Raw genomic sequence first — 56,816 nt, forward strand, 5'->3', positions numbered from 1 at the left:
TCAGGCTCACGTCGCGGATCGTCCGCGTCGCATCGGCCCGCGTCAGCCGGTAGGCATCGACCCCGACGCCGTTGCCGATCTGCCCGGCCCGGGCCCGGCCGTGGCCGAGGCTCAAGCCCGCCACCCCGTCGGCGATGCCGGAGATCACCGCCACCGGGGCGATCAGCGAGGTGCCGCGCACGGTGAGGCTCACGGCCTGGCCGTCCTTCACGCCGCGCCGCGCCGCCTCGCCGTGCGAGAGGAGGAGCGCGTTGCCCCAGACCTGCTTCGTCACCGGATGCGGGCATTCCTGCAGCCAGGCGTTGTTGGCCCCGCGCCCGTCCCACAGGGCCGGATCGGGGGTGAGGAGCAGGGTGAGGTCGCAGCGGGCGGGCGGGGCCGGCAGGGCCGGCAGGGCGGGCTCGGGGAGCGCGACGGGTGCGGCGGCGCTCCCCGGGATCGTGCCGTCGTGCAGGCAGCGGCGCCACCAGCCCTCGAAGTCGGTATCCCCCGGGCGCCGGTGATCCTGCCAGGCACCCTGCCAGGTCTCCCGGACGATGTCGTAGCCGCGCCGCGCCTCGGCGCCGGTGAGCAGGTTCAGGACCTCGTGGACGGAGCGGCCGCCGTAGAGCGGGCGCACCAGGGGCTGGACCAGGCTCGCGGTGCCGTCGGTCGCCCTCAGGTCGGACCAGGATTCGAGGTCGTGGGCGAGCGGCAGGTGCCAGTGCGTCCCGCCCGCGGTCTCGTCGGCATGGGTGCCGACCTGGACGCTGAACGGGACCCGCCGCAGCAGCTCCGAGACGCCGAGATCGGCCGGCGCGGTCTGGACCGGGTTGGTGCCGAGGATGGCGAGGCAGGAGACCTTGCCTCCCGCGATGTCCTCGCAGAGATCCGCCAGGGTGCCGGGCGCGAGGTCCGCCAGGGCGTCGGGCGGCGCGATCCGGTCGATCGGGGCGGAGAGCCGCGCGTTGAGCCAGTGGGCGAGGGCGTGGAGTTCCGGCGCCAGCGCCTCGCCGACGAGCACCACGGCGCGGCCGGGATGGGCGCGGAGATCGGTGAGGATCCGGTCCGCGAAGCGGCGCTCGGGCTCGGGCAGGGCGGGACCGGGCAGGCCGGCGGCAAAGCCGTTCGCGAGGTGGACGAGGAGCGCTTCCGTCGCCGCTGGCGGCAGGGCGCGGCGTTCGTCGGCCTTGATGCCGGTGAGCGTCGGCAGGCCTTCCGCCACGAACAGGCGGCCGAACCGGGAGGGATCGCGCCGGCGCTCCATCAGGTCGGCGGAGAGGCGGATCTGGTCCGGCCCCGGCCCGAGGGGGTCGGCCTCGAGGCAGACCACGATCTCGGCCCGGTCCAGCCGCGGCAGGGCCCGCAACGGGCGCCCGAAGGCCAGGGCGGCGCCGGCCCGGGCATTCGCCTCGTCCAGGGGCTCGTGGACGTGCCAGGCCGCCTCCGGCATCGCCGCGCGCATGGCCGCGATCTGGCGCAGCAGCGTCGGCGAGGCGACCCGGCCGGTCAGCAGCCGGAAGCCGGCGCCGCCCCGCGCCTCGGAGAGCGGCCGGGCATAGGCCTTGCCGAAGGCCTCCCACGAGGCGATGCCGGCGACCCGCTCGCTCGGCGCGCGGGAGCGGTCGGGGTCGTAGAGGTCGAGCACGGCGGCTTCCAGGAACACGTCCGTGGCGCCGCGACTGCCGGGATGGAGCGGGTTGCCCTCGATCTTGATCGGCCGCCCGTCGACCGCGACGGCGTGGACGCCCCGGGCGAAGCCCGAGAGGGGCAAGGCGGTCGCGTAGCGCGCCGGCACCCCGGGCAGCAGCTGCTCGGGCTGGCGGACGTAAGGCAGGATCTCCTCGTCCGGCCGCGAGCAGCCCCCGGCGGCGAGCGCGATGCCGGCGCCCATGAGCCGCAGCGCCTCGCGGCGGTGAAGGCCCGTCAGCGGTGGCATATCGAGCACTCGCTCAAGCGCGCCGGCGACTTGACGTGGTAGGCGGCGGCGAGCCGTGCCCCCCGCTGCTCCTGGTCGTCGGGCGGCGTCCAGGTCATGTCGAACACCGCCTCGCGCGGGCGCAGGTTCGGCGCCGGATTCCGGTGGCAGTCGAGGCACCAGCCCATGGTGAGGGGCGCCACCTGCCGCACCAGCTTCATGGTCTGGACCGCGCCGTGGCAGGTCGCGCAGCCGACGCCCTTGGCGACGTGCACCGCGTGATTGAAGTAGACGTAGTCCGGCAGGGCGTGGACCCGGCGCCAGGCCAGCGGCCGCCCTTCCGCGAGGCTGGTGCGGACGGGCGCCAGCATCGGGGCGTTGGTCCAGATCTGCGAGTGGCAGCTCATGCAGGTCTCCGTCGGCGGGATGCCCGCGAAGGCGGCCTTCTCGACCGAGGTGTGGCAGTAGCGGCAATCGATCCCGAGCCCGCCGACATGGTGCTCGTGGCTGAACGGCACCGGCTGCTCGCGGGTCGCGTCCTGGGCCGTGGCGTAGGGCGAGCGCCACAGGGCGGTGGCGAGCCCGAGGCCGAGGACCGGCACCACCGCGAGCCCCGCGAGCGCCAGGCGGGCCAGGGTGTCCGCGCCGGGTCGAAAGATCTGCGCCATGCGGCTCGCGGTCCCGCACTCCCCCCGGGCAACCGTGGCCGCCCCCTCCGCATGGAGATACTCAGTACGAGTAGCTTGGTTCCGCCATCCGGAATGCGATGTCGCAGGGCCGGGGCGGCGGGGTCGCGCGGGGGAGCGCCATGCGCCGGGAGCGGACCGGGCGCGACCCGCCCCGCTCGAAACCGGCGCGACTCCGCGCCCGAACCGTCCTACGGTCCGGCCCCGGAGGTGAGCGCATCATGATCCAGCTCTACACCTGGGATACGCCGAACGGGCGCAAGATCAGCGTCGCCCTCGAGGAGATGGGGCTGCCCTACCGGATCGAGCCGGTGGACATCACCAAGGGCCGGCAGTTCGAGCCGGACTTCCTGCGTTTGAGCCCGAACAACCGCATCCCGGCGATCGTCGATTCCGAGGGGCCGGACGGGGAGCCGATCTCGGTGTTCGAATCCGGCGCGATCCTGGTCTACCTCGCCGAGAAGACCGGGCTGTTCCTGCCTGCGGGCGGGCGCGGCCGGGTCCAGGCGATGGAGTGGCTGATGTGGCAGATGGGCGGCTTCGGGCCGATGCCGGGCCAGGTCCACCATTTCCTCGGCGTCGACGAGAAGGACCGCGCCTACGGCCTCGAGCGCTACCAGAAGGAGACGCGCCGGCTCTACGGCGTGCTCGATCGACGATTGGGCGAGGGCGAGTTCGTCGCCGGGGCGCTCTCGATCGCGGATTTCGCGATCCTCGGCTGGGCCTGGCGCCACGCCCGGCACCGGGTCGACCTCGCCGATCATCCGAACGTGAAGCGCTGGTACGAGGCCCTGATGGCGCGGCCGGCGGTGCAGCGCGGCTTCGCGGTGGCGCTCAGCTGATGACGGACCGACACGGCATGACGGACGAGACGGCCCTGCGGGCGCAACTGGTCGAGCGCTTCTTCCGCTACCTCGCGGTGGCGAGCCAGAGCGATGCCCGGGCGACCGCTCTGCCGAGCACCCCGGGCCAGCGCGCGCTGGCCGAGCTGCTGGCCGGCGAGCTGCGCGAGATGGGGCTCCACGACGTGGTGCTCGACGGGCACGGTATCCTGACGGCGCGCAAGGCCGGCACCCGGCCCGGCGCCCCGCCGATCGGCTTCATCGCCCATCTCGACACCGTCGATGTCGGGCTCTCGCCCGAGATCCGCCCGCAGGTGCTGCGCTTCGACGGCGCCGACCTCTGCCTCAACGGCGACCGGGACATCTGGCTTCGCGTCGCCGAGCACCCCGAGATCGTGCCCCATACCGGCGAGGACGTGATCGTCGGCGACGGGACGAGCGTGCTCGGGGCCGACAACAAGGCGGCGGTCGCCGTCGTGATGACGCTGCTCGCCACCCTGACGCCGCGGGACGCGCACGGCGACATCCTCGTCGCCTTCGTGCCCGACGAGGAGATCGGGTTGCGCGGGGCCAAGGCCCTCGACCTCGCGCGCTTCGCGTGCGACTTCGCCTACACGATCGACGCCTGCGCGGTCGGCGAGGTCGTGATCGAGACCTTCAACGCGGCCGGCGCCGAGATCGTGTTCACGGGCGTCGCCGCGCACCCGATGTCGGCCAAGGGCGTGATGGTGAACCCGCTCCTGATGGCGCACGACTTCATCGCTCGCTTCGACCGGGCCGAGACGCCGGAGACCACCGAGGGGCGCGAGGGCTATATCTGGTTCAACGGCCTCCACGCCCATTCCGGCGAGGCCCGCCTGCAGGCGATGATCCGCGACTTCGACCGCGAAACGTTCGCGGCGCGAAAGGCACGCCTGCACGCGGTCGCCGGGGAGATCGCCGCGCTCTACCCGACCGGCCGGGTGGAGTGCCGGATCACCGACACCTACGGCAACATCCAGGACAGCCTCGGCGACGACCGCCGCTCCGTCGACCTGCTCTTCGCCGCGCTCGCCGCGGAGGGGATCGCGCCGCGGCAGATCCCGATGCGCGGCGGCACCGACGGGGCGGCCCTGTCGGCCCGCGGCCTGCCGACGCCGAACTACTTCACCGGCGCCTACAATTTCCACTCGCGGTTCGAGTTCCTGCCGGTGCCGGCCTTCGCGGCGTCGTGGCGGGTGACGCGGCGGATCTGCGGGCTGGCGGCGGGGGAGGGCCTTCCTTGAACCGGCAACAGGCTCGACGCCCTCCGGATCATCTGGCCCCGCCCCCCACGCCTGCGAACGCGCCATCGACCAGCCCCGCGACCTTCTCCGTCGCCAGCGCCTCGTCGAACAGGATCCGGAACAGGATCGGGGCGATCACGCGATCGAGCACCGCGTCGATCTCCGGAAACGCCTCGTCCCGCGCCGCGGCGCGGGCCGCGACGGTCTCGATCTGCTGGCGGGCGTAAGCACAGCAGCGCCGCGGTCCGGCGGCCCCCTCGGCCGCGAGCACGTCGCGGATCATCTCGCGCCCGAGCCCCGACGCCATCTCCTCGGCGTATTGCTCGGCCCAGGCCAGGAGGTCGCCCCGCCCGCTGCCGGTCTCGACCGGCACCATGTCCGGGCGCAGCCGCTCGACCGCGACGTCGGCGAGGAGTTCGTTGAGCTCGCCCCAGCGCCGGTAGATCGTCGAGGGCGTGACGCCGGCCTCCTGGGCGATCAGCGGGATCGTGACCTCGGCGCGGTCCATCCGGGCGAGGAGCTCGCGCACGGCCCGGTGGACCGAGGCCTGGACGCGCGCGCTGCGCCCGCCCGGGCGCGGTCCCGCCTCCCTGTCCGCCATCGCTGCCCCGCCTCCAAACGCAAAGGATTTGCTTTTAGCCTTCCGCGGCCTTAGATCTCTAACGCAACGGATTTGCATTAAGGGGCACGGCGATGCTCACAGGTCAAGGATCCCGGCGGGTCGACCCGCTCAGCCTCCACGCCGTGACGCTCGGCGCGTTCTTCGCCGCCGCGGCCGCCCCGACGCCGCTCTACCGGATCTACCAGGAGACCCTGGCGCTCTCGCCGGTCTTCGTCACCCTGGTCTTCGCCGTCTACGCGGTGGCCCTCCTCAAGGCGCTGCTGGTGGCGGGCTCGCTCTCCGACCATCTCGGGCGCCGGCCGGTGATCGCCGGAGCGCTCGTCCTCGAGGCGGCGGCCATGGGGCTGTTCCTGCTGGTCGGCCACGGCGCCGCCTGGCTCGTCGTCGCCCGGATCGTACAGGGGCTCGCCACCGGCATCGCCGCCGCCTCCCTCGGCGCGGCGCTCGTCGACGTCGACCGCACCCGCGGCCCGATCGTCAACGCGGTGGCGCCGCTCGCCGGCATGGCGCTGGGCGCGCTCGGCACCAGCGCGCTGATCCAGTACGCGCCGCTGCCGCTGCACCTCGTCTACGGCCTCCTGCTGTGCACCTTCGCCGGGCTGGCGCTCGCCATCTGGCGCATCCCCGAGAGCGCCGCGACGCGGCCCGGGGCGCTCGCCTCGCTGAAGCCCCGCATGGCCGTCCCGGCCCGGATCCGGCGGCCGCTGGCCCTGGTGACGCCGATCAACCTCGCCAACTGGACGCTCGGCGGCTTCTACCTCTCGCTGGTCCCCTCGGTCGTGGCGGCGGCCACCGGCAGCCGCGCGCCGCTCACCGGCGGGGCCGTCGTCACGGCGCTGATGGTGGCCGGCGCCGTCTCGGTGCTCCTGCGCCGGGGCCGGGCTCCGCGGGACAACCTGACCTTCGGGGTGCTCGCCACGGCCCTCGGCGTCGTCCTCGTCGCCGCCGGCATCCATCTGGCCAGCGTGCCGCTCCTCATCCTGGGCACCCTCGTCACCGGATGCGGCTTCGGCGCCAGCTTCCTCGGCTGCCTCGGCACGATCATGCCGCCGGCCGAACCCGACGAGCGCGCGGGGCTCCTCGCCGCCTTCTACGTCCAGAGCTACCTCGCCTTCAGCCTGCCGGCGGTCGGGGCTGGCTTCCTCGCCCGCAGCCTCGGCTACGCGACGACGGCCGACCTGTACGCGGGGGTGATCCTGGTGGTGAGCGTCGGCGGCCTCGCGGTGCTGCGGGCGCGCGACGCCGCCCCGGAGGGCGGCACCCTCGCCGCGCCTCCCGCGAACCGCCCCGCGAAGCCCCGGGTGCGCGCCGTCGTGGATCACGTCGCCGGCCGCCTGCGCCACCGCGGCTCGCCGCTCTGAGCCCTCGCGCCGCGCCGGCCCGGGCGGTCACGGCGCGCGTTCCGCCTCGAACACCACGGCGTCGAGCGCCAGGCAGTCCTCCGGCGCCGTGCCGACGAGCAGCGGATTGACGTCGAGGCTGGCGATTCCGGGCTCCTCGACCATCAGCCGCCCCAAAGCCGCCGCGGCGGCGAGGTAGGGTTCGATCGCGAGCGGGGCCTCGCCGCGCACGCCGGCGATCAAGGGGGCGATCCGCAGGCGCCCGAGCGCTCGGCCCACATCCGCTTCCGAGAAGGGCGGCAGCAGGAGCGCGACGTCCGGCATCGCCTCGACGTACGTGCCTCCGTCGCCCACCACCACGACCGGGCCGAAGAACGGGTCGCGATGGGCGCCGAGCACCAGCTCGCGCCGCCCGCGCGCCATCGCGGCGACGATGACGCCGGAGGAGGCGTGGCCCGCTGCCGCAAGGGCCGCCCGGCAGGCCTCGAAGGCGGCGCGCACGGCCTCCGCCCCGCTCACCCCCAGATGCACCAGCCCGAGCTCGCTCTTGTGCGCGACCTCCGCCGAGCAGCCCTTGACGGCGACCGGCCCGCCGATCTCGCCGGCTGCCGCCACCGCCTCGTCGGCCGTGCGGCAGAGGCGGTGGCGCACCACCGGCACCCCGGCGCGGGCGAGGCGGGCGAGGCTCCCGGCCTCGTCGAGGAGGCGCGGCGGCGCATCGGAGGGCGGGGGCGGGGCCGGGTGGGCCGGACGGCCCGCGGCGGCGGCCATCCGCTCGTGATGGGCGATGAACTGGTGCAGCGCCCGCACCGCCTCGCCCTCGCCGGGGAAGACCGGCAGGCCGCGGGAGCGGAACGGCGCGGCGACGATCTCCTGGGGCGCCACGATCACCACCGGCTTGCCCGTCGCCTGCGCGAAGGCGGCGGTGTCGCGGCCGAAATCGTCGACCGCGTAGGCGCGGCCCGCCACCGGCACCCCGACCAGGAAGGCGTCGGCGGACGGGTCCTCGGCGATCACCGGCAGGATCTGGCTGAACAGGGCCGAGTTCGTCATCAGCGCCGCCGTGATGTCGACCGGGTTGCGGGTCGCGGCGAAGCTCGGGAGGATCGCCCGCAGGCGGCCCTGCGTGGCGTCGGCGAGCGGGGCGAGTTCGAGCCCGCGGGACGAGGCGGCGTCGGCCGCCATCACGCAGGTCGCGCCCGAATTGCTGATCGCCACCATGCGGCGGCCCCCCGGATGCCAGCCCTTCAGGTACAGCTCGGCCGCCGCGACGAGGTCGGTGGTGTCCTCGGCCCGCCAGATCCCGTGCCGCTCCAGGAAGGCGTCGACCAGCCGGTCCTCGTTGGCGAGCGCCCCGGTATGGGATTGCGCCGCCGCCTGCCCGGCGGCGGTGCGGCCGGATTTCAGCGCGACGATCGGCAGCCCGCGGTCGCGGGCGATGGACGCGGCCTCCGCCAGGTGGTGCGGGTCGGGGATGCTCTCGAGGTAGAGGAGCAGGAGCTTCAAGTCCGGATCGGCCGCGACCGCGGCGGCGAGCTCGCACACCGTCACGTCGGCGTCGTTGCCGGTGGCGTGGGTGTGGCGCACGCCGATGCCGCGGGCGCGCAACAGCCCGTAGGGCACCACGCTCATCGCCCCGCTCTGGCTGACGATGCCGACCGGGCCGTCCTGCGGCGGGGCCTCCAGGAACATGCTGGAGAAGCTCGCGACCGCCCCGGTGCCGAAATTGGCCAAGCCCTGCGAGTTCGGGCCGATCATCCTGAGGCCCCGGGCCCGGGCGCGCGCCACCATCGCCCGCTCGGCCGCCTTCGCCGCGGGGTCCGCGGTCTCGCCGAAGCCCGAGGCCATCATGATCGCGACCTTGACGCCGATCTCGGCGCATTCGTCGAGCGCCGCCACCGCCGCCTCGCCCGGTACCGCGATGATCGCGAGGTCGGGCGCCCGCGAGAGGCCCGAGAGCCGCGGCACCGTGCGCCGCCCTTGCACCTCCTCGCGCCGCGGGTTGACCGGCCAGACCTCGCCGCGAAAGCCGAAGCGCGACAGGTAGAGGAGCGGCCTTCCGCCGATCTTGTCGGGGTTCTCGGAGGCGCCGATCACCGCGATCGAGCGCGGGTCGAGGGCGGCCTGGAGGCTCGACGTCATGGTTGGCTCTCCGGGGTGACGAACGGGACGAGGCCGGCCCCGAAGGCGCGGAACGTCGTGCGCACGGGTTCGCCGATCGCGACGCCGTCGGGCGGGCAATGCGCCATGAAGCGGAAGCCCTCTTCGGCATCGACCAGCGCGATCCCGTAGGGGGCGTGGGCCTGGAGGTCCGGCGAGGGCGCGCGGGCCACCAGGGTCACGGCGTAGACCGTGCCGCGGCCGGAGGCGGCCTCGGTGCCCAGGTCCTCGCCGCCGCAGGCCGGGCAGAACGGGCGGCGGGCGTACTGCACGTGGCCGCAAGCCCGGCAGCGCGCGAGCGCCAGGCCCTCGCCGCCGGTGGTCCAGTCCGGAATGTCCGGGCTCATCGGCCGTTCTCCAGGACGAGGCTGACATGGGAGGAGAGCACGCCGCCGTCGCCGTGGAGCAGGGCGAGTGCCGGGGGTGCGACCTGGCGCGGGCCGGCCTGCCCGCGCATCTGCCGCACGGTCTCGGCGAGGTGGGCCATGGCGCCGCCGACGCCGCAATGGCCGTAGCTCAGGAGGCCGCCATGGGTGTTGAGCGGCATCGCGCCGCCGGGCGAGAAGTGGCCCTCGCGGGCGAGCCGCCCGGCGGCGCCCCGTGGCGCCAGGCCGATCTCCTCGAGCAGGATCGCGAGCGTGATGGTGAAGCTGTCGTAGATCGCCGCATAGGCGATGTCGGCGAGCGCGACGCCCGCCTGCGCCAGCGCCCGGCCGGCGCTGTCGCCGGCGCCGAAGGCGGTGAGGGAGGGCGCGGCGCTGACGTGCTGGTGGGTGTGGGCCTGGGCGGCGCCGCGGATCCCGGGGCCGGGCCGCCCGGGATCGGCCCGCTCGATCACGAAGGCCGCGCCCCCGTCCGAGACCGGGCAGCAATCGAGCAGGCGCAACGGCGCGGCGATGGGCTTGGACCCCCGCACCATCGCGGCGGTGATCGGCTCGGTGAGGTGGGCGCCGGGCGTCCGGGCGGCGTTTCCCCGCATCAGGACCGCCAGCTCGGCATGATCGTCGATGCCGTATTCATGCGCGTAGCGCGACGCGACGAGGCCGTAATAGGCGGCGATCGTGGCGCCGAGCGGCACCTCGTAGGTCGGGTGGCCGACCTGGGCCAGCGTCTGGATCGCGGCGTCGCGGGACTGGCCCGACAGCCGGTTCTCCCCCGCCACCACCAGGATCCGCCGCGCCGCGCCCGCCTCGACCATGAGGTGCGCCAGCATCACCAGGGCGAACCCCGTGGCACCGCCGAGCTGCACCGCGTGAGCGTAGGCCGGGCGGAGGCCGAAATGCTCGGCGAACACCGTCGAGAGCATCAGGTGCGGGTGGGTGGTCGAGTAGCCGGTGATCAGCCCGTCGATCTCGCGTCGTTCCAGCCCGGCATCGGACAAGGCATCGGCGGCGGCACGGCTCATCAGGTCGAGGGTGGAGAGGCCGGGCAGGCGGCCGAACGGGGTGAGGCCGATGCCGGTGACGCGGCTCATCGGACCGGCGTTCCGAACCGGCACTCACGGAAAGCATTCCGCCTGGCGGAACTTCGCATCGGGCGTCCTCCGGGCCGGGTCGTTCCGGTGTCGGGCCGGCGACCTCTTGCAGGAAGAGGGTTGCCTTCCTGACAATAGCCTGTCAACACTGTTCCGTGTCGAGTAACGATGGTCATCGTTGCTGGGCGGGAGGATCCGATATCGACCGCGATGGTTCCGCTATACGGAACCGATCCAACGAGGGCGGCGGGATCGGGAACGCGTGAGAGGCGCCATGCACCGTCGGGCGGGCCTGGATTCGCGTGCGTCGCCGGGGGCGGCATGAGCCCGTCCACCGCCGACGACGCCCCGCCTCCGTCCCCCGCGGGCGGAGAGCCCAACGCCGTCCAGAAGGTCTGCGCCGTGCTGCGGGCGCTCGCCGCCGCGGCGCCCCGGCGCCTGACCGACCTCTCGGCCGAGGCCGGGCTCAACAAGGTCACGGCGCTCCGCATCCTCGATACCCTGGCGCAGGAGGGCTTCGCCGCGCGCGCACCGGATGGCCGGCGCTGGCGGCCGGGGCCGGAACTGATGGCGCTCGCCGCCAGCGCCGGCCGGCCCGACGACCTCAGGGCGCTCGCCCGCCCGAGCCTGATGCGGCTCGCCGAGCTCTCCGGCGACACGGTGCTGCTCTCGGTGCGGAGCGGCGTCGAGGCGGTCTGCATCGAGCGCGAGGTCGGTGCCTACCCGATCCGCGCCAACTACCTCGACATCGGCAGCCGCCGTCCCCTCGGGGTCGGTGCCGGCGCCATGGCTTTGCTCGCCTGGCTGCCCGACCGCGAGGTCGACGCGATCCTCGGCATCGTGGTCCAGCGCCTCGGGCCGTATCCGCGCCTCGGCCGGGCGGAGATCCGTGAGGCGATCATGGAAGCGCGGGCGCGCGGCTACGTCGTGCTCCTCGATCAGGTGGTGGACACGATGGGGGCGATCGGCGTGCCGGTGCGCGACGCGGGCCACCGCACCGTGGCGGGCCTGAGCATCGCCGCGCTCACCACCCGCATCCGGGCGCGGGAGACGGAGCTGGCGGAGGCGCTCCGGCGCGAGGCCGACCTGATGGAGCGGGAGCGGATCCCGGTGGGGCAGGGAGGGACGAGGTGAGCGACGGGTCGCGAGACGCCGACATTCCTGCCACCCTCCTGGTCATCCCGGGCTCCGCTCTCGCGGCCCCGAAATGACCAGGAGGGTGGCAGTCCGGTCGTGTCGGTCAAATAAACCATAAATTTCGGAGGAACGGTTGAAGATCACCGACATCCAGTCCCAGATCGTCTCGCTCCCCTTCGACATGGGCGGACCGCCCGCCACCTTCGCCGGCAAGGCCTGGACCCATCTCGACATCCTGCTGGTCCGGGTCGAGACCGACGAGGGACTGGTCGGCTGGGGCGAGGCCTTCGGCCATGCCGGCATCCAGGCGACGCGGGCCGCCCTCGACCACATCGTGGCGCCGCTCGTCCTCGGGCGCTCGTCGGGCGACATCGCGGCGCTGACGCGCAGCGTGCTCCACGCGACGCACCTGCTCGGCCGCAACGGCCCGTTCGTCTTCGCCTTCTCCGGCGTCGAGACCGCCCTGTGGGACCTCGCCGGCAAGCGGGCGGGGCAGCCCGTGGCGCGGCTTCTCGGCGGCGACGGGCGCGAGCGGCTGCCGGCCTACGCCTCGCTGCTCGCCTACCACGAGCCGGCACTGGTGCGCCGCAACGTCGAGGCGGCCTGCGCGGCCGGCTACCGCCACATCAAGCTGCACGAGGTCACGCAGGAAGCGGTCGCGGCGGCCGCCGAGGTGACGCGGGCGCACGGCGCCGCCCTGATGGTCGACGTCAACTGCGCCTGGAGCGTGCCGGCGGCGCTCCGGATGGCGGAGGCCTTCGCGCCCCACGACCTCCTCTGGTTCGAGGAGCCGGTCTGGCCGCCGGAGGACGTGCATGGGCTGGCTCAGGTGCGGGCCCGCGGCATCCCGATCGCCGCCGGCGAGAACACCGCCGGGCTGTTCGGCTTCAAGGCGCTGATCGAGGCCGGCGCGATCGACGTCGCGCAGCCGAGCGTGACCAAGATCGGCGGCGTCGGCGAGATGCTGCGGGTGATCACGCTCTGCGAGGCCTACGGCGTTCGCGCCGCTCCCCACAGCCCGTATTTCGGCCCCGGCCTCATCGCCTCGATGCACGTCATCGCCGCCCGCGTCGAGGACCCGCTGGTCGAGGTGCTGTGGCTCGACATGGAGGCGAACCCGTTCGATCCTTGGGTCCGGGCCGAGAACGGCCACGTGCGGCTGCCCCCCGGGCCCGGCCTCGGCTGCGATCCGGATCCCGGCGTGCTCGACCGCTACCGGGTCGGGTCGGTCGTCCGCACGGCACAAGGGAAGGACACGCCATGAAGGTCGACCGCGTCGAGACGCGCCCCATCCTCTTGCGCCCTGAGCGGCCGATCGGCTCGGCGCTGGGTCAACTGCACGCGTTCGGCTGCATCCTGGTCACGGTCCGGGCCGACGGGCTCACCGGCGAGAACATCGTGTTCACGCTGAACGACCGGCGCACCAAGGTGCTGCGCGCGCTCATCGACGAGATGGCCGACCTGGTGATCGGCCAGGACCCCGGCCACATCGCCGGCTTCTGGTCGCGGGCCTGGCGCGACGTGAACTTCATGGGCCACAAGGGGATGCCGGTCATGGGCATCTCGGCCCTCGACGGCGCGCTGTGGGACCTCGCGGGAAAGCGCGCCGGCCTGCCGCTCTACCGGATGCTCGGCGGCGCCAGCGCCCGGGTGCCGGCCTACCATTCCGGCGGGTTGTGGCTCGACCGCTCGACCGACGAGCTGGTCGCGGAAGCCGAGAGCTTCAAGGCGGCGGGCTTCACGGCGATGAAGATGCGCCTCTCGGCCGGCGATCCCGACTGGAACATCGCCCGGGTGCGGGCGGTGCGCGAGGCGATCGGCCCGAAGATCCGCCTGATGGCCGACGCCAACCAGGGTCTGACCGAGAACGACGCCATCCGCCTCGGGCGGCGGCTGGAGGAGTTCGACCTCACCTGGTTCGAGGAGCCGCTGCCGGCCTGGGACGTCGAGGGGCTGGCCCGCGTCGCCGCCGCCCTCGACACGCCGATCGCCAGCGGCGAGACCGACTATACCCGCTACGGCTTCCGCCGGATGATCGAGCTGCGCTCGGCCGACATCCTGATGCCGGACCTGCAGCGGGTCGGCGGCGTCACCGAGTTCATGCGGGTCGGCCACCTCGCCGAGGCGCACGACCTGCCGGTGTCGAGCCACCTGTTTCCGGAGCAGAGCCTGAGCGTGCTCGGCGCCCTGGCAAACGCCCATTCTCTCGAAGTCATGCCGTGGTTCTCCGAGCTGTACTGCGAGAGACTGGACTTCGCCGACGGATCCGCCATCGTGCCGGAGCGGCCAGGCTTCGGGTTCACCTTCGACGAGGACAGGATCCGGCACCTGGAGCGGCAAGGCGCTTAGAACAACCGCGCCGGCCGGGATCATACGGGAGGAGGACGCCATGGTGACGACGAACCGTCGTGCGCTCGTGATGAATGCTGCCGGCCTCGCGGGGGCGGCCGCCCTCGGATTTCCCCGGCCGGCGCTGGCGCAGGGCGAGCCCCTGCGCATCGGCTGGCTCGCGGCGATGACCGGCCCGAGCTCGGCCCCGACGGTCGGGTTCAACCGCGGCGTGGTCTTCGCCGTCGAGGCGCTCAACGGCGCCGGCGGGGTCAAGGGCCGCAAGATCGAGCTGGTCACCCGCGACTCGCAAGGCGATCCGACCAAGGCGGTCAACGCCGTGCAGGAGATGATCAGCCAGGCCAAGGTCCACGCGATCTGGGGCCCGACCAATTCCGGCGAGGCGCTCGCGACGACGCCGATCATGGCGCGGGCGAAGATGCCGAACATCCACCCCTGCGTGATCGACAGCCTGATCGACCCGGCGAAGTACCCCAACGCCTTCCGCATCGCCCCGTCGAACACCCAGTGGGACGACGCGGTGCGCAACTACTGCCTCAAGGTCCTGAAGGTGAAGCGCGTCGCGGTGATCGGCGACACCACCGGCTACGGCGTCACCGCCGCCAAGGCGTCGGCGGCCGCGTTCAAGCAGGACGGGGCCGAGGTGGCCTATCTCGGCAACATCGACTCGACCCAGCCCGACATGACCCCCGACCTGCTGCGCGCCCGCAATGCCGGCGCCGAGGTGATCGTGGTCTGGAGCGTGTCGACCGGCATGGACGCGCGCCTCTTCAACACCCGCGCCCGGATGGGCTGGGACGTCGCCTTCGTCGGCCACCCCTCGATGGCCTCGGGCGAGATCGGCGGGCTGCTCGAGAAGCCGGCGAACTGGGAGAAGGTCTACGCGGTCGGCTATCGCAGCTGCTCCTACGACGAGGCCGGCAAGCTTAACGACCGCAGCGAGGAGTTCGTGGCCCGGCTGAAGGGCAAGGTCGCCCTTTCCGACACCCTGCTGTGGTGGGTCGCGGCCGGCTACGATGCCGTGACCCTGATCGCCAAGGCGGTGGAGGAGACCGGATCGAGCGCCCCCGACGCGATCGTCAAGCACTGGAACGGGCTGACGAAATATCCCGGCATCTTCGGCGACTACACCTACACGCCGACGCAGCATAACGGATACCCGACCGACGAGGTGGTGATGTCGGCGGCCAATTCCGGCCGCGACGGCAGCTTCCGGCTCGCCCCCGGCTATTCCTGAGGCGGCGAGGAGGAGCGCCGCCATGCTCGCCTCGATCCTGGCCTCCGGCCTCGCCGTCGGCGCGATCTACGCGCTGATCGGCATCACCTACAACACGATGTTCTCGACCTCCCGGGTGATGAGCTTCACCGCCGGCCAGCTCGGGATGCTCGGCGGCGTGCTCGGCTCGCTGTTCACCCTTCGCCTCGGCCTGCCCTGGCCGCTCGGGCTGCTCGCGACGATCGCCTGCGGGGCGCTCGTCGGCATCGTCACCGAGTTCGTGGCGGTGCGCCCGGTCCTGAAGAGCCTCGACCAGCACCTCTACGTGCTCTCGACCCTGGCGCTGGCCCTGATGATCCAGCAGGTCACGGCGATCACCTGGAGCACCGAGCCGCAGCCCTTCCCGCGCCTGCTCGGGGGCTTCGGCGAGACCGTCCTCGACGAGAAGTTCTGGCTGCCGGTGGCGGCCTGCCTGATCGTGGTGGTCGGGCTCGAACTCCTCTACCGCCGCACGCTGCTGGGCCACGCCTTCCTGGCGGTGGCGGAGGACAATTTCGCCGCCCGGGCGCTGGGCCTGCCCGAGCGGCGCCTGCGGGTGATGAGCTACGCGCTCGCCGGCGGCATCGGGGCGCTCGCGGGCTATGCCGGCGGCGAGTTGCTGCTCGCCTTCTTCGCCAACGGGCCGCACCTCAACTTCTACGGCTTCATCCCGGTGGCGCTCGGGGGCCTGGGCAACAACCGCGGCGCGCTCGTCGGCGGCCTCGTCCTCGGACTCTTTCAGCAGACCGCGAACTTCGTCGTCGGCGGCATCTTCGCGTCGGTGGCGGTCTTCACCCTGTTCATCGTCGTGCTGCTCGCGGCGCCGCAAGGGCTGCTCGGTTCGGCCCAGGCGAGGCGCGTATGAGTAGTCCTTCGGCGCTTGCGACCTCCGACGGTCCCGCCCGCACGAGGCTGGGACCGCGCCTCGCGGCGGCCGCGCCCTTCCTCGTCATCCTCGGCCTCGCCCTCGCGGTGCCGCTCGCCGGCAACGATTACTGGACGCTGATCGCCACGCGGGCGGCGATCTACTGGATCCTGGTCTCGGGCCTCAACCTCGTCGTCGGCTTCGCCGGGCAGCTCGCCATCGGGTACGTCGCGCTGCTGCTGGTGGGCGCCTACACCACCAGCGTGCTCGCCGCCGGCACCGTCATGCCGGCGGTCCCGGCCTTCGCGGCGCTCGCCTGCGCCGGGGTCGTCGGGGCCCTGGTCGGGGTGGTGGTCGGGCTGCCGGCGTTGCGGCTTCGCACCTTCTACTTCGCCATGACGACGCTGGGCTTTGCCACCATCGTCACGCAAGTGGCGCTCGCCTGGCAGGACGTGACCGGCGGCGGCATCGGCATCACCGGGCCGGAGATGCCCGCGCCCTTCGAGTCGCGCCTCGGCTTCTACGGCCTGTGCCTCGCGGGCGCGGTTCTCTGCACCTGGATGACGCTGAACGTCGCGTCGAGCCGCTGGGGCCGGGCGCTGGTGGCGATCCGCGACGCGGAGGTCGCCGCGGAGGCGGTCGGCATCGCGAAGCCCCGGCTCCTCGTCGCGGTGTTCCTGTTCGCCGGCTGCGTCGCCGCCATCGCCGGCGGGCTGTTCGCCTCGCTCCAGACCTACATCACGCCGGACGCCTTCACGTTCGACCTCTCGCTCCTGTTCTTCATCGCCGTGCTGATCGGCGGGCGCGGCTCGGTGCTGGGGCCGCTGATCGGCACGATCCTGCTCACCATCCTGCCGGAGGTGGCCGCACCGCTCGCGGCGTGGTCGACCTTCCTCTACGCCTTCCTGCTCCTCGTCATCGTGCTGGTGCTGCCCGGCGGCATCGCCGACCTCCTCGACCGGGGCAAGCACCGCCCGCTGCCGGCCGAGCGCAGCATCCAGCCGCGCAAGGCCGCGCTCCAGGACCTCGCCGCGGGCGCGACGCGCGCCGAGCCGATCACGCTCACCGGCGTGCGCCTGAGCTTCGGCGCCGTGAAGGCGATCGACGGGCTCGACCTCACCCTGCGCCCCGGCGGCGTCCACGGGCTGATCGGCCCCAACGGGTCGGGCAAGACCACGACGCTGAACGTGATCTCCGGGTACTACCGGCCGCAAGGCGGGCAGGTGACCCTGGGCGCCCGCTCGCTGCTCGACGAGGCGCGGGAGGCGCGCGCGCTCCTTCGCATCGCCCGCACCTTCCAGACCCCGCGGATCGTGGCTGAGGCGAGCGTGATCGAGAACGTCATGCTCGGCGGCAGCGTCGAGGGGCGCGCCACCCTGGCGGAGTCGCTGCTCGCGCTCCCGCGCCACCGCGAGGACGAGCGCGCTTTGCGCGACCAGGCCCACCTGGCGCTCCGGGCGGTCGGGCTCGATCGCCTCGACGAGGTCCGGGCCGGGCGGCTCCAGCACAGCGAGTTGCGCTTCCTCGAGATCGCCCGCGCGTTGATGCTGCGCCCGGCCTTCCTGCTCCTCGACGAGCCGGCGGCCGGCCTCTCGGCCTCCGAGATCCAGCGCCTCGGCGGGCTGATCCGGGCGGTGGCGGATGCCGGGATCGGTGTTCTCCTCGTCGAGCACCACGCCGACCTGATCTTCGCGATCTGCGACGAGGTCACGGTGCTCAATCTCGGCCGGGTGCTCGCCGCCGGCACGCCGGCGGAGATCCGCAGCCACAGGGAGGTGGTCAGTGCCTATCTCGGCGCATGATCCCGGGACGTCGCCGCTCCTGCGCGTCGAGGGGCTGGAGGCGGGCTACGGCAAGATCCGGGTGCTGCACGGCGTCGATCTCACGGTCGCGGCCGGCGAGGTGGTGACCTTGCTCGGGCCCAACGGCGCCGGCAAGTCGACGCTGCTGCGCGCGCTCTCCGGCCTCCTGCCGGTCCAGGCCGGCAGCGTCCGGCTCGGGGACGCGCTGCTCTCGGGCGCCGGCCCCCGGACCGCCGTGCGGGCCGGGCTCTCGCACGTGATCGAGGGCCACCGCGTCTTCACCGGGCAGACCGTGCGCGAGAACCTGCTGCTCGCGGCCTACGACCTGCCCCGGGCCGAGCGCGAGGCGCGGATCACGGAAGCCCTGTCCCACTTCCCCGAGATCGCCGCGAAGAGCCACGACAAGGGCGCCTCGTTGTCGGGCGGCCAGCAGCAGATGCTGGCGGTGGCCCAAGGCCTGGTGCAGCGCCCGCGCCTCCTGATGCTCGACGAGCCCTCCGCCGGCCTCTCGCCGGTCCTGGTCGACCGGGTGCTGGAGGTGGTGGCGCGCCTGCGCCGGCAGGGCACGGCGGTGCTGCTCGTCGAGCAGCTGGTCGAGAAGGCGCGGGCGGTGTCGGACCGGGTCTACGCCCTGGCGCAGGGCCGGATCGTGCTGGAGGCCGAGGCCGGCGCGCCCGACCTGCCCGAGCGGCTGGAGCGGGCGTATTTCGGGAGCGCGGGGGTGGCGCACGCGTGAGGGTCGGGGACAGGAAGATCACCGGTCTTTCCTCGGTTACTGCACAGCAGGCCTATCGGAGAAAAGAAGAGGCACGGGTCATCTCCTCTCCCCGTGGACGGGGAGAGGGCCGGGCCCCCGTCCAGGGGGCACGGCGAGCCCGAAGGGCGAGGGTGAGGGGGCGGTTCCGAAGGAGCCACACCCGGCACTTCCCCCTCACCCTCGCTCCGGCTGCGCCTCCGCTTGCTGCGCTCCCTGAACGGGAGCACAGCCCTCTCCCCGCCCGCGGGGAGAGGAGAGAACCCGCGCCTCGCCGGGCGACGTCCGAGGGTGCTCCAGGTGAAGGCGCCCGCCGGCCGGCTCGGGCATGCCGGCGCGATGGACCGGACCCATTCCGAACCCGGCGGCCCGCGCCTCGCCCCCACCGACCTGCGCTTCTGGGCGGTGCTCGCCCTGGCGCTGGCGTTCCTCGCCCTCGGCGCCCTGTTCCTGGCGGTCCCCGAGGCCGGCGCCCTGATCTACGGCATCCCCGAGCCGGCGGGGTCCGGCCGGACCGCCCTGCGGGCGATCGGCGCGCGCGACATCGCCCTCGCGCTCTACCTCGCCGGCCTCGCCCTGTTCTCGACCCGGCGGGCGGTGGCGGTCGTGCTCGGGGCGAGCCTCGTCATCCCGGCCTGCGACCTGGCGCTGGTCGCCGGCAGCGCGGCCTGGTGGCAGGTCGCGCTGCACGCCTTGAGCGCCGGCGTGCTGGCGCTCGTGGCGGTCTGGGTGGCCCGGCCGCCCATGGGGCGATAGCGCTCACTGCGCGTAGTCCGGCTCCTCCCGGTCGAGCCGCCGGCGGATCGCCGCGAGGTGGAGGCGGGCGGATTCGGGATCGCCCTCGCGCATCTGGCGGTAGGCGGCCTCGGCGATGGCGGGATCCACCGGCAGGACCGGGCGGCCGGTCGAGAGGGCGAGCACCTGCACCTCGGCCGCGCGCTCGAGGTAGTAGAGGTCGTCCCAGGCCTCGGCGATGGTCGGTCCCAGCACCATGACGCCGTGGTTCTTCATGAACACGATGTCGGCCTCGCCGACGCTGTCGGCGATGCGGTCGCCCTCGCGCGCGTCGAGGGCGAGGCCGTTGTAGTTCCGGTCGAAGGCGGTGCGGCCGTAGAACTTCAGCGACGTCTGCCCGGCGAAGATCAAGGGATCGCCCTCGGTCATCGAGAGCGCGGTGGCGTAGGGCATGTGGGTGTGGAACGCCACGCGGGCCCGCGGGATGCGCGCGTGCAGGCGGGCGTGGATGTAGAAGGCGGTCGCCTCCGGCTGGCCCTCGCCCGAGACCACGTTGCCGTGGAAGTCGCAGACCAGGAGCTTCGAGGCGGTGAGCTCGGCGAAGGCGTAGCCGTAGGGATTGACGAGGAACAGGTCGTCGTAGCCCGGCACCATCGCCGAGAAATGGTTGCAGATGCCCTCTTCCAGGCCGAGCTGCGCCGCCATGCGGAAGCAGGCGGCGAGTTCCTCCTTGGCCTGCCGCACCTCGGGACCGGCGAGGTCGGGCTGGTTGAGGCCGCTCGGGATCCGCTCGGCCGTCGGCGCGCCCAGTGCGTGAGCCATGATGTTCTCGTCTCCCTCGCGAGGTCGGCCGATCCTGGCAAAAGCCGGTCCCGCTTGTCCACCGCGCAGCGCGCCTGGAGCATTTTCCGACGAAGTGGATGCCGGTTCGTCGCAGAAATTGCGGCGAAATCGAAGAGCTGGGGAAGCTTCGCGATCGCAGCGCGATCGTGAAGCTTCTCTAGCGCAGGTGTTCCAGCAGGGCGGGGGTGGCGTAGCCGTCCGCCGGCAATCCGGCGGCGATCTGGTAGCGCCGCACCGCCTCGCGCAACTTCGGCCCCGCGCGCCCGTCGAAGGGGCCGTCGTAGTGCCCCCGGGCGGCGAGCCCGCGCTGGAGCGCGGTGAGCCCGGCCTGGTCGAGGCGCGGGCCGGCCGGCCAGGGGGCGGCGAGGGGAGGGCCCCCGGCGATCCGGTCGGAGAAGTGGCCGACCGCCAGCGCGTAGGAATCCGAGGTGTTGTAGGCCCGGATCGCCTCGAAATTCGCCGTGATCAGGAAGGCCGGCCCGCCGGCGCCGCCGGGGAGGAACAGGCTCGCCTCGCCGGCCTCCGGCAGGGGGGCGCCGTCGATCGCCCGCACCCCGCGCCGGGCGAAATCGGAGAACGGGCCGCGGTAGCGCGCCAGATCGAACCCCGCCGGCAGGGCGACGGCGACGCCCCAGGGCAGCTCGCGCCGCCAGCCGGCCTGATGGAGGAAGCTCGCGATCGAGGCGAGCGCGTCCGGCGCCGAATCCCAGATGTCGCGCCGGCCGTCGCCGTCGAAATCGACCGCCGCGCGCAAGTAGGCCGAGGGCAGGAACTGCGTCTGCCCCATCGCGCCGGCCCAGGAGCCGCGCATCCGCTCGGGGCTCACGTCGTGGTGCTCGAGGATCTCGAGCGCCGCCAGCAATTCGTCGCGAAACAGCTCGCCGCGGTGGCGCGCCTCGGCCAGGGTGGCGAGCGCGCGGACCACCGGCACCGTGCCGGCGCTGGCGCCGAAATCCGACTCGATGCCCCAGAAGGCGAGCAGCACCGGCCCGGGCACGCCGTAGGCCGCCTCGATCCGCGCCAGGGCCTCGGCGCGGCGCGCGGCCTCCGCCCGCCCGCGGGCGATGCGGCCCGCCGACACGGCGCCGGTCAGGTACTCCCAGACCGGCCGGCCGAACTCGCCCTGGCGGCGCAGGCGCGCCAGCACCCCCGGGTCCGGCGTCACGCCCCGGAACGCGGCGTCGAAGGTCGCGCGCGAGACCTTGCGCGCCTGCGCGGCCGGCCACAGCTCCTCGACGAAGGCGCGGAAGTCGCCGGCGCCGACGGGCGCGGCGAGGACCGGGATGGCGGCGAGCGCCAGGACGAGGCGCAGGGCCGCCGTGCGGGAGCGAGCCCGGGACGGAGACATCGTCAGATCCGGTTGCGCCGGCCGAGCGCCTCTTCCCAGGCGAGCGCCTGGGTCACGATCCCGCGCAGGTCGTCGTGCTGCGGCACCCAGCCGAGCTCGGCCCGGATCCGGTCGGCCCCGGCGATGATCCGCGACGGGTCGCCGGCCCGGCGCGGCGAGAGCGTGACCGGAAAGTCGACGCCGGAGACCGACTTCACCACGTCGATCACCTCCAGCACCGAGTAGCCGCGGCCGTAGCCGCAATTGAGCGTCAGGCTCTCGCCCCCACCCCGCAGGTGGTTGAGCGCCGCGAGATGGGCCGCCGCGAGGTCCGAGACCTGGATGTAGTCGCGCAGGCACGAGCCGTCCGGCGTCGGATAGTCGGTGCCGAACACCTCCAGGTGGCTCCGCTTGCCGAGGGCGGCCTGGGTCGCGACCTTGAGGAGGTGGGTGGCGTTGGGGGTCGACTGGCCCGAGCGCCCGCGCGGATCGGCGCCCGCCACGTTGAAGTAGCGCAAGGCCACGTAGCTGATGCCGTGGGCGCGGGCGGCGTCCTCCAGCATCCACTCGGTCATCAGCTTCGAGCGGCCATAGGGATTGATCGGGTTCGGGGAGAGGTCCTCGGGCACCGGCACCACGGCCGGCTCGCCGTAGACCGCCGCGGTCGAGGAGAAGATCACGTGGCGCACGCCGGCGCCGATCGCCGCCTCGATCAGCGCCCGCGACTTCACCGTGTTGGCGAGGTAGTAGCCCAGCGGATCCGAGACCGAATCCGGCACCACGATCTTGGCGGCGAAGTGGGCGAGCGCGTCGATCCCGTGCCGGCGGATCGTCTCGGCGACCAGGGCCTGGTCGGCCACGTCGCCGCGCACCAGCGTGACTTCCGGCGGCAGCGCCCAGTCGAACCCGGTCGAGAGATCGTCGAGGACCACGACCTCGTCGTGCCCGGCATCGATCAGGGCCAGCACCATGTGGCTGCCGATGTAGCCGGCGCCCCCCGTGACAAGTACCGCCATCCCGCGCGCTCCCCGGCCTGAGACGGGTTGATCCATACCCCGCAATGCTTCAGCGTCAATTAAGCTGTCCGGTGGCAAGGCAGCACGGAGGGAGGAGGTCGGCCGGGCGCGTGCGCCCGGGTGCGCCCGTTCCCGCCGGGCGGTCCGGCAGCTCCCGATGTGTTCACTGGATCTCGCACGATGAAACGCATTCGCAAAGCCGTCCTCCCGGTCGCGGGCCTCGGCACCCGTTTCCTGCCGGCGACCAAGGCGGTGCCCAAGGAGATGCTGACGGTCGTCGATCGCCCGGTGGTCCAGCACGTCGTCGACGAGGCGCGGGAAGCCGGCATCGAGCACTTCATCTTCGTCACCGGCCGCGGCAAGGCGGTGATCGAGGACCATTTCGACATGTCCTACGAGCTCGACCGCACCCTGCAGGAGCGCGGCAAGACCGAGGCGTACGAGGCCCTGAAGAAGGACCTGCCCGCCGCCGGCCAGACCAGCTTCACCCGCCAGCAGGAGCCGCTGGGCCTCGGCCACGCGGTGTGGTGCGCCCGCGAGATCGTCGGCGACGAGCCCTTCGCGGTGATCCTGCCCGACATGCTCAGCCGCGGCAGCATGGTGCAGATGCTCGACGCCTACGAGAAGCACGGCGGCAACATCATCGCGGTCGAGGAGGTCGCCCCCGACCAGACCCACCAGTACGGCATCGTCAGCGTCGGCCAGGAGTTCGGCGAGACCTTCGAGATCACCGGCATGGTGGAGAAGCCGCCGAAGGGCACCGCGCCGTCGAACTACATCATCTCGGGCCGCTACATCCTGCAGCCGGAGATCTTCTCGATCCTGGAGCGCGGCGAGCGCGGCGCGGGGGGCGAGATCCAGCTCACCGACGGCATGAAGCGCCTGGCGGAGACGCAGAAGTTCTACGGCATGCACTACCGCGGCAAGACCTACGACACCGGCTCGAAGCTCGGCTTCCTGGTCGCCAACCTCGCCTACGGCCTGGAGCGGCCGGAGCTGCGCGACGCGCTCAAGCAGGAGATCGAGGCGCTGCTGACGAAGGGCTGAGCCGTCGGCGAGCCAGGCCGGGCCGAGCGCACGCGCCCGGCCCGGGCACCTGCGGGCGACAGTCGTGCCGTGCAAATCAGGACGATAATCCTGAACCGACGGAGATCCGGCCCGCGGTCCGACTCTCCGCGCAACCCCGGGACTGGCCTTCGCCCGCGATCTCTGTTGCCGGTCATCGGCCGCTAACCTATGGTCAAGTGACCCAGAGGCACAGCGAGTCGGCGACGCCAGACATGTCCCAGTCCAGGAACGACGAGAGGAGGGTCGCGGCCCTCGACAGGACCGGCCTCTTGTCGGCCCGCTCGGACGAGACGTTCCTGAGCCTGGTCGGCGTCGCCGCCGATGCGTTCGGTGCCCCGATCGCCACTATCTCGCTGATCGATGCCGAGCGGCAATTCTACTTCGAGAAGGTCGGGATCACGGTCGCCTCGAGCGAGCGCTGCACCTCGTTCTGCACCCGGACCATCGAGGGGGACGGGATCGCGGTGATCCTCGACGCGGCGCAGGATCCGCACTGGTGCGACAACCCGATGGTCACCGGCGCGCCCTACATCCGGTTCTACGCCGGGGTGCCGCTGCGGATCGACGGGCATGCCATCGGCACCTTCTGCCTCATCGACACCGCACCGCGCGCAGGCTTCTCCGAGGGGGAGTGCCGGCGCCTCGAGCGCTACGCCGCCATCGCCCTCGAGATGCTGGAGTTGCGGGCCCGGCACGCCAACCGGGACAGCGCGCGGATGCGCTTCCGGCACATGGCCGAGACCAGCCCGGACGCGATGATCGTCTACGACGCGGAGGGCGGCATCCTGCACTGGAACGGCAGTGCCGAGCGCCTGTTCGGCCACGACGCCGCCGCGGCCCTGCGCCTCGGCGTCGCCGACCTCACGGCCGGCCAGGACGACCGCGCGCCGTGGTTCGACGACGCCCCGGGGGCGATCCGGGAGGCCGAGATCCGCCTGCGCGACGGCTCGGCCCGGGCGGTGGAGGTCGCGCTGTCGCGCTGGAGCGAGGGCGGCGAGACGATCCGCGGCGCGGTCCTGCGCGACACCTCGCAGCGTCGCGAGCGCGAGGCGGCGCTGCACGCGCTCGCCCATCGCGACGCCCTGACGGGCCTTGCCAACCGGGCGCTCATGCGCCTGCGCCTCGAGGCGATGCTGGCCGCCGGGCCGGTGGCGGTCCTCCTCGTCGACCTCGACGGCTTCAAGGACGTCAACGACACGGTGGGCCACGCGGCCGGCGACGAGGTGCTGAAGGAGGCGGCGGCAAGGCTCCTCGCCTGCCTGCGCGACAGCGACGTCGTCGCCCGCATCGGCGGGGACGAGTTCGTGGTCGCGCTCCCCGGCTGCGGCGATCCTTCGGCCGGCGGGGACGTGGCCGACCGCATCGTCGCGGCGATGGCGGAACCGTTCCCGGTGCAGGAGCGCAGCGTGCGGATCGGGGCGAGCGTCGGCCTCGCGCTGGCGCCGGCCCAGGCCGAGAGCATCGACGAGCTGCTCTTCTGCGCCGACCTCGCGGTCTACAAGGCCAAGGCCGACGGCCGCCACCGGCACCGGCTCTACACGCCGTCCCTGCGGGCCGCGGTGTCGGACCGGCAGCGCTTCGTCCACGAATTCCCCCGCGCCCTCGCGCAGGAGGAGTTCGTGCTGCACTACCAGCCGCAGATCCGCCTGCGGGACGGCGCCCTCGTCGGCGCCGAGGCGCTGATCCGCTGGCGGCACCCGGAGCACGGCCTCCTCGAGCCGCCCGCCTTCCTGCCCGCCCTCCTGGCGAGCCGGCACGCGGTGGCGGTCAACGACTGGGTGCTGCGCACGGCCTGCCGGCAGGCGGCCGCCTGGCTGCCGCGGGCCGGGCCGCATTTCCGCATGGGGGTGAATGCCTGCGCGACCCGCCTGCATTCCGGCGAGATCGCCGGGGTGGCGACGGCGATCCTGGCCGAGACCGGGCTCGCGCCCGGGAGCCTCGAGCTCGAGATCACCGAGGCCGTCGTGCTCGCCCACGAGGCCGCGACCACCGCGGCCCTGCACGCCCTGCGCGCGCGCGGCATCGGCATCGCCTTCGACGATTTCGGCACCGGCTACGCCTCGCTGAGCCTGCTCGACGAGGTCCCGGTCACCCGGCTGAAGATCGACCGCTCCTTCGTGCGCAAGATGAACGACACGCCCGACGTGCCGGTGATCCGGGCGATCCTGCAACTCGCCGAGGGCTTCGGCCTCGACGTGGTCGCGGAAGGCATCGAGACCGAGGACCAGCTCCGCCGCCTGCGCCGGAAGGGCTGCGCCGAGGGCCAGGGCTACCTCTTCAGCCCGCCGGTGGAGCCCGAGGCCTTCGCGGCGCGCTTCCTCCCGGAGACGGTACCGGCGCCGTAACGGGGCTACTCGTCGTCGAACCAGTTGCGCCCCGGCTCGATGCAGCGATAGCCGACGAGGCAGTCCGGCGTGTCGCGGGTCGGCACGAAGGCGTTCCTGGTGACCTGCGTCGGCTCGCAGAAGCTGCGGTCGCGCACGAAGCGGTCGTAGGTGTAGCCGCCGGTGCCCAGCACCGCCGCGCCCCGCGCGGCGAGCAGGCTCCGCGCCTGGCCGCAGGTCATGGCGAGGGTCGAGGGGCGGCCTTGGGCGAGGGCGGCGGTGGAGGTCGTCGCGAAGGCGCAGAAAGCCCCGACGGTGGACGTAACGAGAAGGGTCGCTGACCCGAGCTTTCGACGATCGGCAGACACGGAGGCGCTCCCGGTTTCGGCAGGCCTGTCCGCAGACGCACGAGGCGCGGGATCCGCTCTCCCAGACGGGAGAGGGGAGACCCGCGCCTTGTCTTTCCCGGGCGATCCTGCGGTGTCGAGCGCGGCCAACGCGCAGGAGCCGGACCCGGATCCGCCGCCCCTACTGCGTCAATTGCCCCACGCTCAGGATCGCCCCCATCACCGAGATGATCAGCCCGCCGATCAGCCCGCCGATCGCCACCGTGACCAGGGGAGTGAGCAGGGCGAGCAGGCGGTCGATGCGCTGGCGGGTCTCGGTCTCGTGCATCTCGGCGGCATGCAGCAGCACGCTGCCGAGGCGGTTCACCTGCTCGCCGCTGGCGATCAGGTTCAGGGTCGAGGCGGCGTAGGGCTTGAGCGTGGACAGGCCCGAGGCGAGGCTGCCGCCCTCGGAGAGCCGCCGCCCGGCCTCGTCGAGGGCGCGGCGGAAGACCCGGTTGCCGGCGAGCGGGCGCGTCGCCGCCACCGCGTCCGGGATCGGCACCTCGGCGACGAGCAGCGTGCCGAGCACCCGGCAGAACCGGCCGCACTCGATGCCGACCACGATCTCGCGCACCAGCGGCAGGCGCAGCGCCAGCCGCGCCCGCGTGCCCGCGAAGGCCGGCAGCCGCCAGGCGCGGGCGAGGCCGAGACCCGAGAGCGCCAGACCGCCGACGAGGATCGGCCAGGAGGCCGAGAGCGTGTCGCCGAGCCAGGAGGCGGCGCGGATCGCGAAGGGCGGCGCCTGGCCGGTGCCCTCGAAAAGGGGGCTGAGCGCCGGCACCAGCACGCCGACGATCATCGCCACGGTGCCGATCGCCATCGCGACGAGCAAAGCCGGGTAGATCATCGCCGAGACGAGGTGGCGCCGGACCGCGTCGCGGCGCTCGATCGAGGCGGTGAGCGAGCCGACGACGTCGACGAGGGTGCCGGTCGCCTCGCCGGCCCGCACGATGTCGACCATGTCGCGCGGGAAGGCCTGCGGGTGGGCCGCCATCGCCCGCGACAGCGAGGCGCCGGCCACCACCCGCTCGAGCAGGTCGGCGAGCACCGGCTTCAGGGCCGGCCCGGCCTGGCGCTCGACGAGGCGCAACGCCCGGTCGACGGTGAGCCCGGCACCGACGAGGGTGCCGAACTCGCGCAGGAAGGCGACCCGGGCGGCGTCGTTGACCCGGTCGCGCCCGAACAGGTCGCGGCGCCAGAACGGCGCCGGCCCGGTGCTCGCCGGCTCGATCTCGTAGACCTGGAGCCCGTCGGTGCGGAGCAGCGCCACCGCGCGCTGGCGCGTCTCGGCCTCGATCTTGCCGGCGCGGGAGCGCCCGTCCCCCGCATAGGCCTTGTAGGCGAAGTGCGGCATGTCAGAGCGTCCCTTCCAGCACCCGCCCGACCTCGTCGAGCGTCGTGTCGCCGTCGAGCACCCGCGCCCTCGCGCTGTCGGCAAGCGTCGCCATGCCGGCGGCCCGCGCCCGGGCGGTCAGGGTCTGCTCGTCGGCGCGACTGGCGATCAGCCCGCGCAATCCTTCGTCGAGGGTCATGATCTCGGAGGCGACCATGCGGCCGCGATACCCGGTGCCGTTGCAGGCCGGGCAGCCGCGGGCGCGCTTGAGGCTCAAGGGGGCGTCTGCCGGCAAGGGGGCGTCCGCCGGCAAGGGGGCGTCCGCCGGGATGCCGAGGCGCAGGCGCTCCTGCGGGCTCGCCGGGGTCGGTTCCGCGCACGATCCGCACAGGCGCCGCACCAGGCGCTGGGCGACCACGCCGTTGAGGGTCGCGGCGATGAGGTAGGGCTCGATGCCCATGTCCATCAGCCGGGTCACGGTCGCGGGAGCGGAATTGGTGTGGAGCGTCGAGACGACGAGGTGGCCGGTCAGCGCCGCCTGCACGGCGATGCGGGCGGTCTCGCCGTCGCGGATCTCGCCGACCATCACCACGTCCGGGTCCTGGCGCAGGATCGAGCGGAGTGCTGCCGCGAAGTCGAGGCCGATCCCCGGATGGGCCTGGACCTGGTTGACCCCCGCCATCCGGTACTCGACCGGATCCTCGACGGTGACGACCTTCAGGTGCGGGCCGTTGATCCGGCGCAAGGCCGCGTAGAGCGTCGTGGTCTTGCCCGATCCGGTCGGGCCGGTGACGAGGACGAGGCCGTTCGGCCGGCTCGTCATCGCGGCGATCTCCTGGATCGCGGCGTCGTCGAAGCCGAGTGCGGAAAAATCCTCGACCCGGCGCGAGCCGTCGAAGACGCGCAGCACCACGCTCTCGCCGTGCGCCGTCGGCAGGGTCGAGACGCGGATGTCGACGTCCTGGCCGCGGTCGGGGGCCTGCATGCGCCCGTCCTGGGGCAGGCGGCGCTCGGCGATGTTGAGGCCGGCCTGGATCTTGATGCGGGTGGTGAGCGCGAGCTGGACCGACTTCGCCAGCCGCTCGGACTCGACGAGCACGCCGTCGACCCGGTAGCGCACCCGCATGTCGGCCTCCTCCGCCTCGAGGTGGATGTCGGAGGCCGAGAGCTCGAACGCCTTGCGCACCAGGCGGGCGGCCAGCCGCACGATCGGTGCCTGGCTCGCCACGTCGGCGAGCCGCGCGAGGTCGTCGTCGCCCGCGCCGTCGCCCTCCTCCGCCACGTCGCCGTAGATGGCGCGGTGCGCCCGCTCGAAGCTGCCCGGTCCGATGAGGCAGGGCGCGACCGCGCGGTCGACGAGGTGCTCCAGCGCCCGGGTGGTCTCGGGCTCGAACGGATCGACGAGCGCCACGACGAGGCGGTCGGGCTCGGCCGACAGCGGCAGCACCCGGGCGCGGGCGCAGTAATCGGGCGTCAGCGCCTCGGGCAGGACCGGCTCGCCCGGCAGATCCTCCTGGCGCAGGATCGGCAGGCCCGTCGCCTCCGAGAGCGCCGTGACCAGGGTCGCCTCGTGGACGAGGCCGAGCTCGGTGAGCAGCAGGGGCAGCGGGCGCCGGCCGGGCCCGTCGAGGGCGGCGAGCGCCCGCTCGTGGCCGGCGGCGTCGAGCACCTCGCTCTCGGCGAGGTGCGCCACAAAGGCGCGCAGGTCCTCGGCCCGGCCGCGGGCCGCGTCGCGCCGGTCGATCCGCGCCCGCCGCGGCCGGCTCTTCGCCCCCCAGATGCTCAGCATCGCCTGTCCTAGAGAAACCGGTTTCGAAACCCGTGTCCGACGCGGGGACCGGACCCATTCTCGCGCCGCGTCCTTAAGCGGACGGAAATGTCGCTACGTTAGACCGGTCCCGACGCACACAGCGACGCCGGAGCCCACCCCTTTTGCGCGCGCCCTCCGCCCTGTCCGCGATCGAGGCCTCGTTCCGCCAGGGCCTCGACGCCGCCTCGCACCTCCTCGGCTTCACCGAGCCCCGCACCGACCGCGCGGCGGCGCTCCTGACCCTGCGGCTCGGGCCGCCGGGCGATCCCGGCCTGACGCTCATCGACCGGCGCGACGGGCCGGACCGGACCTACCGCCTCGACCTCGCGGCCGACGACCTCGCCGAGCGGCTCGCCGCGATCCGGGGCGGCCGCACCGGCGGCGGCGCGAAGATCCTGGTCGATCCCGCCGCCTGCTTCGTCCGCACCCTGGATCTCCCGAGCGCGGCGCTGCCGCGGATGCGCGCGGTGCTGGCGCAGGAGCTCGAGGCCGCGACGCCGTTCCGCGCCGACCAGGTGTTCAGCGACTGGTACGTCGAGGGCGAGGACGTCGAGACCCGCACCCTGCGGGTGCGCCACGTCGTGCTCAAGCGCGCCCGCCTGGCGCCGCTGCTCGCGGCCCTGGCCGGGGCGGGCCTCGGCGCGAGCGTCGTCGCGGTCGGCCCGTCCGAGGACCGGACGATGCCGGTCGACCTCCTGTCGAGCGGGCACCGCGCCCTGCCGGGGCTGCTGCAGGGCTCGGGCAACCTCGTGCTCGCGGCGGCGACATTCCTGTTCCTGCTCGGCGCCTTCCTGGCCTTGCGCCAGCACCAGGCGGCGACGCTCCAGGCCCTCGACGACGCCTTCGCGGCGGCGCGCCGGGCGGCGTCCTCAGGTTCGCCACCCGCGGTTCAGGGAGGCGCCGCCGCGATCCTCGCCGAGCGCGGGCCCGCGGTGGCGCGGACCTGGGACGCGGTCGCGGCGGCCCTGCCGCCGACGGCCTCGGCACAGGTGCTGCGCCTGACCGGGGCGGGACTCGAACTGACGCTGCTGGCGCCCGACCCGCAGGCCGTGCTGACGGCGCTGGCGCACCTGCCGGGCTTCGGCGTGCCGGAGCTGCGCCAAGCTTCCCCGGCCGAGGGCGGCCGCCAGCGCCTCGTCGTGGCGCTGCCGCGCCGCGCCGCCGGGGACCGGCCGTGAGGGCGCCGGCGATCGACGGCCGGGCGTTGATCCTCGGCCTCGCCGGCCTCGCGCTCGCCGTCGCCCTGGCGGCCGGGCCGGTGCTCGACGCGCTGGGCGCGGCGGACGACATCGCGGCGGCCCGCGACCGCCTGGTCCGGGCGCAGGCCGCCGCCGCCGCGCCCCCGGTGCCGGCGCCGCTCAGCGCTCCGGACGAGGCCGGCCTCGTCCTCGCCTTCCGGGCCCGCCTCGACGCGCTCGCCGCCGAGCGAGTCGTGGCGGTCGACGGGGCCGGGCTCCAGCCCGACCCGGCGCGCCCGACCCTGCCGCGCCTCTCGGCCTCCTTGCGCGGCACCGCCGAGGGCCTGCACGGCCTCGTGCAGGCCCTGGAGACGGAGCCTCCCCTGATCGTGCCGGAGGAGGCCGAGCTCAGCGTCGAGCGCCCGGCCGACCCGGAGATCGGCCGCGCGACGGTGATGCGCCTCAACCTCACGGCGCGCGGCGTGCTCCTGCCCGCCCCGCCCGGCGCGAGCGCACCGTGAGACGGCTCGCCCCCTCCTCGCGCGCCGCCCTGGCGGCGACCGGGCGCGGGCCGCGCGCGGCCTGCGCCGTCGCGGCGTGCCTGATGCTCGCCGGCGTCGCCTGGCCGGTCGATGGCGGGCCCGCCACCCCGCCGCGCCGGGCCGCCGCGTCCCCGCCGCCGGCGGACGGGACCGCGCTCGCGCGCCCGCTCTTCGATCCCGACCGGCGCCCCTGGACCGCGCGCGGCCCGCGCGACATCCTCGCCGGCGACCCGGTCCGGCCGGTCCTCACCGTGCGGGGCATCCTGCTCGACGGTCCGGTCGCCCGGGCGCTCATCGACGACGGCAGCGGTACCCAGGCCTGGCTCGCCCGCGGCGAGGGGAGGGGGGATTGGCGGATCGCGGAGGTCGGGCGCGACCAGGTCACCCTGGTCCAGGGCGAGCGCCGCTACGTCGCGTCGTTCCTCGGCGCGCCGACGACCCTGCGGCCGGTGGGGGCGAGGCCGGTGCCGGAGGCGGGGCCGGCGTTGCGGCGGTGAGGGCGGGGGCGATGGCGGGCCCGGCCGACGCAGCCGAACCAGGCGCCTGAACCCTCTCCCCTCTCTGCGGGGCGGGTTCAGGGTGGCGCGTTCCCCCTAATCCAGCATCCGCCGCAGGATCCCCTGCGGGCCTTCGTGGGCGGCCGGCAGGGGCGCGGGCGGCAGGACCGGGCGCACCGGCATCATCGCGCGGAACTGCTGGCGGAAATCCTCGGCGATGCGGTCGGCCTCGACGGTGCCGCGAATCACCCGGGGGCGGATGAACACCAGGAGCTCGGTGCGCACCCGCTGGTCGATCCGGTTGCGGAAGGCCGGGCCGATCACCGGCAGGTCGCTCAGCACCGGCAGGTTCTCGTTGGTGATCTGCGCCTTCTCCTGCACCATGCCGCCGATCGCCAGGCTGTGGCCGTCGCTCACCGCGACGCTGGTCGCGACCCGGCGCTGGCGGATCGTCGGCGAGTCGATCGCCGAGGTCGTGGTCGGCACGACGTCGCTGACCTCCTGGTTGATGTCGAGCACGACGAGGCCGTTCTTGTTCACCCGCGGCGTGACCGAGAGGATCACGCCGGTATCCTTCATCTCGATCTGGTTGAGGATCGGCGCGCCGGCGGTGAGCGCGCTCTGCCCGGACTGCTTGATGATCGGCACCTGGTCGCCGACCTGGAGCTTGGCGGTGCGGTTGTCGAGCACCGTGATGTTGGGCGACGAGATGACGTTGACCCGGGTCACGCCCTGCAGCGCGTTGAGCACCACGTTGAAGTCGGCGGCGTTGAGCAGGTAGTTGAAGCCCGGCACGCCGCGAATTGCCGAGTTGATCAGGCCGGCGGTGCCGTTCGTCAGGGCCGCCTTGTCGGTGTCGGTGCTGGCGAGGTTGAAGCGGCTGCCGCGGTTCTTGAGGAACCACTGCACGCCGAAGGCCAGGTTGTCGTTGAGCGTCACCTCGGCGATCACGGTCTCGAGCAGGACCTGGGTCGGCATCGCGTCGAGGCGGCCGAGGATGCGCAGGATCTTGTCGTACTGGTTGCGCGTCGCCGAGATCACCAGGCTGTTGTTGGCGTCGTCCGCCACGATGCCGATGGCGTCGCGCCGCATCCCGGCGCCGCCGGCAAAGCTCGGGTCGAGCCCGCCGCCGTAGCCGCCGTAGCTCCCACCGTAGCCGCCACCGCCGTAGCCGCCAAGGGCCCCGCCTCCAAGGCCCCCGCCGCCGAGCCCGCCCCCGGCGAGCATTCCCGTGCCGAGCCCGCCGCCCGCGCCGGACGGACCGCCGAGGCCCGCCCCGCCGGCGGCGGAATCGCCGCCCGCGGCCCAGCCCGAGCCCGACGGGGAGGCGCCGCCTCCCGACATTCCGCCTGCCGAGGCTCCGGCTCCCAGCGCGCCGGACCCCATGGCTCCCGCGCCCCCGAGGCCGCCGCCGTATCCGCCGCCCATGGCGGCGTAGCCGCCGGAAGCGCCCCCGTATCCGCCGCCATACCCGCCGTAGCCGCCCATCCCGGAGGCCCCGTAGGCGCCGCCCATCTCCGCCATGACCACGCCCTGCAGCACGGCGGCGAGTTCCTTGGCCGAGCGGTTCTGGATCCGGTAGACGAAGAGCTGGCGCTCGCGGTCGGCGGCCAGCGTCTCGAGCTGCTCGAGCAGCGCCCGAGCGCGGTCGAGATAGGCGGCGCGCGAGCTCACCACCAGGATCGCGTTCAGCGCCTCGTTGGGGATGAAGCGGACGACGTCGCCGGTACCGGCGCTCTCGCCGCCGAACATCTGGGTCAGGTCGCGGGCGAGCGCCACCGGGTTGGTGCTGCGCACCGGCACCATCGCGGTCGACATGCCGCGCATCCAGTCGACGTCGAACACCGCGATGGTCTGGCGCAGCACCCGGATCTGGTTGGCGTCGCCGGAGAGGATCAGGAGGTTGCGAGCCCGGTCGGCCCGCAGCACGACCTCGCGCGGGGCCACCGAGCCCAGGATCGCCTGCATCTCGGCGGCCGAGATCCAGCGCAGGGGCACCGCGACGGCGCCCGATTCGGCGCCGAGCCCCTGGACCGGCCGGAGGTCGGGGGCGGCGCCCGCGGGCACGATCTGGACGCTGCGGCCGTGGCGGCGCAGGGACAGCCCGCGGCTCGCCAGCGCCCCCTCGAACATCCGCAGCAGGGCCTCGCGGCTCACCGGCCCGCCGGTCTGGAGCGTGATCGTGCCGGAGGCGCGCTCGTCGAGGCTGTAGCCCCAGCCGAGGGTGTCGGCGAAGACCGCCTTGGCGGCCACCGGCAGCGGCACCTCGACGAGGTTGAGGCTGACCGGACCGCCCGGGATCGGCTCCCGGGCCGGCGCCTCGCCGCCGATCAGCCGGTCGTTGCCGCGCAGCACCAGGGCGCCCGGGTCGCGCGGGCCGGCCCGGTAATCCACCGGTTCCGCGCCGTTCGCGATCAGCGGCCAACCGCAGGCGAGCGCCAGGGCGAGGACGGGCGCACCTCTCGTCATCCGCTCGCCGTCCCTTCGCGCCCGCCGTCACTGACGGTACGTTAGGAAATCATGGTTAACGAGGAGTTGAGGCCGTGCCGGCGACCCGGTTCCGGCAGTTGCTTCCCGGGAGTTCTACAGCTTCGGCGTGTCGCCTGCCGGAGCGGCCATCGGCCCGGCCGAGGTTGCGGCACGAGGTCGGGACAGATGTCCCCGAGGTCGCGCGTCGCCCGGGCCCGGCGACGACCGAGCGGGACGGATGAAGATCGGATGCGGTCCGGATCCGACTGTTGCCCCCGCGCGATCGACTGTACCGGCAGGGAGGAAGACCGGGCCGGAACCTGCCGCGGAAGCTTCGGGGCGATCGGGAGCCCCGGACCGGTCCGGCGGGCGACCGGCCCGCGCGGCTCCGGCGCCCGTCAGTTGCTCGCCACGTCGGCCCCGTCGCCGCTGCCGCCGGCCTTGCCGTCCGCGCCGAGGCTGTAGACCTCGAACGGCGTGCCGCCGGCGCCCGGCGAGCGGTAGAGGTAGGCGTGGCCCCACGGGTCGGTCAGGCCGCGGGCGTCGCGCACGTAGGGGCCGCGCCAGGCCGCGCCGGTGGGCTGCACCAGCGCCTGGAGGCCCTGCTGGCTCGTCGGGTAGGCACCGAGGTCGAGGTAGTAGAGCTCGACCGCCTGGGCGATGTTCTTGACCTGGATGCGGGCCGTCTCGCCCTTGGCGCGCCCGAGATAGCCGAGCACCTGCGGCGTCACCATCGTGGCGATCATGCCGATGATCGCCAGGACGACGAGCAGCTCGACCAGGGAGAAGCCGGCCTCGCCCCCGCGTCGCTCCGCATGCCGGGTCTCCCGCGGGGTCCTTCGCCGGTTCCCCTGCGGCTCCCGGCAATCCGGCGTGGTCGTGACGAGCATCGTGCGGCCTCGAGGCGAACGGACAATCGCCCGGCACGGTGCCATCCCTTCGTAAAGAAGCCATCACTGCCGCGGCTGACGGAGAGGCGGGCCGCGGCGCGAGTCGGGATTTGTTATCCAATTCCCGCCAGGATCCCGGCCGCGACCGCCAGGATCTGGGGCAGCGGCAGGGGATAAGCATGGAGCGCTCAGCCGGACACGCGACCCGTGCGGGTGGACGCCGCCTGGCGATCGCCGGGTTCGGGCTCGCGGGTCTCGTCGCCCTCGGCGGCGCGGCCCAGGCCGCCGGGCCGCTCGCGGTGCCGCTGCCGGCGCCGTTCCCGCCGGTCCGCGTCCTGACGCTCCTCGTCGCCGTGCACCTCATCGGCCTGTGCTTCGGCCTCGGCGGCGCGACGATGCTCGACTTCTGGATCCTGCGCTGGATGCGCTGGGGCAGCCTGCCGGGCGAGATCGCCCGCATCTTCCTGTTCGTCAGCAAGGTGGTCTCGGTCGGCCTCGGCCTGCTCTGGGCCTCCGGCCTCGGCTTCCTCGCGGTCTACGCGGTCGAGGCGCCCGACAAGTTCGACAACCCGAAGCTCTGGGCGAAGATCGCGGTCGTGCTCGTGCTCACGATCAACGGCCTCCTGATCCACGCCGTGGTGCTGCCGGGGGTGCTGCGCGACCTTTCCCGGCCGATGCTCGACGGGGTGTCGGGCCGGCACACCGCCATCTTCCTCGTCTCCGGCGCGGTCTCCGGCGTGTCGTGGTACGCCGCCTTCGCCCTCGGGCTGGTGCGCGAGCTGAACGGCACCGTGCCCGCGGCCCTCCTGCTCGCCCTCTGGCTCGCCGCCGTGCTGGCGGCCTCGCTCGCGGCCTACTTCTACTGGCTGCACCTGCGCGAATGGACCCTGCGCCAGGCGGTGCGGCGGGTGACGGCGCCGTCCCGGGAGCCCATGCCCGCCCCCGCGACCCTGCCGGCGGCGACCCCGACCCCGGCCGCGACGGCCCCCGCCGCGTCGGGGCCCCCGGTCCCGGCCGCGGCGCGGACGATCCCCGCGGACCGGATCCTCGCCCTCGCGCCGGCGGCGCCGGCCCGGGCGCGCCCGAGCCGGCGGGCGTGATGTCCGAAGCCCTCCTCGCCGGCGCCCTGCTGCCCGCCCTGCTGCCCGCCCTGCTGCCGTTGCCGCTGACCCTGCCGGCGAGCCTGATCGACCTGCGCCACGGCATCATCCCGGACACCCTCAACCTCGCGCTCCTGGTCTCCGGCCTCGCCGCCCGGCACGACGGAGCCTGGGGCTTCGGCATCGCCCTCGCCTCGGCGGGTGCCGCCTACGCGCTGTTTCGCGCGGTGCGGGCCCTGCATGCGCGCCTCGCCGGCCGGATCGGGCTCGGCCTCGGCGACGTGAAGTTCATCGGGGCCGCCGCCGCCTGGACCGGGCTCTCCGGCCTGCCGGTGCTGATCCTGGCCGCCAGCCTGTCGGCGCTCGCCGTCATCGGCATCCTCGCCGCCACGGGACGGGAGATCGGGCGCGACACCGCCCTGCGGTTCGGGCCGTTCCTGGCGCTCGGGCTGCACGCGGCGCTCGGGCTCGACGCCGCCGGCATCGCCGGCATGTTCGACTGATGGCGGCGGGGCCGGGACAGGAGGGCTTCACCCTCGTCGAGATGCTGGTGACGATGGCGATCCTGGGCCTCGCCGCCGGGGTCGCCTTCCAGTCGCTCGGACCCGGCGCCCTCGACCGGCGCGCGCTCCTCGTCTCCGAGACCGTCGCCGCCGAGATCGGCCGCCTGCGGGCCGAGGCGATCCGCTCCGGCCGGGCCGGGCGCCTCGCCTTCGAGCCGGCAGGGGCCCGTTTCGTCAGCTCCCGCCCGGGCGCCGCCCCGATCCCGGTCGGCGGCCTCTCGGTCGCGGTCGAGCCCGGCCCGACCGGCCGCCCGGTGCCGGGCGAGCTGCGGCTCCTCCCCGACGGCAGCTCGACCGGGGGGCGGATCGTGCTCGCCGCCGGCCAGGCGCGCCGGACCCTGTCGGTGAGCGCCCTGACCGGCCGGGTGCTGCGGGAGGACGGGCGGTGATCGCGCGGCTCCGCCCGGCTCTCCTCCCCGCCGGCCCGCGCCGGTCCGGCGGGGAGGACGGCTTCACCACCGTCGAGGTCCTGGTGGCGTTCGGGATCGCCGCCGCCGCCACCGTGATGGCGTTCCAGATCGCCGGCACGGCGGCGGGCGCGGTCCGGCGCATCGAGGCGAGCCGGGTCGCCGCCGACGAGGCGGAGGGCGTCGTCCTGCGTCGCCTCGCCGAGGGACCGCTGCGGCCGGGCCTGACGCAGGGCGCCTTCTCGGACGGCACGCCCTGGACGCTCGGCATCACCGACCTGCGCCCGGCGCTCGGCCTCGGCCGCGCGCCGCCGCTCTGGCAGATCCGGGTCACCCGCGGCGGGGCCGCGGGGCCGCTCTACGCCACGCTGATCCCGGGGAAGCCCGAGTGAGCCGCGCGCCGCCCGACCGCGCGGCCGCGCAGGCCGGCTTCACCCTGGTCGAGACCCTGGTCTGCCTCGCGCTCGCAGGGTTGATCGGGGTGCTGCTGCTCAACGCCGTGCGGATCGCCGGCGGCGCCGCGGCGGCGGCCGCCCACGCCGCCGGGACCGAGGAGGTGCAGTCGGTCCGCGACCACCTGCGGCGCACCCTCGGCAGCCTGGCGCAACGCCGCCCGGACGGTCGCCGTCCGACCCTGCGCGGCGAGCCGGACGGGCTGGTCGCGGTCCTCGCCCCCGACCAGACCCTCGAGCGCCCGACCGAGCTCGCCGTGACCCTCGCCCGGGTGCCGGCCCCGGACGGCAGCGTCGCGCTGCGCGAGACCCGCGCCGAGGCGGAGGCGCTGCCGGGCCGGACGGCGGGTCCCCGCGGCGAGGCGATCCTCGGGCGCATCGCCGGGCTGGCGATCCGCTACTACGGCGCCCCGGCCGACGGCGCCCGGCCGGCCTGGCTGCCGGCCTGGTCGCGCCCGGACCGCCCGCCGCTGCTCGTCGAGATCAAGGTCGCCTTTCCTCCCGCGGACCGTCGCCGATGGCCTCCCCTGCTGATCGCCCTCGAAGCCGGCCCGTGAGCGCGCCGCAGGACGGCGAGGCCGGCTTCGTGCTGCTCTCGGTGCTGGCGATCTTCATCGTCGTCGGCGCCGTCCTGGCGGCGGCGATCCTGCAGGTCCGCTCCGCCACCGGCCTCGCCCAGGCCCGGGCCGACGCCGTCCGGCTCCAGGGCGCGGCGGACGGGATCGCCCGCCTCGTCGCCTACGAGCTCGATCTCGGGCGCGTCTACCGCCGTCCCGGTCCCGGCCTGCCCGAGGACGGCACGGTGACCGCCTGCCCGCTCGCGCCGGGCCGCACCGCCCTCCTGTCGCTCCAGGACCAGGGCCTGCTCGTCGACCTCAACGCCACCCCGCGGCCGGCCATGGAGGAGGCCTTCCGGCTCCTCGGCATCCCGGACCGCGAGGTGCTGGCGCTCGCCGCCGAGATCGTCGACTACCGCGACCCCGACGACGTGCCCGAGCCCAACGGCGGGGCGGAGCTGCCGCAGTACCGCGCCCGCTTGCTGCCCTGGGGGCCGCGCAACGCGCCCTTCGCCAGCATCGACGAGGTCGACCGCCTGCCCTCGATGACGCCGGCGATCGCCGCCCGGCTGCGGCCGGTGCTGACGGTCTACAACCAGGGCGGCCGCTTCGACCTCGCCGCCCTGGTGCGGCGGGCGAACCCCGCGGCGATCCGCTCGCTGCCGGGCTCCGCCGGGCCGGTCCCGTCGCCGCGCCAGGCCTTCCGCCTCTCGGTCGTCGTCGAGGAGGGCCGCAGCCGCGCCGGGCGCTCGGCGATCCTCGATCTCGGCGGCTCCGGCTTCGTCGTCTGGCAGCAGACGGTCGCCCCCGACCTCGTCGCCGGCACCGGCCATCCCGCCTGCGCGGCGGTGGCCGCGTCCCTGGCGGCGGGTCCCTGAGGGTTTCCGGGAGACCCTCGGCGGCCTGCCGGAGGGGAAAGCGTCCGTCCCGCCGTCACCGGGCCGGATCTGATCGGCGGTACCCGGAGTTGAGCCTGGGCGAAGCGTCGCGGTGAAAGCGGGAGCGACCTCGAGGCGAAGGGAGCGCGGTGCGATGACGGAGACGATGACGGTTCCCCGGTGCCCGGACGTGGTGCTGTCGGATTTCGGGACCTTCTTCGAGGAGCATCGCCGCCGGCGCGCCGCCGAGGCCGAGGCGGAGCCGGAGGAGCAGGCCGAGGCGCCGCTCTCGCCCGAGGACGCGCAGCGCGTGGCGCTCCTGCGCGACATCGCCGCCGAGGTGCTGGCGGCGGCCGGCAGCCAGCTCGCGCCCCACGGCGTGCTGATCGAGCGCGGGCCCTCCCTGCGCGGCCGGCCCGATTTCGAGCAGGCCTACACCCAGTTCATGCTGATCAACCGCCATACCGGCCGCGCCTCGGACGTCTACGTGATGAGCATCACCGATGCGGGCTACTTCCTGGCCAGCGCCTGCGACCCGCGCCTCGACCACGACCACCGCGACCGCCAGGTGACCCACTGCGCGGCGAGCGCCCTGAATTGCGACATCGTCGCCCGGGTGATGAAGGACGCCATCCTGCACGTGGCATGAGCCGCCCGGCATGAGCCGCCCGGCATGTTCCCTTCGGCGTGTCTCCTCCGGCGTGAGCCGGTCCCGGCCCGCGGCGCGGGCGCCCTTAACCTGTCGTTAGGTTTTGTTCCAGCGCGGCAGTTGAAAAAAGTCGGCTACAAATCCCTCTTGACCATCCCTCCGCGGAGGGGCAGCATAGTCCTCGTCGAGTCGAACTCGAGGAGGTAGCCATGAGATCTCAAGGTTGCAGCCCTCACGCGACACATACCGATGCCGGTGACCAGGAAACGCCACCGGACTACTTGCGACAGGGATAGTGGCTTCAGGGCGGGCTGAATACGGTACGGGGCCGAGACGGCCATCACGATCGTACCGTGCGAGACCACCCGCACCCTGAAACGTGGACCCTGCCCCTTAAGGCTCGTCGGTGCGCCGACGGGCCTTCGTCGTTTGTGCCGGCTCGTGGTGCCCGGCTCCCGCCTCGATCGAGTCCGCTGCGAACCGGGGGGCCGTAGTGTCCGACCTCGCGCTCAGGACCGGGCGATGAGAGCGACGGCGTCGCGTCGGTCGGCCCACGCAAGGCGCATGCGGACTATTGATGAATCTCCCGTAAGGTTTGTTCCCCCGCGAAGGTCGAAAGCAGCCGGCTACGAATTCCTCTTGACCGTCCCTCCGTGGAGGAGCAGCATAATCCTCGTCGAGTCGAACTCGAGGAGGTGGCCATGAGATCTCAAGGTTGCAGCCCTCACGCGACACATACCGATGCCGGTGACCAGGAAACGCCACCGGACTACTTGCGACAGGGATAGTGGCTTCAGGGCGGGCTGAATACGGTACGGGGCCGAGACGGCCATCACGATCGTGCCGTGCGAGACCACCCGCACCCTGGAACGTGGACCCTGCCCCTTAAGGCTCGTCGGTGCGCCGACGGGCCTTCGTCGTTTGTGCGCCCCGTATGGACGCGCCCGCGATGGACGCGCCCGCGCGGGCGCGAGCCCGGGCATGCGCGGGCTTCGATCATCGCGTCTCGCGCAGCTGAGAGGATTTCGACCGCGCGAGACCGCCTCGCGCCTGGATAAGGCGAGGCGGTGCCCGGTGATCCGGACGCGCGGCCTCTCCGATCGATGCCCGGCCTCCGGGATACGCCCCGAGATGGACGATCCCGCCCCGACGTCAGTACCCCTGGTGCCCGGACGCGGCGGCGTATCGCGCCGAGGCCGCCCGCGACCGGTCGAGGCGCGAGGGCCGCAAGCGCCCGGTCGGCCCGTCGATCAGCTGTACCAGGAAGGTCGCGAGCGGCCGGGCCGGCACCGGCGGGGGAGGGGCCGCGGCCTCGGTCGGGACGAGGGCCCGGCCGGTGGCGTCCGCGGCCGGGACGGGTGTGTCGGGGTGGGACATGGCGCGGGCTCCGCGGGGCGATGGCGGGTCAACGCCGCAAGCCGCCTGCCGTGTCCCGCCCCGCGCCGCTACTTCTTGGCCAGGGCCTCGAGCCGGCTCTGCATCTCGGCCATCTGGCGCTTGATGTCGTCGAGCTCGCCCTTCGGCGCGGTGGCCGGGGGCGCCGCGGGTGCCTCGGCCGGCTTGTCGTCGGCGGCGGGCTGGCCGCCGGGTCCGAACGGCGTGAACATCCGCATGGCCTCGTTGAAGAAGCTCATGTTGGCCCGCACCTGCTCCTCCATGGCGTGCTGGAAGGCGGTGGGACCGAAAGTCTGGGACATCTTCTCGCGCAGACCATCCTGCTCGCGGGCGAGGTGATGCATGGAGTGCTCGAGGAAACTCGGCACCATCGCCCGCATGCTGTCGCCGTAGAAGCGGATCAGCTGGCGCAGGAACGCCACCGGCAGCAGGTTCTCGGCCCCCGCCTTGTTCTCCTGCTCGAAGATGATCTGGGTCAGCACCGAACGGGTGATGTCCTCGCCCGACTTGGCGTCGTAGACCACGAAATCCTCGCCGGCCTGCACCATGGCGGCGAGGTCCTCGAGCGTGACGTAGGTCGAGGTCCCGGTGTGATAGAGACGCCGGTTGGCGTACTTCTTGATGACGGTGGGTGTCGACTTGCCGCTCTCCGCCATCGGTGCGTCATCTCCCTCTTGGCGAACCCGGCGGGGACTGGACGGCGCCGGGCGAGCCGAATTTTCACCGGTTCTCATGATTGGACCTTAAGGCCTTCGTGTGCCGGCGAAAACAGCAATCTGCGCGCCGTCCACGCAAACTGGCCGCGCTGCCAGTGGGGCAACGGGCCCGGCGCGCCTTGACTTCCCGCATTGCAGCGCTTTCATCCATCGCAAAGCGCGCGGGACTGAGGCCGTCGGCGGCCCGCGACGCTGGGAAAGGGACGAGAGGAGAGGCGCATGGCTGAGAAGGCTGATATCGTCATCGTGGGGGCCGCCCGCACCCCGGTCGGCTCGTTCAACGGGGCTTTCGCCACCGTGCCGGCCCACAAGCTCGGCGCGGTCGCCATCAAGGCGGCCCTGGAGCGGGCCAAGGTCTCCCCCGAGGAGGTCGACGAGGTGATCTTCGGCCAGGTGCTCGCCGCCGGCGAGGGCCAGAACCCGGCCCGCCAGGCCGCCATGGCCGCCGGCATCCCGCAGGAGAAGACCGCCTGGGGCCTCAACCAGCTCTGCGGCTCGGGGCTTCGCACCGTCGCGGTCGGCATGCAGCAGATCGCCAACGGCGACGCCGACATCATCGTGGCCGGCGGCCAGGAATCGATGTCGATGGCGCCCCACGCCCAGTACCTGCGCGGCGGCCAGAAGATGGGCGACCTCAAGCTCGTCGACACGATGCTGAAGGACGGCCTGATGGACGCCTTCAACGGCTACCACATGGGCAACACCGCCGAGAACATCGCCCAGCAGTGGCAGCTGACCCGCGAGGAGCAGGACAGCTTCGCGGCCCGCTCGCAGAACAAGGCCGAGGCCGCCAAGAAGGAAGGCCGCTTCAAGGACGAGATCGCCCCCGTCACCGTGCCCGGCCGCAAGGGCGACGTGGTGGTCGATGCCGACGAGTACATCCGCGAGGGCGCGACGCCCGAGGGCATGGCCAAGCTGAAGCCGGCCTTCTCGAAGGACGGCACCGTCACCGCCGGCAACGCGTCCGGCATCAACGACGGCGCCGCCGCCCTGGTGTTGATGTCGGCCGCCGAGGCCGAGAAGCGCGGCCTCAAGCCGCTCGCCCGCATCGCCTCCTGGGCTACCGCCGGCGTCGACCCGAAGATCATGGGCACCGGCCCGATCCCGGCCTCGCGCAAGGCCCTCGAGAAGGCCGGCTGGAAGGCCTCCGACCTCGACCTGATCGAGGCCAACGAGGCCTTCGCCGCCCAGGCGCTCGCGGTCAACAAGGACCTCGGCTTCGACGATTCGAAGGTGAACGTGAACGGCGGCGCCATCGCCATCGGCCACCCGATCGGCGCGTCCGGCGCCCGCGTCCTCGTCACCCTGCTGCACGAGATGCAGCGCCGCGACGCCAAGAAGGGCCTCGCCACCCTGTGCATCGGCGGCGGCATGGGCGTCGCCATGTGCCTCGAGCGCTGAGAGCGACGAAAATTCGACCTTCGTGACCGGGGCGGCCGGGAGCCTGGCCGCCCCACTGAAGTTAGTACCTAAAGAAGCGGGACAGCACCCGCCTTCATTGTGGAACGGCCGCCTTCCGTAACGTATCCACGGATGTGCGCCGAGGGACGGATCGCTCGAACGCGCGAAGAGGAGAGGGCACATGGCAGAACGCGTCGCACTGGTCACCGGTGGCACCCGCGGCATCGGCGCCGCGATCTCGAAGGGGCTGAAGGAGGCCGGCTACAAGGTCGCGGCGAATTACGGCGGCAACGACGAGGCCGCGCAGGCCTTCAAGGACGAGACCGGCATCCCGGTCTTCAAGTTCGACGTCGGCGACGCCGCCGCCTGCGAGGCCGGCATCCGCGCGGCGGAAGCCGAGCTCGGCCCGATCGACATCCTGGTCAACAATGCCGGCATCACCCGCGACGGCATGTTCCACAAGATGACCTTCGAGCAGTGGCAGGCGGTGATCCGCACCAACCTCGACTCGATGTTCACCTGCACCCGTCCGCTGATCGACGGCATGCGCTCCCGCGGCTTCGGCCGCATCATCCTGATCTCGTCCATCAACGGCCAGAAGGGCCAGATGGGCCAGACCAACTACTCCGCCGCCAAGGCCGGCGTGATCGGCTTTGCCAAGGCGCTGGCGCAGGAGAACGCCAACAAGGGCGTCACCGTCAACGTGATCGCGCCCGGCTACATCGCCACCGAGATGGTCAAGGCGATCGCCCCCGAGGTCTTGAAGGCCAAGATCCTGCCGCACATCCCGGTCGGCCGCCTCGGCGAGGCCGAGGAGATCGCCCGCGCGGTCGAGTTCCTGGCCGGCGAGCACGCGGGCTTCATCACCGGCTCGACGCTGACCATCAACGGCGGCCAGTACTTCGCTTGATCGGGGCGGGGCGTCCCGGACGGGGCGCCCCTTGCTGCTTGGCTCGACCGGTCTCACACCCTCCTCGTCGTTCCGGGGCCGCGTCGGCGGAGCCCGGAATGCCGAAGGCACGCCCAGAACCACAGGCGATGTGGAGCGAACCGGAGCGCGATCCGCTTCATCCCGAACGTCCTGCGTGTCCGGATCCCGGGCTCTCGCCTGCGGCGAGTTCCCGGGACGACCGTGGGCGGTGGGAAGGTCTTCCCGAACCGTCCGGCCGTTACTGCGTCAGCGGGCAGCCGCTCGCCTTGGCCGACAGGAACGCCTTGTCGCCCGGGATCGTCGCCAGCAGCTTGTAGTAGTCCCACGGCGCCTTCGACTCGGCCGGCGTCTTGACCTGGAACAGGTACATGTCGTGGACCATGCGGCCGTTGGCCTGCACCGTGCCGCCGCGGCCGAAGAAGTCGTCGACCTTCAATTCGCGCATCTTGGCCGCCACCGCGTCGGTGTCGTCGGTGCCGGCGGCTTTCACGGCCTTGAGGTAGTGCGTGACCGACGAGTAGGTGCCGGCCTGGATCATGTTCGGCATCTTGCCGGTCTTCGCCATGAACCGCTTGGCGAAGGCCCGGGCCTGGTCGTCGAGGTCCCAGTAATAGCCCTCCGTCAGCACGATGCCCTGCGCCGCCTTGAGGCCGAGGCCGTGGACCTCGGAGAGGGTGAAGAGCAGGGCCGCGAGGCGCTGGCCGCCCTGGACGATGCCGAACTCCGCCGCCTGCTTGATCGCGTTCGAGGTGTCGAGCCCGGCATTGGCGAGCCCGATGATCTTGGCGCCCGAGCCTTGCGCCTGGAGCAGGAACGAGGAGAAGTCCTGGGCGCTCAAGGGGTGGCGCACCGCGCCCACCACCTTGCCGCCCTTCTGGGTCACGTACTGGGTGACGTCGGCCTGGAGCGCCGAGCCGAAGGCGTAGTCGGCGGTGAGGAAGAACCAGGTGTCGCCGCCGGTCTCGACCAGCGAGCCGCCGGTGCCGACGGCGAGCGCGTGGGTGTCGTAGGCCCAGTGGAAGCCGTACGGCGTGCACTGCTTGCCGGTGAGGTCCGAGGTCGCGGCGCCGTCCACGATGGTGATCTTGCGCTTCTCCTTCGACAGGCCCTGCACGGCGAGCGCCACCGAGGAGGTGGTCAGCTCCATGATCGCGTCGACGCGGTCGGTGTCGTACCATTGCCGGGCGACGTTCGAGGCGATGTCCGGCTTGTTCTGGTGGTCGGCGTCGACGATCTGCACCGGCACGTCGAGGACCTTGCCCCCGAAATCCTCGACCGCCATCTTCGCCGCCTCGACCGAGCCGCGGCCGCCGAAATCGGCGTAGACGCCGGACTGGTCGTTGAGGATGCCGATCTTCACCACGCCGTCGGAGGCGCCTTTGGGGGCCGGCGTCTGCGCCTGCGCGGCGACGGCGAGGCAGAGACCGGCGGCGAGCGCGGTGGTGCGGGCGAGCGCCTTGCTCAAACGTGTCATGTCGTTCCTCCCCGGCCGCTTCCGGTTCCCGTGCGGCCCCTTGTCCTGCGGGTGGCAGCTAGGGCGGTGCCGGGGCGGGAATCAAGCGGCGGGTGCGTGCCCCGCCCCCCGTCTTTCGCAGCACGGCCAAGTTGGGCCGGCGCGCCCGCTGCCTTTTGGGTGCACGGCTCCCTATATGGGCCTATAAGGCGCCCGCGGCGCGCGCCACTACCGTTACGATCGATCGCAGGTTCACGATGCTCGGTTCCCTTGCCAAGAAAATCTTCGGGTCGTCCAACGACCGCCGGGTGAAGGGATACCGACCCCGCGTCCAGGCCATCAACGCCCTCGAGCCCGAGCTGGCGGCCCTGTCCGACGAGGCCCTGCGCGCCCGCACCGACGCCCTGAAGGCCGAGCTCGCCGCCGGCAAGACCCTCGACGACATCCTGGTCCCGGCCTTCGCCACGGTGCGCGAGGCGGCCAAGCGCGTGCTCGGCCAGCGCCACTTCGACGTGCAGATGATCGGCGGCATGGTGCTGCACGAGAGCGGCATCGCCGAGATGAAGACCGGCGAGGGCAAGACCCTGGTGGCGACGCTCGCCACCTACCTCAATGCGCTCTCGGGCAAGGGCGTCCACGTCGTCACCGTCAACGACTACCTCGCCCGCCGCGACGCGGAGTGGATGGGCCGGGTCTACCGCTTCCTCGGTCTCACCACCGGCATCATCGTCCACGGCCTCGACGACGTCGAGCGCAAGGCGGCCTATGCCTGCGACATCACCTACGGCACCAACAACGAGTACGGCTTCGATTATCTTCGCGACAACATGAAGTACGAGCTGGGCCAGATGGTCCAGCGCGGCCACAACTTCGCGATCGTCGACGAGGTCGATTCGATCCTGATCGACGAGGCGCGCACGCCGCTGATCATCTCGGGGCCGATCGACGACCGCTCCGACCTCTACACCGCCATCGACGCGGTGATGCCGCGCCTCGTGCGCGAGGATTACGACCTCGACGAGAAGCAGCGCACCGTCTCGCTGACCGAGGCCGGCAACGAGCACATCGAGGAAGTGCTGCGCGAGGCCGGCATCCTCAAGGAGGGCGACCTCTACGACGCCCACAACGTGACGCTCGTCCACCACGTCAACCAGGCTTTGCGCGCCCACACCCTGTTCACCCGCGACAAGGACTACATCGTCCGCAACGACGAGGTGGTGATCATCGACGAGTTCACCGGCCGCATGATGCCCGGCCGGCGCTACTCGGAAGGGCTCCACCAGGCGCTGGAAGCCAAGGAGCGGGTCGAGATTCAGCCCGAGAACCAGACGCTCGCCTCGATCACCTTCCAGAACTACTTCCGCCTCTACAAGCATCTCGCCGGCATGACCGGCACCGCCTCGACCGAGGCCGACGAGTTCCAGGAGATCTACAACCTCGAAGTGGTCGAGATTCCGACCAACAAGGAGGTCGAGCGCGTCGACGAGGACGACGAGGTCTACCGCACCGTCGACGAGAAGTACGCCGCGATCATCAAGGAGATCGACCGGGCGCATTCGCGCCTGCAGCCGGTGCTGGTCGGCACCGGGTCGATCGAGCGCTCGGAGCACCTCGCGTCGCTGCTTCAGCAGCACGGCTACAAGCCGCTCGACTACAGCGACCCGTCGGCGCTCGAGGACGTCTACGCCGCCGCCCGCGAGGGCCGGGTGACCAAGCGCTTCGCGGTGCTGAACGCCCGCTTCCACGAGCAGGAGGCCTACATCGTGGCCGAGGCCGGCGTGCCGGGCGCGATCACCATCGCCACCAACATGGCCGGGCGCGGCACCGACATCAAGCTCGGCGGCAACCTCGACATGCGCATCGAGCAGGAGCTCGCCAACGTCCCCGAGGGGCCGGAGCGCGACGCCCGCATCGCCGGCCTCAAGGCCGAGATCGACCAGAACCGCGCCCGGGTGCTGGCCTCGGGCGAGCCCGCCGACCCGGCCGCCGGCCGCAAGAACCCCCTTCCGGGCGGCCTCTACATCGTCGGCACCGAGCGCAACGAGAGCCGGCGCATCGACAACCAGCTCCGCGGCCGCTCCGGCCGCCAGGGCGATCCCGGCCGCTCGAAGTTCTACCTCTCGCTTCAGGACGACCTGATGCGGATCTTCGGCTCCGACCGCATGGACGGCATGCTCCAGCGCCTCGGGCTCGAGGAGGGCGAGGCGATCATCCACCCCTGGATCAACAAGGCGATCGCCAAGGCGCAGCAGAAGGTCGAAGCGCGCAACTTCGACATGCGCAAGAACGTGCTCAAGTACGACAACGTCATGAACGACCAGCGCAAGGTCGTGTTCGAGCAGCGCCGCGAGTTCATGGCGCAGGACAGCGTGCGCGAGACCGTCGACGAGATGCGCCAGGGCGTGATCGAGGACGTGGTGGCGCGCCACGTGCCGGAGGACGCCTATCCGGAGCAGTGGGACATCGCGGGCCTGCGCGAGAGCGTCACCCGCGACCTCAACCTCGACGTGCCGGTCGAGGACTGGGCCAAGGAAGAGGGCATCGCCGACGAGGAGATCCGCGAGCGCCTGCGCAAGGCCGCCGACGAGGCTTACGCCGAGCGCACCGCCCGCAACACGCCCGAGGTGATGGCCTACGTCGAGAAGCAGGTTCTGCTCCAGAGCCTCGACCACCTCTGGCGCGAGCACCTCGTCACCCTCGACCACCTGCGCCAGGTGATCGGCTGGCGCGGCATCGCCCAGCGCGATCCGCTCAACGAGTACAAGTCGGAGGCGTTCGACCTGTTCAACGGCCTCGTCGGCAACTTGCGCGAGCAGGTGACCGGCCAGCTGATGCGGGTCGAGATCATGTACCAGGAGCCGGAGGCCCAGACGCTGCCGCCGATGTTCGCCCAGCACCTCGACCCCGTCACCGGCGAGAACGAGTTCGCCTACGCGGAGGGTGCGGCCGGTGGGGGAGGGGGCGCCTACGAGTTCGCCGGCCAGGCGCTCAACCCCGACGCCCCGGTGCTGGAGCGCAACCCCGACGACGCCGCCACCTGGGGCCGGGTCGGGCGCAACGAGCCCTGCCCCTGCGGCTCGGGCAAGAAGTACAAGCACTGCCACGGCCGCTTCGCCGCGGACGACGTCTGAGCGAACGGCCCCCGGAGCGTGAGCCGGCCCGGATGCGGTGGATGCCGCGCCCGGGCTCGATGGGGACGGAACCCGGTGGGCCGGTCCTCCGCGGATGGGGGCGCACCCGCCCGGCGCGGGCCGGCCGATTCGGCGCCCTCCCTCGTCATCCCGGGCTCCGCTGCGCGGCCCGGGGATGACGAGGCAGGAATTCGCTACCCGTGCCGGGATCAGGCCCGATCGGCCTGCCGTCGCCGGGGGCGGCGAGCGGGGCCCTGCCTCTCTGCCCGAAAGCGGGTGTTTCCCACCCTCGCCTCATGCCGGGCGGCGGAGACGCACCGGGCCGCACCCGTATGCGAGCCCTGCCGGAATCCAGGCATGTCTCCACGGCGTGGCGTGGCCGTTGCAGCCCGGTCGCCGGTGCGCTAAGGTCGCGATGTCGGAAAAGGCAGACTTGGTTTGGTAAGCCCAAGTCCTTTCGGTAACGAAAGCTCTGGTCTTTGGCCTCGTGCCTTGGATCCCCACGGCGAACGAAGGACGCGCTCGCGCGCCCGACCGTTCGTCCGCGCGGGTTTCGGGTTCGGGAAACGCTCCGGTCGAACATCGACCCCGGAGTCCGACCATGCCCGCATCGACGACCCTCTACGATACGATCATCGCCGGCGCAGGCCCCGTCGGCCTGTTCCTCGCCTGTGAGCTGTCGCTGGCCGGCTGCTCCGTGCTGGTCCTCGAACGGGCCCGCGATCCGTCCTCGCCGTTGAAGCGCGCCCCGTTCGGGATCCGCGGCCTGTCGGTCCCGACGATCGAGAGCCTGGATCGACGCGGCCTGCTGGACGGGATCGTGGCCGACATGGCCGTCCGCGCCCCGGCGGAGGCGGCGCATTGGATGACGCGGTCCCGCCGCCCGGCGGGCCACTTCGCCGGCATCCAGTTCTTCCACGATCAGGTCGACGCCGCGCGCTGGCCTCGTCGCCTTCCCGGCCCGGTCGGCACCCTCGCTGCGGAGATGGCGAGCATCGAAGCCGTCCTGACCGCGCGCGCAGAGGCATCGGGGGTCGAGATCCTGCGGGGCGGGGGAGTCCGGGGCTTCGTCCGGACGGGCGAGGCCGTCGTCGTCCAGGCGGGCGGCGGGGAATTCCGGGGACGTTGGCTCGTCGGTTGCGACGGCGCCCGCAGCGTGGTGCGCAAGGCGGCGGGCATCGGCTTTGCGGGCACCGAGCCGGAATTCACGGGCTACTCGGCCCAGGCCGAGCTGGCCGACGCCGACGCGCTCGAGCCCGGCCGCCACTACACCGCCGAGGGCATGTACACGTTCACGCCGCCCGGCACGATCGGCATGGCGGATTTCGACGGCGGCGCCTTCCATCGCTCCGCGCCGATCACGCGCGGGCACGTCGAGGCGGTCCTGCGCCGGATCTCGGGCACCGATGTCGCGGTAACCAGGCTCGAACTGGCCGCGACCTGGACCGACCGCGCCTGTCAGGCGAGCGCGTACCGCGACGGCCGCGTGCTGCTGGCCGGCGATGCGGCGCACATCCATTCGCCCCTCGGGGGCCAGGGCCTCAATCTCGGTCTCGGCGATGCGATGAACCTGGGCTGGAAGCTGGCAGCCACGATCCGTGGTGACGCGCCGGCGGACCTCCTCGACAGCTACGAGCGCGAGCGTCACCCGGTCGGTGCGCGCGTGCTCGACTGGTCGCGGGCCCAGGTCGCACTGATGCGGCCGAGCCGGAGCTCGCGGGCCCTCGAAGCCATCATCCGCGACCTCATCGAGACGCCGGACGGCGCAACCTACTTCGCCGAACGCTCGTGGGGCGTCACGCTCCGCTACGATCTCGGCAGCGATCATCCGCTGGTCGGGTGCGGCGTTCCCGATTTCGTGCTGAGCGACGGGCGACGGGTCGGCAGCCTCCTGCGCTCCGGCAAGGGCTTGCTCCTGGACTTCGACCGGAATGCGCCTCTCCAGGCCCTCGCGGACCGGCGCTCCGCACGGCTGAGCTATGTCGCGGCGGACGTGCGGGACCGGCTGGGCTTGTGCGCCCTGCTCGTGCGGCCCGACGGGATCGTCGCCTGGGCGAGCGAGGCCTCCCCCGACGAGGCGGTCGCCGAGCGGGTTGCAACGCAATGGTTCGGCAACTGATCGGAGGCCGGTGACCCTGCCCCGGCCAGGTCGACCCCGAAGGCGTCGCGCCGTGATCCACCGGCGCCGGCCGTCACTCCCTGCCTCCACTGGCAGCTGAAGCGAGATCCGCCGCTTGGCGCCTCACGCCGTCCGGCGCAGCGGGTAGGACGGCATCTCGACCTGGGCCGGCACCCGGTCCCGGGCGACGATCACCTCCGGCACCCCGGCGGCCTCGGCGGTGTCGAACAGGCCGACGAGGCGCGGGTCGTCGGCCTCGGCGTTCGAGGCGATCACCACCGCGTCCATCCACGCCGCGAGCGCGCTCACCAGGGGCCAGGTCTCGGCCTCGAAGCCGTCGCCGAGGCAGGCGATCACCCAGTCGTAGGCCTCGCCCAGCGCATCGAAGGTGAGCCCGAGCGCGTCGCGCCCGGCGATCAGGGCCTCGGGCCCGCCGCGGCCGCGGCCGATCAGGTTGAGGCGCGGTCCGGCATCGGCCTGGATCACCGTGGTGAAGTCGGCGCGCCCGGCGACGAGGTCGGTCAGGCCCGGTTGCGCGCCCCGCGGGCCATCGAGGCGCACCATCAGGGCGCGGCCGTGCAGCACGGCCGCGCGGCCGAGGCTGCGGGCGAGGCCGTCGAGATCCGCCTCGTCGCCGGTGCCGACGAGCAGCACCCGCCGTCCGCCGCTCGCGGTCTCGATCGCGTCGAGCCGGGCCACCAGCACGTCGAGGTCGTAGCGCGCCTCGAACGGCGCCCGGGCGGCCGGCGCCGGCGCGGGATTTTGCGCGACCGCGGGGACCGGCTCGGCGGGCGGCGCCGGCTCCGCTGCGGGATTGGGTGTGGGGCTCGCGATCACCTCCGGCTCGGGCGCGAGGGCGGCGGAGGCCGCCGCGGGCATCGCCGGCAAGGGGCGCGGGGCCGCGACGAAGGAGGCGTCCGGCTGCGGCTCGGCCTCGCGCCGGCGCACGGGCGGGCGGCCCCGGCCGCGGCCCGGGGGATCGCCGGCGAGTAGCGCCTTCGCCACCACGCCGCCGACGGCGAACAGGAAGGCGATGACGGTGGCAAAGACGATGATCGGCAGCTTCTTGGGGAAGGAGGGCAGGTCGGGCACCACCGCGCGGGAGACCACGCGGGCATCGGCGGGGGCTGCGCTCGCCGCGTCGCGGGCCGCGGCCTCGCGGAAGCGGCCGAGATAGGATTCGAGCTGCTCGCGCTGGGCCTTCGCCTCGCGCTCCAGCGCCCGCAGCGCGACCTCGTCGCCGTTCGCCTTGGCGACCACGGTGCGCTGGGCGTCCACCGCCGCCTGGAGGCTCTCGACCCGGCTGCCGGCGATGCGGGAATCGTTCTCGAGCGCCCGCACGGTGCGGTCGGCGGCGGCGCGGATCTGCGTCTCGAGGCCTTCGAGCTGGGCGCTCAGCTCCTTCATGCGCGGATGCTGCGGCAGCAGCGTGCGGGCCTCGAGGGCGAGCTGGGATTTCAGGCCGATGCGCTGCTCGACCAGGCGGCGGATCAGCTCGTTGTTGGCGACGTCCGGGATCTCGAAGCCGCGGCCGTCCTTCAGCATCTCGCGGATCAGCTTGGCCTTGGCGCCGGCATCGGCCTGGGCGGCGCGGGCCTGGGTCAGCTGGGTCGAGAGCTCGGCGAGCTGCTGGGCGGCGAGCGGCTGGTTGGCCGTGCCGCCGCTGCCGATCAGCCCGTTGCGGGCCCGGAACGTCTCGACCTTCGCCTCGGCCTCCGAGACGCGGCTGCGCAGGGCCTCGATGTTCGAGCCGAGCCAGGTCGAGGCGTAGCGGGCGGTGTCCACCTTCGCGGCGGCGAGCGAGGAGAGGTAGAGGTCCGAGATCAGGTTGGCGGCCCTCGCCGCCAGCTCGGGATCCTTCGAGCGGAACTCGACCGTCAGGATGCGCGACTTGCCGGCGGGATAGACCAGGAGCCGCTCGTAGTACTTCTCGAGCACCCGGTCGAGCGGGTCGCGGTCGAGGGGGTTCTGGGCGAGGCCGAGCATCACCAGCACCTGCTGGAGCCCGCCGACGCCCTGGACCAGGGGATCGAATTCGGGGTTGCCGACGAGGCCGAGCTGCTTGATCGCCTCGCGGGCGAGGTCGCGCGACATCACCACCTGGACCTGGCTCGCCACGGCCTGCTCGTCGATCGGCTGGGGCAGCTCGCCGCGATCCTGCTGCAGCCGCGTGAGCGCGCTGTCGCGGCTCTCGAGCAGGATCTTGGATTCGGCGGTGTAGCGCGGCGTCACCACCTGCACGAAGGCGACGGAGAGCCCGAAGGCCGCGAGCGTCGGCAGCAGGATGACCAGCTTGCGCCGCCGCAGCAGGCGCCCGACATCGCCGAGGCTGAGGCCGTCCTCGGCTCCCCGCGCCGGCCCGGCCTCGGCGTCCGCCGCCGGGGGCTGCGGCGTGCGGGCGGCCTTCCGGCCCTTCCCGGCGAGGCGGTCGGGCAGGCGGGAATGCGACCGCTCGGCGAAGGAGAACACGCGGGGCATGGTGGACCGTCGGTCGGGGAGCGGGAAGACGACCCGGGGAGGGCCTTCGGCGCGAGAACACCCGATTAAGGTTGCGGGCGAGTTAAGGCCCTCCCGGCGGCGACGATCCGGTCCCGGACAGGCGGTCCCGTGCGTCAGACTTCATTAACCACGGCGCCCTAGAGCTGGGGACAACACCCCGCCGACACGATTTGGACTGGCCGGAAGCGATGAACCGACGCGCCCTCCTCGCAGGCATGGCGACCACCCTCGCGCTCGGCGGCTGCCTGCGGCCGGAATACCGCACGGCGCTGCTCGACGAGACCGGCACGGGCTCGGTCGGCGCCGCCTACTCGCTCGCCGCGGGCGACAAGCTGCGGGTGATCGTGTTCGGGCAGGACAACCTCTCGAACATTTACGCGGTGGACGGCGCCGGGCGCATCGCCCTGCCGCTGATCGGCCCGATCAAGGTCGCCGGCGGCAGCACGGCCCAGGCCGCCCGCGCCATCGAGGCGCGCCTGCGCGAGGGGTTCGTGCGCGAGCCGCACGTCACCGTCGAGGTCGACATCTACCGGCCGTTCTTCATCCTGGGCGAGGTCACGACCTCGGGCCAGTACCCCTATGTCAGCGGCATGACGGTCGAGACGGCGGTCGCGATCGCGGCGGGCTTCGGCCCGCGCGCCGCCCGCGACTACGCCGTGCTCACCCGCGAGGGGCCGACCGGCCTCGTCTCCGGCATCGTTCCGATGACCTACCCGGTCCGGCCCGGCGACACGATCGTCGTCAAGGAGCGCTGGTTCTGAGGTCCGGCGGTCGAGCCGCACGGCTCGTCTTGCGCGTGACCGGTCGTTAACCACGCAGCCAGCGATACCGGGCCGGGCTCGACTTGCGGGCGCGCCCTTAACCTCCCGGCCACGGGCTTCGGGCGAGATGGAGGCTGCCGCGCGCCGCGGCGCCGTCATCCGTCTCGAGGACACGCCCGTGGCCGCCTCCCATCGTCGCCTCGCCGCAGACACCGCCCCGTCGGACGCCGCGCCGACGCCCCGGGCGGCGGATGCCCCGCGGGAGCGGATCCTGCACGTGTTCCGCGCCCCGGTCGGCGGCCTGTTCCGCCACGTGGTCGACGTCGCGCGGCTGCAGGCGCAGGCCGGCCACGCGGTCGGCCTGTTCTGCGACGCGAGCACCGGCGGCGCCCGGGCCGAGGCGGCCCTCGCCGAGCTGACGCCGCACCTCGCCCTCGGCGTCACCCGGGTGCCGATGCGCCGCAACCCGCATCCGAGCGACCTCGCGGCGCTCGCCGCGCTCTCCCGCCTGGTGGGCCGCGCCGTGCCCACCGTGCTGCACGGGCACGGCTCCAAGGGCGGCCTGTTCGCCCGCCTGGCGCCGGTCGGGCCGCGGGCGCGCCCGGTCCGGGCCTACACGCCGCACGGCGGCAGCTTCAACTACCGCCCCGGGACGCCGCTGCACCGCCTCTACATGCGGGCGGAGGGCCTGCTCACCCGCCGCACCGACGTGTTCCTGTTCGAGAGCGACTACATCGCCGGGCGCTACCGGGCCTATGTCGGGCCGACCGACCGGCTGGTGCGGGTGGTGCACAACGGCATCGGCGCGGCGGAGTTCGCCCCGATCGTCGCGAGCTCCGACCCGTTCGACCTCGTCTATATCGGCGAGCTGCGCGAGGCGAAGGGCGTGCCGGTGCTGTTCGAGGCCCTGGCGCGCCTGCGCCGGGAGCAGGGGCGGCGCCTGACCCTCCTGGTCGTCGGCTCGGGGCCGGACGAGGCCGCCCTGCGCGCGCGCGTCGCCGCCCTCGGCCTCGCGCGGGACGTGCAGTTCGAGCCGCCCCAGCCGATCCGCGCCGCCCTGAGCCGCGCCACCGTGATGGTGGTGCCCTCGCTCGCCGAATCGCTGCCCTACGTGATCCTCGAGGCGGCCGCGGGGGCCCAGCCCCTGGTCTCGACCGACGTCGGCGGCATCCCGGAGATCTTCGGCCCCGCCGCCCCCGCGCTGGTGCCGCCGCGCGACGCCGCGGCGCTGGCCGGGGCGATCCTGCGCAAGATCGACCAGGATCCGGAGGAGCGCCGCGGCGAGGCGGCGGCGCTCAGCGCCTTCGTCCGCTGCCGCTTCTCGATGAACCGGATGGCCGAGGACGGGCTCGCCGGCTACGCCGCGGCGCGGGACCGGCGCGGCTGAGGCGGCCGGACATCGTCGATTTTCAACAATCTCTTCGCGGTCGCCTTAAGCCTTCCCTCAGTCCCGGCGGGCAGGCTCGCGACAGACCCCGTACGCGGCGGCCTCGCCCGCCGCGATCCGGGACCGGAACAGTGCCGTGAGAATCGTACCATGAGAACCGTACCATGAGTGCGTTCGACGTCCGCGACATCCTGAAGACCGTGGCGGCCGGGCAGTCCGGCCGCGAGGCGGTGCCGCCCGCCGAGACGGTGGCGCCGGTGCGGCCGGATCCGGTCGTCTCGCCGGTGGTGTTCACCGGCTGCGTCCGGGCGGTCGAGTTCGTCCTCGTCGCGCTCGCCGGCCTGTGCGCCCAGCGCTGGCTGCTCGCCGGGATCGTGCCGCTGCATCTCGGCTACGTCGCGGCGATCCTGGGTCTTGCCGCCCTCAACGTGCTGGTGCTCCAGGCGCTCGGCGCCTACGGCATCCGGGCGTTCCGGGCCTTCTTCAGCGTCGGCGCCCGGGTGGTGCTCGGCTGGTCGCTGGTGATGCTGGTCGCCGCCACCGTGCTGTTCTTCGCCAAGATCGGCGACCAGTACTCGCGGCTGTGGCTGTTCAGCGTCTACGGCGGCGGCCTGGCGCTCATGGTCACCGAGCGCCTCGTGCTGTCGATGGTGGTGAGCGCCCAGATGCGGCGCGGCCGCTTCGACCGGCGCGTCGCCGTGGTCGGCGGGGGCGAGCCGGCCGAGGCCCTGATCCGGGCGATCGAGGCGCAGGGCGATTCCGGCCTCAAGGTGGTCGGCCTGTTCGACGACCGCAACGACGGCCGCTCCGCCGACGTGGTCGCCGGCTACCCGAAGCTCGGCACCGTCAGCGACCTCGTCACCTATGCCAGGCGCACCAAGGTCGACCTGATCGTGTTCACGCTGCCGATCTCGGCCGAGGCGCGCATCCTGCAGATGCTGGCCAAGCTCTGGGTCCTGCCGGTCGACATCCGCCTCTCGGCCCACGCCTCGAAGCTCCGGCTTCGCCCGCGCAGCTACTCCTATCTCGGCTCGGTGCCGGTGCTCGACGTGTTCGACCGCCCGATCGCCGACTGGGACGTGGTGGTCAAGGGCGTGTTCGACCGCGTGGTCGGCGCGATCCTGCTCGTCCTGCTCTCGCCGGTGATGCTGGCGGTGGGGCTCGCCGTGAAGCTCACCTCGCCGGGCCCGGTCTTCTTCCGCCAGAAGCGCCACGGCTTCAACAACGAGGTCATCGACGTCTACAAGTTCCGGTCGATGTACACCGACCAGTGCGACCACGCCGCCGCCAAGGTCGTCACCAAGGGCGACCCGCGGGTGACCCGGGTCGGCCGCTTCATCCGAAAGAGCTCGCTCGACGAACTGCCCCAGCTCATCAACGTGGTGAAGGGCGACCTGTCGCTCGTCGGGCCGCGCCCGCACGCCCTCCAGGCCAAGGCCGCCAACACCCTCTACGACCAGGTCGTCGACGGCTACTTCGCCCGCCACAAGGTGAAGCCCGGGATGACCGGCTGGGCCCAGATCAACGGCTGGCGCGGCGAGACCGACA

48 protein-coding genes (2 of these 48 cut by a window edge) are annotated in these 56,816 nt (G+C 73.1%); 30 read left to right on the forward strand and 18 right to left on the reverse strand.

Going from position 1 to position 56,816, the window contains the following annotated elements; translation table 11 throughout:
• On the reverse strand, positions 1–1,918 hold the 5' portion of the coding sequence (locus tag DK419_RS21320; RefSeq protein ID WP_109960867.1) for a 4Fe-4S dicluster domain-containing protein. The gene continues 899 nt to the left of window position 1, outside the view; only the first 1,918 of its 2,817 coding nucleotides appear in the window; it begins with the start codon at positions 1,916–1,918; its stop codon lies beyond the left edge, outside the window.
• Positions 1,906–2,565 carry a cytochrome c3 family protein gene (locus DK419_RS21325; protein ID WP_109960868.1) on the reverse strand — a complete coding sequence of 220 codons (660 nt, stop codon included), beginning with the start codon at positions 2,563–2,565 and terminating at the stop codon, positions 1,906–1,908. Before DK419_RS21325 ends, DK419_RS21320 begins: the two co-directional genes overlap by 13 nt.
• A 236-nt stretch (positions 2,566–2,801) precedes the next feature.
• On the opposite strand from DK419_RS21325, the gene DK419_RS21330 reads away from it, so the two are divergent.
• Together DK419_RS21330 and pepT are read left to right on the forward strand one after the other, a co-directional pair.
• On the forward strand, positions 2,802–3,425 hold the full coding sequence (locus tag DK419_RS21330; protein ID WP_109962425.1) for a glutathione S-transferase family protein: 624 nt from the start codon (positions 2,802–2,804) through the stop codon (positions 3,423–3,425).
• 17 nt (positions 3,426–3,442) lie between these two features.
• Complete coding sequence (gene pepT / locus DK419_RS21335; RefSeq protein ID WP_109960869.1) at positions 3,443–4,690, forward strand: peptidase T; 1,248 nt, start codon at positions 3,443–3,445, stop codon at positions 4,688–4,690.
• A gap of 28 nt (positions 4,691–4,718) precedes the next feature.
• Here the strand turns inward: pepT and DK419_RS21340 are convergent, their stop codons facing one another.
• The gene (locus DK419_RS21340; RefSeq protein WP_109960870.1) at positions 4,719–5,291 is read right to left on the reverse strand and encodes a TetR/AcrR family transcriptional regulator; all 573 of its coding nucleotides are present in this window, start codon (positions 5,289–5,291) and stop codon (positions 4,719–4,721) included.
• A gap of 92 nt (positions 5,292–5,383) precedes the next feature.
• Here DK419_RS21340 and DK419_RS21345 point away from each other — a divergent pair, with 92 nt between their 5' ends.
• Positions 5,384–6,673, forward strand: coding sequence for an MFS transporter (locus tag DK419_RS21345; RefSeq protein WP_109960871.1), 1,290 nt, complete (start codon positions 5,384–5,386; stop codon positions 6,671–6,673).
• A gap of 27 nt (positions 6,674–6,700) precedes the next feature.
• On the opposite strand, the gene DK419_RS21350 is transcribed toward DK419_RS21345, so the two are convergent.
• The 3 genes from DK419_RS21350 to DK419_RS21360 are packed head-to-tail and all read right to left on the reverse strand — an operon-like array spanning position 6,701 to position 10,286.
• Entirely contained in the window at positions 6,701–8,794 is a 2,094-nt protein-coding gene (locus DK419_RS21350; protein ID WP_109960872.1) for an acetate--CoA ligase family protein, read from the reverse strand.
• Positions 8,791–9,159 (reverse strand): Zn-ribbon domain-containing OB-fold protein, encoded by a 369-nt coding sequence (locus DK419_RS21355; protein ID WP_109960873.1) that lies wholly within the window; start codon positions 9,157–9,159, stop codon positions 8,791–8,793. The genes DK419_RS21350 and DK419_RS21355 overlap by 4 nt, the downstream gene beginning before the upstream one ends.
• Positions 9,156–10,286 (reverse strand): thiolase family protein, encoded by a 1,131-nt coding sequence (locus tag DK419_RS21360; RefSeq protein ID WP_109960874.1) that lies wholly within the window; start codon positions 10,284–10,286, stop codon positions 9,156–9,158. The genes DK419_RS21355 and DK419_RS21360 overlap by 4 nt, the downstream gene beginning before the upstream one ends.
• Positions 10,287–10,607: 321 nt before the next feature.
• Between DK419_RS21360 and DK419_RS21365 the strand changes: the two genes are divergently transcribed.
• From DK419_RS21365 to DK419_RS21400, 8 genes are all read left to right on the forward strand, one after another.
• On the forward strand, positions 10,608–11,420 hold the full coding sequence (locus DK419_RS21365; protein ID WP_162561340.1) for an IclR family transcriptional regulator: 813 nt from the start codon (positions 10,608–10,610) through the stop codon (positions 11,418–11,420).
• 136 nt (positions 11,421–11,556) lie between these two features.
• Positions 11,557–12,687: a mandelate racemase/muconate lactonizing enzyme family protein gene (locus tag DK419_RS21370; RefSeq protein WP_109960876.1), complete on the forward strand. Its 1,131-nt coding sequence runs from the start codon at positions 11,557–11,559 to the stop codon at positions 12,685–12,687.
• Complete coding sequence (locus DK419_RS21375; RefSeq protein ID WP_109960877.1) at positions 12,684–13,772, forward strand: mandelate racemase/muconate lactonizing enzyme family protein; 1,089 nt, start codon at positions 12,684–12,686, stop codon at positions 13,770–13,772. Before DK419_RS21370 ends, DK419_RS21375 begins: the two co-directional genes overlap by 4 nt.
• Before the next feature lie 40 nt (positions 13,773–13,812).
• Positions 13,813–15,009, forward strand: a complete 1,197-nt coding sequence (locus DK419_RS21380) for an ABC transporter substrate-binding protein (protein ID WP_245442605.1) — start codon at positions 13,813–13,815, stop codon at positions 15,007–15,009.
• A gap of 22 nt (positions 15,010–15,031) precedes the next feature.
• Positions 15,032–15,892 carry a branched-chain amino acid ABC transporter permease gene (locus DK419_RS21385; RefSeq protein ID WP_109960878.1) on the forward strand — a complete coding sequence of 287 codons (861 nt, stop codon included), beginning with the start codon at positions 15,032–15,034 and terminating at the stop codon, positions 15,890–15,892.
• On the forward strand, positions 15,889–17,694 hold the full coding sequence (locus tag DK419_RS21390; protein WP_109960879.1) for a branched-chain amino acid ABC transporter ATP-binding protein/permease: 1,806 nt from the start codon (positions 15,889–15,891) through the stop codon (positions 17,692–17,694). Before DK419_RS21385 ends, DK419_RS21390 begins: the two co-directional genes overlap by 4 nt.
• Positions 17,675–18,430, forward strand: coding sequence for an ABC transporter ATP-binding protein (locus DK419_RS21395; protein WP_162561342.1), 756 nt, complete (start codon positions 17,675–17,677; stop codon positions 18,428–18,430). Before DK419_RS21390 ends, DK419_RS21395 begins: the two co-directional genes overlap by 20 nt.
• Before the next feature lie 309 nt (positions 18,431–18,739).
• Positions 18,740–19,204: a DUF4267 domain-containing protein gene (locus tag DK419_RS21400; protein ID WP_245442607.1), complete on the forward strand. Its 465-nt coding sequence runs from the start codon at positions 18,740–18,742 to the stop codon at positions 19,202–19,204.
• Between the two features lie 3 nt (positions 19,205–19,207).
• Here DK419_RS21400 and DK419_RS21405 read toward each other — a convergent pair whose 3' ends face one another.
• The 3 genes from DK419_RS21405 to galE form a co-directional block, all read right to left on the reverse strand.
• Positions 19,208–20,005, reverse strand: a complete 798-nt coding sequence (locus DK419_RS21405; protein WP_109960881.1) for an aldolase — start codon at positions 20,003–20,005, stop codon at positions 19,208–19,210.
• A gap of 178 nt (positions 20,006–20,183) precedes the next feature.
• A complete protein-coding gene (locus DK419_RS21410) occupies positions 20,184–21,374 on the reverse strand; it encodes a lytic murein transglycosylase (RefSeq protein WP_109960882.1) in 1,191 nt (396 codons plus the stop codon).
• 2 nt (positions 21,375–21,376) lie between these two features.
• Positions 21,377–22,369 (reverse strand): UDP-glucose 4-epimerase GalE, encoded by a 993-nt coding sequence (gene galE, locus DK419_RS21415; protein WP_109960883.1) that lies wholly within the window; start codon positions 22,367–22,369, stop codon positions 21,377–21,379.
• A gap of 180 nt (positions 22,370–22,549) precedes the next feature.
• Here galE and galU point away from each other — a divergent pair, with 180 nt between their 5' ends.
• Both galU and DK419_RS21425 read left to right on the forward strand, forming a co-directional pair.
• Complete coding sequence (gene galU / locus DK419_RS21420; RefSeq protein WP_109960884.1) at positions 22,550–23,416, forward strand: UTP--glucose-1-phosphate uridylyltransferase GalU; 867 nt, start codon at positions 22,550–22,552, stop codon at positions 23,414–23,416.
• A 233-nt stretch (positions 23,417–23,649) separates the two neighbouring features.
• A complete protein-coding gene (locus DK419_RS21425; RefSeq protein ID WP_109960885.1) occupies positions 23,650–25,782 on the forward strand; it encodes a putative bifunctional diguanylate cyclase/phosphodiesterase in 2,133 nt (710 codons plus the stop codon).
• A gap of 5 nt (positions 25,783–25,787) precedes the next feature.
• Here the strand turns inward: DK419_RS21425 and DK419_RS21430 are convergent, their stop codons facing one another.
• From DK419_RS21430 to DK419_RS21440, 3 genes are all read right to left on the reverse strand, one after another.
• Entirely contained in the window at positions 25,788–26,129 is a 342-nt protein-coding gene (locus tag DK419_RS21430) for a hypothetical protein (protein WP_245442609.1), read from the reverse strand.
• 160 nt (positions 26,130–26,289) lie between these two features.
• Positions 26,290–27,504 (reverse strand): type II secretion system F family protein, encoded by a 1,215-nt coding sequence (locus tag DK419_RS21435; protein ID WP_109960886.1) that lies wholly within the window; start codon positions 27,502–27,504, stop codon positions 26,290–26,292.
• 1 nt (position 27,505) lies between these two features.
• Positions 27,506–29,272, reverse strand: a complete 1,767-nt coding sequence (locus DK419_RS21440) for a GspE/PulE family protein (protein ID WP_109960887.1) — start codon at positions 29,270–29,272, stop codon at positions 27,506–27,508.
• A 143-nt stretch (positions 29,273–29,415) separates the two neighbouring features.
• Between DK419_RS21440 and DK419_RS21445 the strand changes: the two genes are divergently transcribed.
• Genes DK419_RS21445 through DK419_RS21455 form a run of 3 tightly spaced genes read left to right on the forward strand, consistent with a single transcriptional unit; the run spans position 29,416 to position 31,510 of the window.
• Positions 29,416–30,471: a hypothetical protein gene (locus DK419_RS21445; RefSeq protein WP_109960888.1), complete on the forward strand. Its 1,056-nt coding sequence runs from the start codon at positions 29,416–29,418 to the stop codon at positions 30,469–30,471.
• Entirely contained in the window at positions 30,468–30,992 is a 525-nt protein-coding gene (locus DK419_RS21450) for a hypothetical protein (protein WP_109960889.1), read from the forward strand. The genes DK419_RS21445 and DK419_RS21450 overlap by 4 nt, the downstream gene beginning before the upstream one ends.
• Entirely contained in the window at positions 30,989–31,510 is a 522-nt protein-coding gene (locus tag DK419_RS21455) for a hypothetical protein (RefSeq protein ID WP_109960890.1), read from the forward strand. Before DK419_RS21450 ends, DK419_RS21455 begins: the two co-directional genes overlap by 4 nt.
• A 96-nt stretch (positions 31,511–31,606) precedes the next feature.
• Here the strand turns inward: DK419_RS21455 and gspD are convergent, their stop codons facing one another.
• Together gspD and gspG are read right to left on the reverse strand one after the other, a co-directional pair.
• On the reverse strand, positions 31,607–33,979 hold the full coding sequence (gene gspD, locus DK419_RS21460) for a type II secretion system secretin GspD (RefSeq protein ID WP_109960891.1): 2,373 nt from the start codon (positions 33,977–33,979) through the stop codon (positions 31,607–31,609).
• Positions 33,980–34,377: 398 nt separating this feature from the next.
• Positions 34,378–34,869: a type II secretion system major pseudopilin GspG gene (gspG, locus tag DK419_RS21465; RefSeq protein WP_109960892.1), complete on the reverse strand. Its 492-nt coding sequence runs from the start codon at positions 34,867–34,869 to the stop codon at positions 34,378–34,380.
• Between the two features lie 179 nt (positions 34,870–35,048).
• Here gspG and DK419_RS29590 point away from each other — a divergent pair, with 179 nt between their 5' ends.
• The 7 genes from DK419_RS29590 to DK419_RS21500 all read left to right on the forward strand — a co-directional run bounded on the left by DK419_RS29590 (position 35,049) and on the right by DK419_RS21500 (position 39,475).
• Entirely contained in the window at positions 35,049–35,969 is a 921-nt protein-coding gene (locus DK419_RS29590) for a hypothetical protein (RefSeq protein ID WP_245442611.1), read from the forward strand.
• Positions 35,969–36,472, forward strand: a complete 504-nt coding sequence (locus DK419_RS21475) for a prepilin peptidase (protein WP_109960893.1) — start codon at positions 35,969–35,971, stop codon at positions 36,470–36,472. Before DK419_RS29590 ends, DK419_RS21475 begins: the two co-directional genes overlap by 1 nt.
• Positions 36,472–36,921 carry a prepilin-type N-terminal cleavage/methylation domain-containing protein gene (locus tag DK419_RS21480; RefSeq protein WP_109960894.1) on the forward strand — a complete coding sequence of 150 codons (450 nt, stop codon included), beginning with the start codon at positions 36,472–36,474 and terminating at the stop codon, positions 36,919–36,921. The genes DK419_RS21475 and DK419_RS21480 overlap by 1 nt, the downstream gene beginning before the upstream one ends.
• Complete coding sequence (locus DK419_RS21485) at positions 36,918–37,331, forward strand: general secretion pathway protein (RefSeq protein ID WP_109960895.1); 414 nt, start codon at positions 36,918–36,920, stop codon at positions 37,329–37,331. The genes DK419_RS21480 and DK419_RS21485 overlap by 4 nt, the downstream gene beginning before the upstream one ends.
• Positions 37,328–37,948, forward strand: coding sequence for a prepilin-type N-terminal cleavage/methylation domain-containing protein (locus DK419_RS21490; protein ID WP_162561344.1), 621 nt, complete (start codon positions 37,328–37,330; stop codon positions 37,946–37,948). Before DK419_RS21485 ends, DK419_RS21490 begins: the two co-directional genes overlap by 4 nt.
• Positions 37,945–38,826, forward strand: a complete 882-nt coding sequence (locus DK419_RS21495) for a type II secretion system minor pseudopilin (protein WP_245442612.1) — start codon at positions 37,945–37,947, stop codon at positions 38,824–38,826. The genes DK419_RS21490 and DK419_RS21495 overlap by 4 nt, the downstream gene beginning before the upstream one ends.
• A 166-nt stretch (positions 38,827–38,992) precedes the next feature.
• A complete protein-coding gene (locus tag DK419_RS21500) occupies positions 38,993–39,475 on the forward strand; it encodes a hypothetical protein (protein ID WP_245442614.1) in 483 nt (160 codons plus the stop codon).
• A 1,152-nt stretch (positions 39,476–40,627) separates the two neighbouring features.
• Here DK419_RS21500 and DK419_RS21515 read toward each other — a convergent pair.
• Together DK419_RS21515 and phaR are read right to left on the reverse strand one after the other, a co-directional pair.
• Complete coding sequence (locus DK419_RS21515) at positions 40,628–40,852, reverse strand: hypothetical protein (protein ID WP_109960901.1); 225 nt, start codon at positions 40,850–40,852, stop codon at positions 40,628–40,630.
• A 68-nt stretch (positions 40,853–40,920) separates the two neighbouring features.
• Positions 40,921–41,526: a polyhydroxyalkanoate synthesis repressor PhaR gene (phaR, locus tag DK419_RS21520; protein WP_109960902.1), complete on the reverse strand. Its 606-nt coding sequence runs from the start codon at positions 41,524–41,526 to the stop codon at positions 40,921–40,923.
• A gap of 279 nt (positions 41,527–41,805) precedes the next feature.
• On the opposite strand from phaR, the gene DK419_RS21525 reads away from it, so the two are divergent.
• Complete coding sequence (locus tag DK419_RS21525; RefSeq protein ID WP_109960903.1) at positions 41,806–42,987, forward strand: acetyl-CoA C-acetyltransferase; 1,182 nt, start codon at positions 41,806–41,808, stop codon at positions 42,985–42,987.
• A gap of 181 nt (positions 42,988–43,168) precedes the next feature.
• Positions 43,169–43,897 (forward strand): acetoacetyl-CoA reductase, encoded by a 729-nt coding sequence (gene phbB, locus DK419_RS21530; RefSeq protein WP_109960904.1) that lies wholly within the window; start codon positions 43,169–43,171, stop codon positions 43,895–43,897.
• 259 nt (positions 43,898–44,156) lie between these two features.
• Here phbB and DK419_RS21535 read toward each other — a convergent pair whose 3' ends face one another.
• The gene (locus DK419_RS21535) at positions 44,157–45,383 is read right to left on the reverse strand and encodes an ABC transporter substrate-binding protein (RefSeq protein ID WP_425352678.1); all 1,227 of its coding nucleotides are present in this window, start codon (positions 45,381–45,383) and stop codon (positions 44,157–44,159) included.
• 245 nt (positions 45,384–45,628) lie between these two features.
• On the opposite strand from DK419_RS21535, the gene secA reads away from it, so the two are divergent.
• On the forward strand, positions 45,629–48,502 hold the full coding sequence (gene secA, locus DK419_RS21540) for a preprotein translocase subunit SecA (RefSeq protein WP_109960906.1): 2,874 nt from the start codon (positions 45,629–45,631) through the stop codon (positions 48,500–48,502).
• Positions 48,503–49,103: 601 nt separating this feature from the next.
• Positions 49,104–50,621 (forward strand): FAD-dependent monooxygenase, encoded by a 1,518-nt coding sequence (locus DK419_RS21545; protein ID WP_109960907.1) that lies wholly within the window; start codon positions 49,104–49,106, stop codon positions 50,619–50,621.
• Positions 50,622–50,744: 123 nt separating this feature from the next.
• Here DK419_RS21545 and DK419_RS21550 read toward each other — a convergent pair whose 3' ends face one another.
• Positions 50,745–53,099 (reverse strand): GumC family protein, encoded by a 2,355-nt coding sequence (locus DK419_RS21550; RefSeq protein WP_109960908.1) that lies wholly within the window; start codon positions 53,097–53,099, stop codon positions 50,745–50,747.
• A gap of 209 nt (positions 53,100–53,308) precedes the next feature.
• On the opposite strand from DK419_RS21550, the gene DK419_RS21555 reads away from it, so the two are divergent.
• The 3 genes from DK419_RS21555 to DK419_RS21565 form a co-directional block, all read left to right on the forward strand.
• Complete coding sequence (locus DK419_RS21555; protein ID WP_109960909.1) at positions 53,309–53,881, forward strand: polysaccharide biosynthesis/export family protein; 573 nt, start codon at positions 53,309–53,311, stop codon at positions 53,879–53,881.
• A gap of 178 nt (positions 53,882–54,059) precedes the next feature.
• Positions 54,060–55,268, forward strand: coding sequence for a glycosyltransferase family 4 protein (locus tag DK419_RS21560; protein WP_425352602.1), 1,209 nt, complete (start codon positions 54,060–54,062; stop codon positions 55,266–55,268).
• Between the two features lie 164 nt (positions 55,269–55,432).
• On the forward strand, positions 55,433–56,816 hold the 5' portion of the coding sequence (locus tag DK419_RS21565; protein ID WP_109960911.1) for an undecaprenyl-phosphate glucose phosphotransferase. The gene runs 128 nt beyond the window's last position; 1,384 of the gene's 1,512 nt are visible here — the first part of the coding sequence; it begins with the start codon at positions 55,433–55,435; its stop codon lies beyond the right edge, outside the window.

It is taken from the genome of Methylobacterium terrae, assembly GCF_003173755.1.
GTDB lineage: Bacteria > Pseudomonadota > Alphaproteobacteria > Rhizobiales > Beijerinckiaceae > Methylobacterium > Methylobacterium terrae.

Bases quoted from the DNA above. Each gene is read 5' to 3' on its own strand.
- DK419_RS21325 (WP_109960868.1), bottom strand. From the start codon at position 2,565: ATGGCGCAGATCTTTCGACCCGGCGCGGACACCCTGGCCCGCCTGGCG.
- pepT (WP_109960869.1), top strand. From the start codon at position 3,443: ATGACGGACGAGACGGCCCTGCGGGCGCAACTGGTCGAGCGCTTCTTC.
- DK419_RS21340 (WP_109960870.1), bottom strand. From the start codon at position 5,291: ATGGCGGACAGGGAGGCGGGACCGCGCCCGGGCGGGCGCAGCGCGCGC.
- DK419_RS21345 (WP_109960871.1), top strand. From the start codon at position 5,384: ATGCTCACAGGTCAAGGATCCCGGCGGGTCGACCCGCTCAGCCTCCAC.
- DK419_RS21350 (WP_109960872.1), bottom strand. From the start codon at position 8,794: ATGACGTCGAGCCTCCAGGCCGCCCTCGACCCGCGCTCGATCGCGGTG.
- DK419_RS21355 (WP_109960873.1), bottom strand. From the start codon at position 9,159: ATGAGCCCGGACATTCCGGACTGGACCACCGGCGGCGAGGGCCTGGCG.
- DK419_RS21360 (WP_109960874.1), bottom strand. From the start codon at position 10,286: ATGAGCCGCGTCACCGGCATCGGCCTCACCCCGTTCGGCCGCCTGCCC.
- DK419_RS21365 (WP_162561340.1), top strand. From the start codon at position 10,608: ATGAGCCCGTCCACCGCCGACGACGCCCCGCCTCCGTCCCCCGCGGGC.
- DK419_RS21375 (WP_109960877.1), top strand. From the start codon at position 12,684: ATGAAGGTCGACCGCGTCGAGACGCGCCCCATCCTCTTGCGCCCTGAG.
- DK419_RS21380 (WP_245442605.1), top strand. From the start codon at position 13,813: ATGGTGACGACGAACCGTCGTGCGCTCGTGATGAATGCTGCCGGCCTC.
- DK419_RS21385 (WP_109960878.1), top strand. From the start codon at position 15,032: ATGCTCGCCTCGATCCTGGCCTCCGGCCTCGCCGTCGGCGCGATCTAC.
- DK419_RS21390 (WP_109960879.1), top strand. From the start codon at position 15,889: ATGAGTAGTCCTTCGGCGCTTGCGACCTCCGACGGTCCCGCCCGCACG.
- DK419_RS21405 (WP_109960881.1), bottom strand. From the start codon at position 20,005: ATGGCTCACGCACTGGGCGCGCCGACGGCCGAGCGGATCCCGAGCGGC.
- DK419_RS21410 (WP_109960882.1), bottom strand. From the start codon at position 21,374: ATGTCTCCGTCCCGGGCTCGCTCCCGCACGGCGGCCCTGCGCCTCGTC.
- galE (WP_109960883.1), bottom strand. From the start codon at position 22,369: ATGGCGGTACTTGTCACGGGGGGCGCCGGCTACATCGGCAGCCACATG.
- galU (WP_109960884.1), top strand. From the start codon at position 22,550: ATGAAACGCATTCGCAAAGCCGTCCTCCCGGTCGCGGGCCTCGGCACC.
- DK419_RS21425 (WP_109960885.1), top strand. From the start codon at position 23,650: ATGTCCCAGTCCAGGAACGACGAGAGGAGGGTCGCGGCCCTCGACAGG.
- DK419_RS21435 (WP_109960886.1), bottom strand. From the start codon at position 27,504: ATGCCGCACTTCGCCTACAAGGCCTATGCGGGGGACGGGCGCTCCCGC.
- DK419_RS21440 (WP_109960887.1), bottom strand. From the start codon at position 29,272: ATGCTGAGCATCTGGGGGGCGAAGAGCCGGCCGCGGCGGGCGCGGATC.
- gspD (WP_109960891.1), bottom strand. From the start codon at position 33,979: ATGACGAGAGGTGCGCCCGTCCTCGCCCTGGCGCTCGCCTGCGGTTGG.
- gspG (WP_109960892.1), bottom strand. From the start codon at position 34,869: ATGCTCGTCACGACCACGCCGGATTGCCGGGAGCCGCAGGGGAACCGG.
- DK419_RS29590 (WP_245442611.1), top strand. From the start codon at position 35,049: ATGGAGCGCTCAGCCGGACACGCGACCCGTGCGGGTGGACGCCGCCTG.
- DK419_RS21475 (WP_109960893.1), top strand. From the start codon at position 35,969: ATGTCCGAAGCCCTCCTCGCCGGCGCCCTGCTGCCCGCCCTGCTGCCC.
- DK419_RS21480 (WP_109960894.1), top strand. From the start codon at position 36,472: ATGGCGGCGGGGCCGGGACAGGAGGGCTTCACCCTCGTCGAGATGCTG.
- DK419_RS21500 (WP_245442614.1), top strand. From the start codon at position 38,993: ATGACGGTTCCCCGGTGCCCGGACGTGGTGCTGTCGGATTTCGGGACC.
- DK419_RS21515 (WP_109960901.1), bottom strand. From the start codon at position 40,852: ATGTCCCACCCCGACACACCCGTCCCGGCCGCGGACGCCACCGGCCGG.
- phaR (WP_109960902.1), bottom strand. From the start codon at position 41,526: ATGGCGGAGAGCGGCAAGTCGACACCCACCGTCATCAAGAAGTACGCC.
- DK419_RS21525 (WP_109960903.1), top strand. From the start codon at position 41,806: ATGGCTGAGAAGGCTGATATCGTCATCGTGGGGGCCGCCCGCACCCCG.
- phbB (WP_109960904.1), top strand. From the start codon at position 43,169: ATGGCAGAACGCGTCGCACTGGTCACCGGTGGCACCCGCGGCATCGGC.
- secA (WP_109960906.1), top strand. From the start codon at position 45,629: ATGCTCGGTTCCCTTGCCAAGAAAATCTTCGGGTCGTCCAACGACCGC.
- DK419_RS21545 (WP_109960907.1), top strand. From the start codon at position 49,104: ATGCCCGCATCGACGACCCTCTACGATACGATCATCGCCGGCGCAGGC.
- DK419_RS21550 (WP_109960908.1), bottom strand. From the start codon at position 53,099: ATGCCCCGCGTGTTCTCCTTCGCCGAGCGGTCGCATTCCCGCCTGCCC.
- DK419_RS21555 (WP_109960909.1), top strand. From the start codon at position 53,309: ATGAACCGACGCGCCCTCCTCGCAGGCATGGCGACCACCCTCGCGCTC.